52 protein-coding genes (2 of these 52 only partly in view) are annotated in these 57,263 nt (G+C 68.9%); 31 read left to right on the top strand and 21 right to left on the bottom strand.

The genetic code is table 11. The annotated features are described in order from the left end of the window. The 6 genes from ACLIVD_RS23250 to ACLIVD_RS23225 form a co-directional block, all read right to left on the bottom strand. Positions 1-4,103, bottom strand: partial view of a TIGR02680 family protein gene (locus ACLIVD_RS23250; protein ID WP_491930739.1) — the 5' portion only. Its footprint begins 55 nt before the window's first position; the window shows 4,103 of its 4,158 coding nt (coding positions 1-4,103); it begins with the start codon at positions 4,101-4,103; its stop codon lies off the left edge, out of view. Next, positions 4,100-5,494 carry a TIGR02678 family protein gene (locus ACLIVD_RS23245; protein WP_491930738.1) on the bottom strand — a complete coding sequence of 465 codons (1,395 nt, stop codon included), beginning with the start codon at positions 5,492-5,494 and terminating at the stop codon, positions 4,100-4,102. Before ACLIVD_RS23245 ends, ACLIVD_RS23250 begins: the two co-directional genes overlap by 4 nt. After that, positions 5,491-6,942 (bottom strand): TIGR02677 family protein, encoded by a 1,452-nt coding sequence (locus tag ACLIVD_RS23240; RefSeq protein WP_349307530.1) that lies wholly within the window; start codon positions 6,940-6,942, stop codon positions 5,491-5,493. Before ACLIVD_RS23240 ends, ACLIVD_RS23245 begins: the two co-directional genes overlap by 4 nt. Positions 6,943-7,244: 302 nt before the next feature. After that, entirely contained in the window at positions 7,245-8,408 is a 1,164-nt protein-coding gene (locus tag ACLIVD_RS23235) for a hypothetical protein (RefSeq protein WP_280780039.1), read from the bottom strand. A 182-nt stretch (positions 8,409-8,590) separates the two neighbouring features. Further along, positions 8,591-9,712 (bottom strand): helix-turn-helix domain-containing protein, encoded by a 1,122-nt coding sequence (locus ACLIVD_RS23230; RefSeq protein WP_280780040.1) that lies wholly within the window; start codon positions 9,710-9,712, stop codon positions 8,591-8,593. 171 nt (positions 9,713-9,883) lie between these two features. Next, on the bottom strand, positions 9,884-10,723 hold the full coding sequence (locus ACLIVD_RS23225) for a class I SAM-dependent methyltransferase (protein ID WP_491930736.1): 840 nt from the start codon (positions 10,721-10,723) through the stop codon (positions 9,884-9,886). A gap of 47 nt (positions 10,724-10,770) precedes the next feature. Between ACLIVD_RS23225 and ACLIVD_RS23220 the strand changes: the two genes are divergently transcribed. Further along, entirely contained in the window at positions 10,771-11,352 is a 582-nt protein-coding gene (locus ACLIVD_RS23220) for a helix-turn-helix domain-containing protein (protein ID WP_007299039.1), read from the top strand. An 11-nt stretch (positions 11,353-11,363) separates the two neighbouring features. After that, positions 11,364-11,576, top strand: coding sequence for a helix-hairpin-helix domain-containing protein (locus ACLIVD_RS23215; protein WP_280780042.1), 213 nt, complete (start codon positions 11,364-11,366; stop codon positions 11,574-11,576). Between the two features lie 16 nt (positions 11,577-11,592). Here the strand turns inward: ACLIVD_RS23215 and ACLIVD_RS23210 are convergent, their stop codons facing one another. Next, positions 11,593-12,393 carry a helix-turn-helix domain-containing protein gene (locus tag ACLIVD_RS23210; RefSeq protein WP_280780043.1) on the bottom strand — a complete coding sequence of 267 codons (801 nt, stop codon included), beginning with the start codon at positions 12,391-12,393 and terminating at the stop codon, positions 11,593-11,595. A 65-nt stretch (positions 12,394-12,458) separates the two neighbouring features. Between ACLIVD_RS23210 and ACLIVD_RS23205 the strand changes: the two genes are divergently transcribed. Then, positions 12,459-12,899: a DUF3224 domain-containing protein gene (locus ACLIVD_RS23205; protein WP_283335148.1), complete on the top strand. Its 441-nt coding sequence runs from the start codon at positions 12,459-12,461 to the stop codon at positions 12,897-12,899. 14 nt (positions 12,900-12,913) lie between these two features. On the opposite strand, the gene ACLIVD_RS23200 is transcribed toward ACLIVD_RS23205, so the two are convergent. From ACLIVD_RS23200 to ACLIVD_RS23175, 6 genes are all read right to left on the bottom strand, one after another. Continuing rightward, positions 12,914-13,492 (bottom strand): carboxymuconolactone decarboxylase family protein, encoded by a 579-nt coding sequence (locus ACLIVD_RS23200; protein WP_283335147.1) that lies wholly within the window; start codon positions 13,490-13,492, stop codon positions 12,914-12,916. 99 nt (positions 13,493-13,591) lie between these two features. Next, positions 13,592-15,778 (bottom strand): acyltransferase family protein, encoded by a 2,187-nt coding sequence (locus ACLIVD_RS23195; RefSeq protein WP_283335146.1) that lies wholly within the window; start codon positions 15,776-15,778, stop codon positions 13,592-13,594. A gap of 124 nt (positions 15,779-15,902) precedes the next feature. Continuing rightward, the gene (locus tag ACLIVD_RS23190; protein ID WP_280780047.1) at positions 15,903-16,229 is read right to left on the bottom strand and encodes a Rieske (2Fe-2S) protein; all 327 of its coding nucleotides are present in this window, start codon (positions 16,227-16,229) and stop codon (positions 15,903-15,905) included. Further along, on the bottom strand, positions 16,226-18,721 hold the full coding sequence (gene nirB / locus ACLIVD_RS23185) for a nitrite reductase large subunit NirB (protein WP_283335145.1): 2,496 nt from the start codon (positions 18,719-18,721) through the stop codon (positions 16,226-16,228). The genes ACLIVD_RS23190 and nirB overlap by 4 nt, the downstream gene beginning before the upstream one ends. A gap of 90 nt (positions 18,722-18,811) precedes the next feature. Next, positions 18,812-19,963 (bottom strand): MFS transporter, encoded by a 1,152-nt coding sequence (locus ACLIVD_RS23180; protein WP_280780049.1) that lies wholly within the window; start codon positions 19,961-19,963, stop codon positions 18,812-18,814. Then, a complete protein-coding gene (locus tag ACLIVD_RS23175) occupies positions 19,960-20,901 on the bottom strand; it encodes a PAC2 family protein (protein WP_009473532.1) in 942 nt (313 codons plus the stop codon). Before ACLIVD_RS23175 ends, ACLIVD_RS23180 begins: the two co-directional genes overlap by 4 nt. 51 nt (positions 20,902-20,952) lie before the next feature. Here ACLIVD_RS23175 and metH point away from each other — a divergent pair, with 51 nt between their 5' ends. The 6 genes from metH to hisG are packed head-to-tail and all read left to right on the top strand — an operon-like array spanning position 20,953 to position 28,181. After that, positions 20,953-24,522 carry a methionine synthase gene (gene metH, locus ACLIVD_RS23170; protein ID WP_283335144.1) on the top strand — a complete coding sequence of 1,190 codons (3,570 nt, stop codon included), beginning with the start codon at positions 20,953-20,955 and terminating at the stop codon, positions 24,520-24,522. Further along, positions 24,515-25,207: an HAD family hydrolase gene (locus ACLIVD_RS23165; protein WP_283335143.1), complete on the top strand. Its 693-nt coding sequence runs from the start codon at positions 24,515-24,517 to the stop codon at positions 25,205-25,207. Before metH ends, ACLIVD_RS23165 begins: the two co-directional genes overlap by 8 nt. A gap of 15 nt (positions 25,208-25,222) precedes the next feature. Further along, positions 25,223-26,080, top strand: coding sequence for an oxygen-dependent tRNA uridine(34) hydroxylase TrhO (gene trhO / locus ACLIVD_RS23160; protein WP_283335142.1), 858 nt, complete (start codon positions 25,223-25,225; stop codon positions 26,078-26,080). Between the two features lies 1 nt (position 26,081). Further along, complete coding sequence (locus tag ACLIVD_RS23155; protein WP_491930735.1) at positions 26,082-26,975, top strand: pseudouridine synthase; 894 nt, start codon at positions 26,082-26,084, stop codon at positions 26,973-26,975. A 25-nt stretch (positions 26,976-27,000) separates the two neighbouring features. Continuing rightward, positions 27,001-27,282 (top strand): phosphoribosyl-ATP diphosphatase, encoded by a 282-nt coding sequence (locus ACLIVD_RS23150; protein ID WP_009473527.1) that lies wholly within the window; start codon positions 27,001-27,003, stop codon positions 27,280-27,282. A 47-nt stretch (positions 27,283-27,329) separates the two neighbouring features. Further along, a complete protein-coding gene (hisG, locus tag ACLIVD_RS23145; RefSeq protein ID WP_105416235.1) occupies positions 27,330-28,181 on the top strand; it encodes an ATP phosphoribosyltransferase in 852 nt (283 codons plus the stop codon). 64 nt (positions 28,182-28,245) lie between these two features. On the opposite strand, the gene ACLIVD_RS23140 is transcribed toward hisG, so the two are convergent. After that, the gene (locus ACLIVD_RS23140; protein ID WP_317570586.1) at positions 28,246-29,082 is read right to left on the bottom strand and encodes a thioesterase family protein; all 837 of its coding nucleotides are present in this window, start codon (positions 29,080-29,082) and stop codon (positions 28,246-28,248) included. Further along, positions 29,079-29,984: a RecB family exonuclease gene (locus ACLIVD_RS23135; protein ID WP_283354445.1), complete on the bottom strand. Its 906-nt coding sequence runs from the start codon at positions 29,982-29,984 to the stop codon at positions 29,079-29,081. Before ACLIVD_RS23135 ends, ACLIVD_RS23140 begins: the two co-directional genes overlap by 4 nt. A 94-nt stretch (positions 29,985-30,078) precedes the next feature. On the opposite strand from ACLIVD_RS23135, the gene ACLIVD_RS23130 reads away from it, so the two are divergent. Beyond that, positions 30,079-30,933 carry a tRNA (adenine-N1)-methyltransferase gene (locus ACLIVD_RS23130; protein WP_009473523.1) on the top strand — a complete coding sequence of 285 codons (855 nt, stop codon included), beginning with the start codon at positions 30,079-30,081 and terminating at the stop codon, positions 30,931-30,933. A gap of 48 nt (positions 30,934-30,981) precedes the next feature. On the opposite strand, the gene ACLIVD_RS23125 is transcribed toward ACLIVD_RS23130, so the two are convergent. Next, on the bottom strand, positions 30,982-31,476 hold the full coding sequence (locus ACLIVD_RS23125; RefSeq protein ID WP_491930734.1) for a WKL family lipoprotein: 495 nt from the start codon (positions 31,474-31,476) through the stop codon (positions 30,982-30,984). A 182-nt stretch (positions 31,477-31,658) separates the two neighbouring features. Here ACLIVD_RS23125 and arc point away from each other — a divergent pair, with 182 nt between their 5' ends. Then, complete coding sequence (arc, locus tag ACLIVD_RS23120) at positions 31,659-33,434, top strand: proteasome ATPase (RefSeq protein ID WP_005243005.1); 1,776 nt, start codon at positions 31,659-31,661, stop codon at positions 33,432-33,434. A 65-nt stretch (positions 33,435-33,499) separates the two neighbouring features. Here the strand turns inward: arc and ACLIVD_RS23115 are convergent, their stop codons facing one another. Further along, positions 33,500-34,048: an NUDIX domain-containing protein gene (locus ACLIVD_RS23115; RefSeq protein ID WP_283335138.1), complete on the bottom strand. Its 549-nt coding sequence runs from the start codon at positions 34,046-34,048 to the stop codon at positions 33,500-33,502. An 82-nt stretch (positions 34,049-34,130) separates the two neighbouring features. Here ACLIVD_RS23115 and ACLIVD_RS23110 point away from each other — a divergent pair, with 82 nt between their 5' ends. The 5 genes from ACLIVD_RS23110 (at position 34,131) to prcA (ending at position 38,104) form a co-directional block, all read left to right on the top strand. Next, positions 34,131-34,508, top strand: coding sequence for a nitroreductase family deazaflavin-dependent oxidoreductase (locus tag ACLIVD_RS23110; protein ID WP_491930733.1), 378 nt, complete (start codon positions 34,131-34,133; stop codon positions 34,506-34,508). A 74-nt stretch (positions 34,509-34,582) separates the two neighbouring features. Beyond that, positions 34,583-36,082 (top strand): depupylase/deamidase Dop, encoded by a 1,500-nt coding sequence (gene dop, locus ACLIVD_RS23105; protein ID WP_007299057.1) that lies wholly within the window; start codon positions 34,583-34,585, stop codon positions 36,080-36,082. 170 nt (positions 36,083-36,252) lie between these two features. Continuing rightward, positions 36,253-36,447, top strand: a complete 195-nt coding sequence (locus tag ACLIVD_RS23100) for a ubiquitin-like protein Pup (RefSeq protein WP_007299058.1) — start codon at positions 36,253-36,255, stop codon at positions 36,445-36,447. Then, the gene (gene prcB, locus ACLIVD_RS23095) at positions 36,444-37,328 is read left to right on the top strand and encodes a proteasome subunit beta (RefSeq protein ID WP_037229527.1); all 885 of its coding nucleotides are present in this window, start codon (positions 36,444-36,446) and stop codon (positions 37,326-37,328) included. Before ACLIVD_RS23100 ends, prcB begins: the two co-directional genes overlap by 4 nt. Continuing rightward, positions 37,325-38,104 (top strand): proteasome subunit alpha, encoded by a 780-nt coding sequence (gene prcA / locus ACLIVD_RS23090; RefSeq protein ID WP_280780059.1) that lies wholly within the window; start codon positions 37,325-37,327, stop codon positions 38,102-38,104. The genes prcB and prcA overlap by 4 nt, the downstream gene beginning before the upstream one ends. On the opposite strand, the gene ACLIVD_RS23085 is transcribed toward prcA, so the two are convergent. Next, complete coding sequence (locus ACLIVD_RS23085) at positions 38,095-39,561, bottom strand: phosphatase PAP2 family protein (protein ID WP_491930732.1); 1,467 nt, start codon at positions 39,559-39,561, stop codon at positions 38,095-38,097. The genes prcA and ACLIVD_RS23085 overlap by 10 nt on opposite strands. A 73-nt stretch (positions 39,562-39,634) precedes the next feature. On the opposite strand from ACLIVD_RS23085, the gene pafA reads away from it, so the two are divergent. The 8 genes from pafA to ACLIVD_RS23045 all read left to right on the top strand — a co-directional run bounded on the left by pafA (position 39,635) and on the right by ACLIVD_RS23045 (position 49,077). Further along, entirely contained in the window at positions 39,635-40,993 is a 1,359-nt protein-coding gene (gene pafA, locus ACLIVD_RS23080) for a Pup--protein ligase (RefSeq protein ID WP_012687833.1), read from the top strand. Positions 40,994-41,040: 47 nt separating this feature from the next. Then, positions 41,041-42,033 carry a helix-turn-helix transcriptional regulator gene (locus ACLIVD_RS23075; RefSeq protein ID WP_280780061.1) on the top strand — a complete coding sequence of 331 codons (993 nt, stop codon included), beginning with the start codon at positions 41,041-41,043 and terminating at the stop codon, positions 42,031-42,033. Further along, positions 42,030-43,010 (top strand): helix-turn-helix transcriptional regulator, encoded by a 981-nt coding sequence (locus ACLIVD_RS23070; protein ID WP_491930731.1) that lies wholly within the window; start codon positions 42,030-42,032, stop codon positions 43,008-43,010. The genes ACLIVD_RS23075 and ACLIVD_RS23070 overlap by 4 nt, the downstream gene beginning before the upstream one ends. After that, positions 43,007-44,071 (top strand): 2-dehydropantoate 2-reductase, encoded by a 1,065-nt coding sequence (locus ACLIVD_RS23065; RefSeq protein WP_491930730.1) that lies wholly within the window; start codon positions 43,007-43,009, stop codon positions 44,069-44,071. Before ACLIVD_RS23070 ends, ACLIVD_RS23065 begins: the two co-directional genes overlap by 4 nt. A 72-nt stretch (positions 44,072-44,143) precedes the next feature. Next, a complete protein-coding gene (gene tatA / locus ACLIVD_RS23060) occupies positions 44,144-44,419 on the top strand; it encodes a Sec-independent protein translocase subunit TatA (RefSeq protein ID WP_005563470.1) in 276 nt (91 codons plus the stop codon). A 71-nt stretch (positions 44,420-44,490) separates the two neighbouring features. Next, entirely contained in the window at positions 44,491-45,531 is a 1,041-nt protein-coding gene (tatC, locus tag ACLIVD_RS23055) for a twin-arginine translocase subunit TatC (protein WP_280780064.1), read from the top strand. Between the two features lie 18 nt (positions 45,532-45,549). Next, the gene (locus ACLIVD_RS23050) at positions 45,550-48,285 is read left to right on the top strand and encodes a DEAD/DEAH box helicase (protein WP_317570612.1); all 2,736 of its coding nucleotides are present in this window, start codon (positions 45,550-45,552) and stop codon (positions 48,283-48,285) included. A 102-nt stretch (positions 48,286-48,387) separates the two neighbouring features. After that, positions 48,388-49,077: a DUF4333 domain-containing protein gene (locus ACLIVD_RS23045; protein ID WP_095869276.1), complete on the top strand. Its 690-nt coding sequence runs from the start codon at positions 48,388-48,390 to the stop codon at positions 49,075-49,077. Positions 49,078-49,101: 24 nt separating this feature from the next. Here the strand turns inward: ACLIVD_RS23045 and ACLIVD_RS23040 are convergent, their stop codons facing one another. Beyond that, positions 49,102-50,058 carry a 5'-3' exonuclease gene (locus ACLIVD_RS23040; protein WP_491930729.1) on the bottom strand — a complete coding sequence of 319 codons (957 nt, stop codon included), beginning with the start codon at positions 50,056-50,058 and terminating at the stop codon, positions 49,102-49,104. A 36-nt stretch (positions 50,059-50,094) separates the two neighbouring features. Between ACLIVD_RS23040 and ACLIVD_RS23035 the strand changes: the two genes are divergently transcribed. After that, positions 50,095-51,234, top strand: coding sequence for a M24 family metallopeptidase (locus tag ACLIVD_RS23035; protein WP_491930728.1), 1,140 nt, complete (start codon positions 50,095-50,097; stop codon positions 51,232-51,234). Between the two features lie 114 nt (positions 51,235-51,348). Beyond that, the gene (locus tag ACLIVD_RS23030) at positions 51,349-52,107 is read left to right on the top strand and encodes a polyprenol monophosphomannose synthase (RefSeq protein ID WP_491930727.1); all 759 of its coding nucleotides are present in this window, start codon (positions 51,349-51,351) and stop codon (positions 52,105-52,107) included. Here the strand turns inward: ACLIVD_RS23030 and ACLIVD_RS23025 are convergent. Next, on the bottom strand, positions 52,067-52,480 hold the full coding sequence (locus tag ACLIVD_RS23025) for a TIGR03618 family F420-dependent PPOX class oxidoreductase (RefSeq protein WP_005242958.1): 414 nt from the start codon (positions 52,478-52,480) through the stop codon (positions 52,067-52,069). The genes ACLIVD_RS23030 and ACLIVD_RS23025 overlap by 41 nt on opposite strands. A gap of 30 nt (positions 52,481-52,510) precedes the next feature. On the opposite strand from ACLIVD_RS23025, the gene dprE2 reads away from it, so the two are divergent. From dprE2 to ACLIVD_RS23005, 4 genes are read left to right on the top strand one after another with little or no spacing between them, the layout of a single operon-like run. Beyond that, positions 52,511-53,287 (top strand): decaprenylphospho-beta-D-erythro-pentofuranosid-2-ulose 2-reductase, encoded by a 777-nt coding sequence (gene dprE2, locus ACLIVD_RS23020; RefSeq protein ID WP_317570592.1) that lies wholly within the window; start codon positions 52,511-52,513, stop codon positions 53,285-53,287. Then, on the top strand, positions 53,284-54,519 hold the full coding sequence (gene cbiE / locus ACLIVD_RS23015) for a precorrin-6y C5,15-methyltransferase (decarboxylating) subunit CbiE (protein WP_491930726.1): 1,236 nt from the start codon (positions 53,284-53,286) through the stop codon (positions 54,517-54,519). Before dprE2 ends, cbiE begins: the two co-directional genes overlap by 4 nt. Beyond that, positions 54,516-55,265: a precorrin-4 C(11)-methyltransferase gene (gene cobM, locus ACLIVD_RS23010; protein ID WP_491930725.1), complete on the top strand. Its 750-nt coding sequence runs from the start codon at positions 54,516-54,518 to the stop codon at positions 55,263-55,265. The genes cbiE and cobM overlap by 4 nt, the downstream gene beginning before the upstream one ends. Before the next feature lie 2 nt (positions 55,266-55,267). Continuing rightward, a complete protein-coding gene (locus ACLIVD_RS23005) occupies positions 55,268-56,011 on the top strand; it encodes a cobalt-precorrin-6A reductase (RefSeq protein ID WP_283351823.1) in 744 nt (247 codons plus the stop codon). A 20-nt stretch (positions 56,012-56,031) separates the two neighbouring features. On the opposite strand, the gene ACLIVD_RS23000 is transcribed toward ACLIVD_RS23005, so the two are convergent. Further along, positions 56,032-56,469, bottom strand: a complete 438-nt coding sequence (locus ACLIVD_RS23000; RefSeq protein WP_005256250.1) for a cupin domain-containing protein — start codon at positions 56,467-56,469, stop codon at positions 56,032-56,034. A 240-nt stretch (positions 56,470-56,709) separates the two neighbouring features. On the opposite strand from ACLIVD_RS23000, the gene ACLIVD_RS22995 reads away from it, so the two are divergent. Continuing rightward, on the top strand, positions 56,710-57,263 hold the 5' portion of the coding sequence (locus ACLIVD_RS22995) for a lipoate--protein ligase family protein (protein WP_283351824.1). 187 nt of this gene lie beyond the right edge of the window; 554 of the gene's 741 nt are visible here — the first part of the coding sequence; the start codon lies at positions 56,710-56,712; its stop codon lies off the right edge, out of view.

Raw genomic sequence — 57,263 nt, 5'->3', positions numbered from 1 at the left:
GAACCGAGCGCCTGCGCCAGGTCGGTGCCGTCGTGTTCGGCGAGTAGTTCGCCATCCGACCACACGAGCAGCGTGGCGCTGACGCTCTGCTCGGCTGTCGAGTGCGCCAGATCGTAGTGCGCGCACCCCGGCACGCCGCCGTACGTGATCCACAGGTCGAACCCGGTCATGAACAGGTCGAGGTCGAATTGCACGCTGAGGCCGAGCAGTTCGGCCCGGCCGTTGTCGTCGACGCCGGCGAACGCCTCGTCCAGCGCCAGCAGTCGCGGTGCATGGGGGTCGGCGGAATCGAGCATGACGTGCGCTGCGGCGAACAACGGCAGGTGCAGCGAGACGGACTGCTCGCCGCCGGAGAGTGCGCTGTGCCGGGCGACGGTCAGCCGGTCCTCGTTGCCGTTGCCGCTGATCAGGGTGAACGAGAACACCCGCCACCGCCGGTAGTCGAGGGCGGACGCCAGGATCTCCGGGTACGAACGCTCCGGGTGGGCTGCGCGGGCAGTCCTGATCTGATGGGCGAAGTGGGCGCGCATCGTGGCGAGCTCGTCCGGCCCCAGCGCCGAGGTGTCGCGCTCGAGCAGTTTGGAGATCGCCTTCGCGCTGTCGTCGAGGTTGTCGGCGAGCACCCAGTGGACCCCAATGGTGTTGCCGGACGACATCCGGCGCTCCCGCATCTCGGTGCCCATCCGGGCGATGAGTTCGCGGGCGTCGACGGTCCGTTCGTGGATCTGCTGTGCGAGACCCGTGAGCAGCGCGTCCTCCAGGATGCGACGCTCGGATTCGGTGAGCAGCAGTTCCTGATCGGAGCGAGCGGACGCGATGCGGGCGGCGAACTCGCCGATCGACGAGTAACCCTCGTCGTCCTGCACCTGCACCACGGTCACGCCGTCCGGGGCGTCCCACTGCAACCGGTAGTCCTGGCCGGCGGCCGCCAATTGTGCGTCGAAATCCTGCAGCGCGGTGGTGAGCGCGGTGCGCGTCGACTTGCGCGCCGAGTCGCTGACCCGCACCGATTCGGTGGCGCCGTCCAGTGCGCGGAACAGTGCGTCCACTTCGGGCGGCAGGATCGGGGTGTCGTCTTCGGCGTTCTGGATTCGATACACCAGCTGTTCGGCACTCATCCACGCCGCCGAGCTCGCCGGCCAGGTGTGGCCGCCGTCGACGCCGAGGAGTTCGAGTAGGTCGCGCCGGGCGTACGGCGCGAGGCGGGCGGCGTCGGCGTGCGTTTCGGTGAGCGCCAGCCGGAGCGTCTGGACGGCGGTGTTGTACGCGCCCTCGGCTTTACCGATGGCCTCACCCGCGTCCTTGTCGGCCTTGCGGGCGTCGCGCTGCTCCTTCTTGCATGCCTCGATCCGCGCGTGCGCCTCCTCGAGTTGCCGGTCCAACTGCTCGGCCCCCGCTCCCAGCGTGTCGCGCAGCGTCTCGAGGCGTTGGACCTGTTGCGCGAGAACCTCTTCGGCGATGGCAGCTTCTTCCGCGAACTCCTCCGCGCTGCCGCGCGCCTCGTGCAGTCGGTCCTCGGACTCGCGGGTGTGCTCCACCTCCTTGGCGTGTTCGCGCCTGCACCGCTGCACCATCTCGCCCTGCTTCTCGAAATGCCGGACGGCCGCGGCGAGCGAGTCGATCTCGCGGGCGACGTGGGGAGTCCGGTGCGTGGACGCAGTGGCCCGGAGCTGCTTCTCCTTCGCGGACAGGTCGGCGATGGCCTGGTCGAGTTCGCGACCGACCGCTGTCGCCGTGTCGGAGCGGCTGCGGAGTGCGCCTGCGGATTCAGTGACCTTCTTCAGCGCCGTGAGGATCGATCCGGTGCGGGGCAGGGCCTGCGCCGCCGCGGTGGTCCGCGACAGCAGCGCCGCTGCCGCATCCGCGGCCGCCCGGGTCTCGTCGAGGGTCGCCCGCGTTTCCTCGAGGATCCTGTCGAGTTCGGCGATACGGGTGGCGCGCCTGCGGGCCCGTGCGGTGGTTCCGATGTACTCGGCGTCCGATTTCGTGTGGCGTCCGCGCTGGATTCCCTGCCGGTACGCACCGTCTTCGGCGACACCGACCGGACCTTCGGACAGGTCGAGGGATTCGAGGGCGATGGACTCGAGGATCCCGCGCACGCGATCGTCGGGAACGCCCGTGTCCTGTTCGACCTCGAGAACGTCGGCGAGGGTCGTGCCGGTGGGCCGATCCCCGGCCGGAAGGGCCACGAGGAACTGTTCGGATTCGACGTCGGGGAGTGCGTCGTCGACGGGCACCCAGCCGTCGAGGAGATTCGCGGCCTGCAGTGCGGCTTCGATTCCTGCCGCCGCGGCGACGTCGACACCGTCGGCGAAGCGGACGAGGCGCCACAGCGGTGCACCGGTCAGCCGGGACCGGGCGTCCTGCCGGGCGGCCGAGAGCGGCGGGGCGTCGTCGTGCTCGGATTCGATGGCCGCGCGGGCGGATTCGTGTTCGGCGATAGCCTCCTCGGCGGCGGCGACGTCGCGGTCGTACTGCTGACGACGCAGCCGGAGCGCGTCGACGGCGTCCGTCGTCTGTTCGGTCAGCGTCTCCGACAGGGTGGCGGCGTCGTCGTCGCCGATCAGGCCGAGGGCGGTGTCCAGGGCCTCGAACAAGGAAGCGGGCGCGTCGATCTCGGCGTAGAGGGACGACTGTTCCGTCCACCAGGATCGGAGTTCGCCGGCGCAGCGGCTGCGGGCCGACTCGACCGCCGTCTCGGCCTCGAGAACGGCCACCTTCGCGGTGTCGAGTTGCTCCTGGCCGCGGCGTGCCGCCTCGTCGGCCCTGGTCCGTTCGGTGGCGGCCCTCTCGACGGTGGCGAGCGCGGCCCGGACCGCGCGGATGTCGCCGTCGCGTTCTTCGGTGTGCCCGCGCAGCGCCGCGGTCAGCTGGTCGGTGCGCGCGTTCTCGGGGAGTGCGGTCCAGGTGATTCCCGCGTCCTCGGCGGCGAGGTGAAGTTCGTCTTCGGCGTGGGTGAGCGCCTCGACGGCGCGTGCGACGGCGTCACCGGCCTTGGCGTGTTCCTCGGCTCGCTGTTCGAGGGTCGCCTTGGCCTTGCGCGCCTTCTCGGCCTGCAGTTCGGTCGACTTCTCGAGCGTCGAGACGGCCTGCGCGAGGTCGTCGAGTTGTGTCCGTCCCTCGTATGCCGTCGACCGCTTCAGCGCGTCCAGGGTGGCATTTGCCTGGTCGAGTGCGCGTTCGGCGGCGGTGAAGCGTTCTTCGGCGGCCGCTCGACTCTCCTGGCTGCGGGCCCGGTCCGCTGCCGCCCCATGGAGGGCGGCGATACCGGATCGGACGGCCTCCAGGCGGGTAGCGAGGTGGTCGACGTCCGTACGTGCCTGCTGGCGAAGGTATTTCGCGTACACGCCGACGAAGCTCTGTGCCGCCTGGTCCGCCGCCGCCAGCCCCTCGAGCGCCCGGCCGACCTCCTCCATGTCGCTGAACGAACGGGCGGCCTCGAGGACCAGTTGCTCGTCGAGCGGTCGCAGACCGTCGGTGAGTGCCTGCGACAGTCCCTTGGGGTCGAGGTTCTTCGCGAGCTGAGGTCGCCGGAGCGTGAGGATGAGGTTGATCAGCTGGTCGTAGCGCTGGACGCCGAGCCCGAACATCCGGGCGTCGATCGCGGCGCGGTAGTCGAGCGGCCGGTCGGTGATGGAGTCGGTGCCGATCTGTTCGCCCAGTTGCTTCTTCGTGAGCGGACGGTCGTCGCTGCCGAGCAGGGAGAAGTCGACGCCGACGCGTCCGTCGGCGACGAAGTACCAGCGCGTGACCTTGTCGTTGGTGCGGGTGGCGCGCATGCCGATGCCCACGGTGACGGCCTCGGGGTCGTCCTTCGCGCCGCGGCAGAACTCCATCCAGACGTACGAGTACGCGCTGTCCTGCCCGCGGTACAGGAGGTTCGACTTCATGGTGCGTTCCTCGCCGGCGAACGGATTGAGCCGCCGGGGTTCGATCCGGCCGTCGAGGACGAACGGGAACAGCACTTCGAGGGCCTTCGTCTTGCCGGATCCGTTGGGACCGCGGAGAACGAGGCGACCGTCGGCGAAGGAGAACTCCTGATCGCGGTAGTCCCAGAGGTTGATGATCCCGGCGCGGGTGGGCCGGAAACGCGCACTCGTCATGCTGTGACTTCCTCGCTGTCGTTCGCTGAGCTCTGGAACAGGTCGATCTCGGGTGTGCGGTCGCGGATCGTGACCACCACACCCCGGTAGCGGGCGAGTGCCGGGAGTGCGAGCACACCACCCGGCACGGCCGCGGTGAGGCGTAGCCGCTCGAGCAGCGCCAGCGCCGCGCGTCCCAGACCGTCCGGGTCCGCCTGCCACCCGGCGGCGAACGTGCGCCCGAACCGTTCGGTCAGTGTCCGGACGGTGCCGGCGATCCACGCGTCCTCGATGACCGGGAACAGCCGGTCCGCGGGGGCGGGGTCCGCGGGTTCGAATCCGTCGTGGCCGGCGAGGCTGTCGAAGATCCCGGACTGCGGAATGGCGCTGTCGACCTGTTCGATGAGGTCGTCGAACAGGTCCCGCGGCAGCGGCATCCGGGCCGTCTCCGGGGCATCCGGATCCAGTACGCGATCGGCGATCTCGCCGGCGAGCAGGAGCGCGACCTGCGCGACCGTTCCCGTCCCGGGGAACCGGACGTCGGACAGACGTCCGGAGGAGTCGATCATCGCGACACCCTCCTCACGCCGCTCCGCGACCAGTCCGGTGAGCAACTCGACATCGGCTGCGGTGCGGGGGAGTGCGAGTTGCATCAGCTCGTCATCGTCGAGGTCGGCGGCGTAGACCACGGGCCGTTCGACGAGAGCACGCCGGACCCGCCGCGCGGTCTCCTTCACATCGACCGGCCGGGCGGTCCCGAACTCGGGGGTGTCGTCCTCGGTCACCGCGTCCGCACCGGCGAGCAGTCCGCGGATGGACCGGAGGTGCTGCAGTGCGCGCGGCGGCCGGAACAGGGCGATGACGACGGACCTGTCGATGTCGTAGAGCGCCTCTCCCGCATCGGGATTGGCGGCCCAGCCGCCCGCGTCGCCGTCGGCGAGGGCGATCGCGCCGCGGGCGGCGAGCCAGCCGACGGCGTCGACGAACGCATCCCGGTCGGACGCGCGTTCCGTGGACAGGTCCACACCGTCGACCTGTGCGGCGTCGGCGGCCACGTGATCGGCGAGCTCGGACAGGGTGATCTGGTTTCCGGCGCGGCCGAGGGCGGCCAGCGCCAACGCGAGGTAGGCGTAGCGGTACCGGTCGAACGTGCGGTCGGTGGCCGTCTTGGCCGGGGTCCCGGCGTCGAGTCGGTCGCTCACCGTGAACAGCCGGGCGGTCGTCTCCGTGACTTCGAGTCGGTACCCGAAGAGCGTCATCAGATCGTCGCGTAATTCGGTGGCCCACCGGCGGAGCAGGGGGAGTGCGATGCGATCCGGATAGGTCTGTGTCACCAGGTGATTCGACAGAATGACGCGGGCGGCGCGCTGATACGAGTCGAGGGCGAGCGGCGAGATCTCCCGTGCCTTCACCGAACGCTCACCTGCAGTCCGTCGAGGTGCAGGCGTCCTCGGGCGGTGCGCACCACCGTCGATTCGCTGTGTGGGCTGAGGGTGAGCTTCACACCGTTCTCCGATCCTGTGCTGCTCTTCACACGGCCGCTGACCGGAACCCGCGCCGTCAGCGCGGCGTTGAGCAGACTCAGCAGCACGTCGGTTTCGGCCTCGTCGAGTTCCCGCTCGTAGACCCCGCCCCGGGCCAGCGACTGGGCGGCGGCGGCGCGAAGTCGTTGTGCGGTCAGCTGTTCCTCCCGCAGGCGGCGCACGCTGCCCTCGTTGCGCTGCACCCGTGCGGGCAGGCCGGGCGACGGGGGACGTCCCGTCTCGGCCAGCGTGCGGGAGATCTCGACGGGCTGGGCCTCCCACCACGACCGCGTGTCGGGAATGATGTCGGCGTCCGGATGCACCATCGACAGGTGGCGCGGACGCCCGAGGTCGAACACGGCCTGGAACAGCGCATGCGCGGCGTCCTCGGTCGGAGTCGCGGCGAACCAGCCTGCGAGGTGGCGTAATTGGCTCTCCCTGCTGACACCGCCCTTGCGGGTCTCGGTGACGCGGCGCAGCAGCGACAGGACGGCGGCGATGGCACTCATCGTGCCCTCGCGGAGGCGTTCCGACTCGCTGAGACCGGCCTCGCTCCCGACGAACCAATGCGTCAATCCCGCCCATCGCGCGCGCCAATCGGCTTCGCGCTCTTCGATGCCGAGGAACACCCGCTCGTCGCTGGCGGCGGCCCGCGCCACCATCGTCTCGACGCCGGTGTCTTCCACGAGCGCGATGGCCGCCGCGAGTTTCGGTGCAAAGCGTGAGAGGTCGGAGCTGAACTCGCGCATGTGCGTGAGGAGAGCGTCCTTGTGGGACATGAACGTCTCGGGCGTGATCTCCGTGGTGCGGACGAGGTCGCCGAGGGTCAGGTAGAACTGGGCGGCGCGTCCGGCCATGTCCGACAGCGTCGCGTCGAGACGGTTGAGTTTCCGGTACACGAGGTCGTTGTCGGCCGCACGATTCGCGGCGGCCAGGTCGTTCATGTCGGCGAGGAGGTCGGGCAGCGCCAGGCGGGACAGCGACGCGTCGTCGAGCCGGGCCGCCAGAGCGTCCTCGACGGCTCGGAACACCTGGTAGCCGGCCTGGCTGAACTGATAGACGAAGTGCCGGTTCCGGTATTCGGCCAGCGTGGCGGCGCGGGTTCCGTCGTAGCTGCGTTCGAGCACTTCCCAGACGTGCAGTTGCTCGAGCAGGGGAGTGACGTCGCCGGCGCCGAGTTGTCCGGACGGATCGTCGCAGGCGAGACCGTCCAGAATGCGGGCGACGTCGCCGGCGTGGAGCAGGACGACGTAGTTGGCGCGGGCGTGGTCGAAGGCCCGCAGCACCCACAGGTACTCCGCGCGCTTCTCCGCCGTGGTGAAGGCGAACAGTTTCAACCGGTCGTCTCGGAGTGGGGGAGCAACCGCCGAACGCGCTGCGCGCAGCCCCGAGGGGGACCGACCGGGATCGCTGCCTGATTCACTCACCGTGACAGGTTATGCGGTCGCCCAGCCGTCGAGCGAACGCCGTGCCGACGCGCACCACCAACGCTGGAATCTGAATCGGAACCTGACGGAACGCTGTAATTTACCGAATTCAGGTGCTCGGTCGCGTATGATCCACCCTCTGTCACCGATGTTCCATCCTCACGATCAACCCGCCTCACCCCGCCGCTGCACCGATGACGGGAGGCAGGCATTCAGAGGACGAACAGCACGAAGACGATCGCCACCAGCACGAGAGCCAGCCCGACTGCCGCGGCGACGAGCCAGGACGCCCGGGACGTCGGGTCGGAAGTGGATTCGTCGCCGGACTGCGCGACTGCGCGAGGTTCCGGTGGTGTCGCGACCGCCGTTCCGCCCGACGCCCGGGCAGGGGAGGCGCCCACCGCCGCGGCCGACGCGGGGTTGGGCGTGCGCGTCGCCGGCCGGCTCGCGGTTGTCGAGGTCGAGGGCACCGGCTCGCCGACCACGGCGTCGATCACCTCGGTGACGTCGTACGACGGCGGCAGGCCGATCGGGGTGACCCTGTGAGTGGTCGGGTTGAATCCGGCGGCGCGGATGGCGGCACCGAGCGCTGCGGTCTGCTCGGGACCCGGGCCGACGACACATCGCACACCGAACTTCTCACCGACGGTGTTCGCGAACCCGTGAATGGCCGCGGAGTCCCGCGCGATCAGGCCGTCGCCCGTGATGACCACGGCATCGAGGTTGCTGGGCAGCCAGCCGAACGCCCCGAGCGCGGTGGCGATCTGGGCCGTGGGAGAACCCCCCGAGGAGAAACGAAACGCCTTGCCTGCCTCGACGCCCGAGCGGATCAGCGCGACGGTCGCGCCGGTGTCGTCGACGTGATAGATGCCGACCAGCTGCCCGGGACGCTCCGCGATCTCGGATTCGAACCAGGCTGCGGCGGCTTCGGCGTCCGAGACGAGGGACAGGTAGGACATGTCGGCGTAGTCCAGGGCGTCGCGGAGCGCCGCGACGGCGGCCGAGTCCCAGCGGGTGGGGTAGGCGGCCATGATGTCGGGGGCGCCGCCGGTCCGGCCGCCGTGGTCGGGGAGAGGTTCGCACTCCCGGAGCAGGCACCGCATCGCGCCCGCGACCAGGTCTTCGGCGCGGTACCGCGATCCGTCACCGACCGCGACACCGGCCGGGTCGCCGACGCGGGGAAGGAACCCCGACACGGTGTGGGTGTCGCCGATCGTGTGTGGCGCCGACCCGCCGAGAATTGCGGTGCCGTCCGGGCACATGTGCAGGACGGTGTCCCGGACGATGACGACCGGATCCGGGGATCCTGGATCGTTCGACGCCACCACCGCGGTGGACACGACACTGCCGATCCTGAGCCCGACTCCCATGGACATGCAAGTACCCCTATTCGTTTTGCGAACGGATCGCGACTTCCGTCAGGCCCGTTCCGACTCACTCGGTGAGGCCACAAGATGTACATCCTGCTACCCGAGCACGCTTGTGCGCGCCATCACGCGCGGCGTGGCGTGGTCGTGTTGCGCACACTCGGGCATTTTCGCCCGCGGCGAGTGATCGGTCAGGTAACCGTCGGTGCGCCGAGGGCTGTTCTCCACTCGGTCACGTTCTCGGTCATCCAATCGAGGAGGTGCTCCGCCTCCTGCGGATGACGACCGGTGCCGGCGAGAAGATCCGCGAAGGCCTGGGCCGGGGCGACCAGACGAACGTTGTCGCGGAACAGGGTGCGCTCGAAGACCGCAGCCGATCGGGGAGTGGCGACGAGGACGTTGGCGCCCTGATCGACGGGGCGTAGCTCGAGTGCGCCGGCCAGCGCCTCGCCGTGGTCGGCGTAGATCTGGACCTGATGCGCCGGCGCGTATTCGACGAACGCCGCCGCGGCGAGTGACCCGGTCACCGCGTAGAGGTGGCCGGAGACCTTCCCGAGTTTCGCGACGAACGACTGCACTCCCTCGGGTGCGAAGTAGCCGACCGTGGGGCAGTCCTTGAAACTGGAGTCACTGCTCCAGGCGCGCAGCATCTGCTGCCACCGGACGCTGGTGATGGGGCCACGGGGGAGACGTTCGAGCAGATCGCGTTCCTCCAGGGTTTCCACCACCCGATAGGTCGCGCCGGTGGACGCGCCGGACAGTCGGACGAGTTCGGGGACCGTCAGCTGACCCGAATGATCGGCGAGGGCGCGCACGACCCGGGCGGCAGGATCGCCGGTCAGCTGGGCGGCCGGACGGCCGGGGCCACGCCACGGGTCGGCGTCGGCGCCCCGGTCGCGCACCCAGATCGCAGGCCGGTCCGCCGCCAGGGAGGTGTTGCCCGTCGCATCGGCGTAGGAGAGACCCCTGGCGTCGAGTTGACGGCGAACCGGCTCGGAAAGGTAACGGGCGCAGACGAATCCGCGATCGGATCCGGACAACCCGTCGGCGAACCGGGCGGCGTCGCCCGCGAGCACCCCCCGGGCGGGGATGACGGAGAAGGACGCCACCTCGCCGTTGGGTGCGCCGACCAGCAATCGTTCCGGCGCGTCGGCGAGGGAGCGGGACTTTCCGGACGTCAACGTCCAGCCGTGGGGGAGTGCGGCCTGGAGGGTGGCGATCGCCCGGCGGTAGAGATCGATGTCGCGTTCCGGCTTGGGAAACGGCACCTTCGGCTCGCTGCCTGCGAATTCGGCGTTCTCCTGATTCGGCACGTCGTCAGTCTACTGAATCGGTCCGAGACGGAACCGGAAAATACACCGAATGATCGTGGTCGGTTCCGAGCCTCGCCGAGTGGTCGGATCCCGCCACAACTCACCACTTCCACGTGGACCGGTTCCCACGGGCACAGACGGCGTGAGGGAGTTCCACTCCGTCCGTCGGGTTCAGGGGCGTCGGGCAATCCATACGGTCCGGCTGCCCCGCACCGTCAGATCCCCGCGGTGCAGGACGCTGTCGGGGTCGTCGTCCGCGAGAAGGTGATCGAGAGTGTCGCGGTCGTCGGCGGCAAGCTGTCCGTCGAGCGCGGAGCGAATGCGGCGCAGGAAGTTCTGTGCATAGAGTCCGGTGGTGGGTGGGGCCGGGGTTGCCTCGCTGGTGAAACTGCGCTCCTCGACGTCCACGAAACCGGCCCGTTCCACATGGGACCGCCAGTTCGGGTGCGCGTTCCAGTCCAACCGCGCCAAGGCCTCGTGGCAGCGCGACTCCAGGCCAGGGCGGCCCAGGTCGAGGTCGTCCGGCAGAAGGCGCGGCAGCGCGTCCATCTCGACGACCACCAGCACGCCGCCGGTATTCAGCGCACTGTGCATGTCCTGGAGCACCCGGTCGGGGTCGGCGACCTCGTGCAACGAGGAGGCTGCCCACACGACGTCCGCCGCGTCGACTGCGGGCCAGGCGACATCCAGATCGGCGTGCACGACGCTCACTCGGCCGGCCAGTCCCTGCCCGTGCGCGGCCGTGCGCAGGCGCGTGAGCATCACCTCGGACCTGTCGATCGCGATCACCTCTGCCGTGGGGAATTGCCGAGCCAGGGTCAGGCTGCCGACGCCCGTGCCTGCCCCCACGTCGACGACGCGGCGCGGGGTCTCTCGGGTGCGCTGTCCGACCCATTCGGCCACGGAATCCAAGTAGGACCCGAACACCTCGGCGTCCAGGTCCAGTAGATCCGCGAGCGCCGCCTCGTGCTCGGGAGTGTGCCCGCTGTGGTGATGGGAATGCTGTGTCATGGCTCCAGGCTAGCCACATCCTGCGTTGCACGCATACACTCTTGCCTATGACGCAAGAAGTCGGGTTGGACAGCGTGATCCGTCAACGCATCAGGGGGCTTCGGCTGGCCCGCGGCTGGTCACTGGACGTGCTCGCTGCGCGCTGCTTTCTCAGTCCGTCCACGCTGAGCCGCATCGAGACCGGCCACCGCAGGATCGCCCTCGACCAACTGGTCCCGATCGCGCGGGCCCTCGGCACCACGCTCGATCAGCTCGTCGAGTCCGTCGAGGACGAGGATGTGGTGATCCGACCGCAGCCCGAACACACGCGAGGCCTGACAATCTGGCTGCTGTCCCGCGAACGCGCGCTCCACGGCGCGACCGTGGCGAAGATGCGCATCACCTCCGACCGGCCCGCGGGCCCCGAGCATGTGAGTGTGCACCCCGGCCACGAGTGGTTCACCGTGTTATCGGGGACGGCCCGCCTGCAGCTCGGTGAGCGAACCATACTTATCGAAGCCGGTGCCGCAGCGGAGTTCTCGACCATGGTGCCGCACTCCATCGGCGCCCACGACGGTCCCGTCGAGATCCTCACGATCTTCGACCACGACGGGGAGCGTGCCCACCTGCACGCCGATCACAACGAGTAGAAAGGACGGACATGTCGTCTTCCGACACAACGGGTCAGACAGAGTTTCCGGCGAGCATGGGGAAGGTCTCCCGTCGTGAGCTCGCGTCCCACGGCTATACGCGTTTCGATCAACTGACGACGGTCACCGCCAAGGAACTGTTGAAGATCCACGGCGTCGGACCGAAGGCGATCCGAATCCTCGAGGAGGAACTCGCGGAGCGGGGGCTCGGCTTCGCGAAGTGAACCGAACCCGGCCGCCCTACAGCCGGCCGTGCGTGCGCTGATAGGTAGCCGGTGGTGTCCCGACCACGTGAGTGAAGACACGGGTCAGGTGAGCCTGGTCGCTGAACCCCAGTTCGTAGGCGAGCGCCGACCAGTCGATCCTCTCGCCCGAGTGGGCGGCGCCGGCCGCGTCGAGGATGCGGAATCGCTGGATTACCCACTTCGGGCCGATGCCGACGTACTCGGTGAACAGCCGTTGCAGGGTGCGCAGGCTGCAGCCGGCGTGTGCGGCGAGCTGGTCTGCCCGGACGATGTCGCGGTTGCACTGGGCGTCGCCCACCAGGGCTGTGATCTCCCGTCCCGTCGGATCCGGAACGGGATCGGTGCGGAGAAGGTATTGCTCGAAGGTGTCGATCATCTCCGCGCTGTCCGTGCCGGCGAGGATCCGCTCCGCGACCGGGCGATCGTCACCGGCGAGCAGATGCCGTCCGGGCTGGACGGTTCCCGAGATCGCGCCGACGCTGCCCTTCAGCAGAGGCCGGAACCCTCCGGCGTGGAAGGCGGCTCCCAGCACGTGGCCGTTCCCGGTCAGTGTTCGGTAGAACGGCGACCGGGAGATCCCGTGCACCAGCAACTGTCCGTCCTCGGCAGCGACATGAACGCGGGGCTGGGGCACCACCTGCTGTCGATGGGGCTTCGGCACCGACCACCTCACCAGCCAGTGGTAGTCGACGAACTCGGCCAAAGCCTCTCGGGGAGCGACCCGTTCGACCTCGAACCCCGGTGTGGCGGCCGTCGGGCGGACGATCGCCTCGGGGTGTCCTGGCACAGTCGACATTCGCTCATCCTAGTGTCGCGAATGTTCAAGAACGCCACGCTGCCTCGTACCTAGAGTCACGTGTCATGAGCTACTCACACACTGTACGAGGCAAGTTCTCCATCGCCGCGTGGTCGGAATCGGTAATCGTCGACATCGACGGCGAAGGCACGACCGCCGGCGACACCTACTACCCCACTCGCGGTGCCAACCGAGCGACCGTCGCGTACTCGTACTCCGGGGACATCGAGGGAACGAGCACAGTGGTCTACCTGATCGCGTACAAGGCCGATGCCGCGCCGGTGCTCGGCCTCGAGCGTTTCGAGGGCTCGATCGGCGGGCACGACGGGACGTGCGTGTTCCAGCACATCGGCAGCCAGGACCAGGGTTCGGTGTCGGCCCGGATCGAGGTGGTGCCGGGTATGGGCACCGGCGGTCTGATCGACCTACGCGGCAGCGCGGACCTGTCCATCGCAGGACCCGGCGACAGCGGCTACGAATTCGTTCTGTCGTACGACGTCGGCTGATATTTCGACGTCGCTCATGTCGTCGTGGGTGCGGCGAGGGGCTCGAGGCCACACGCCGTCGCGAAGCCCTGTGATTCGATGCCGAGCGCGGTGTTGGTGCGTGTCATGAGATTCGCCAGCGCGACGAACGCGGTCAGTTCCACCAGCGCGGCCGGGCCGAGCGCCTCGAGCAGCCTGGCCGACATTTCGTCGGTGACCGTCGGCGGGGTCTGGGTCATCGCTTCGGCGTACTCGAGCACATCCCGCTCCAGCGGGGTGAACACGTCCGACTGGCGCCAGCGGGGCACCTCGCGTGCTTTGGTCAGATCGAGCCCCTCGTTGTGGGCGTGGAAGTAGCCGAAGTCCAGGCAGAAGCTGCATCCGACCAGGCAGGCCACCGCCATGTGGGCGAACGACTTCAGGTTCTCGTCACACTGATCCCACTTCCGTGCCTGGCGGCCGACGCTGAAGCTGAAGTTCAGCACCTTCCGGTTGTGCCACGCGACCTCGACCGGTTCGGCTACCTCGCCGAGCATCTTGCGGGACATCCGCTTGACGATCGCGCCGTAGATGCCGGTCAGCTCGGCCTTCGGGATCCGGGTACTGCTGGCCATGATTCCTCCTCCGGTTGTCGTGCTCTCGACATGAGACACCGGCCACCGGCCGAATGTGACACCCGAACCGGATGTGATTGCAGGAACCGTCGCAACCGGTCAGCCCGGTGCGAGTGCCCGGTCGGCCAGCGCGGCGACGACGGGCGAGAGTGCCTGAGCGTGTTCGAGGGTCAGGTGGTTGTCGTCGCGGTACACGAGGTCGTTGCCGACGATGACGGGACAGCGCTCGGTGGTGCAGAACAGGGAGGTGAGGTCGGCGTACCGCCCGCCGCCTACGGCGGTGGCCGTGGCCTCGGCCGCGACGCCGGCGTCGTTCACCGCGACCGGCCGTGGCGGTGAGCAGGCGGTCGCGTCGTCCAGGTGGGCGGACAGACATGTCGGCACCGTCGACTGCGGATCCGGGATCGGTCCGAGGACGAGGACGGCCGCGCCCGTGGCCCGGAGTTCGGTGACCAGCCGGGTCAGGCTGTCGAGCCAGGCCTGGCCGTACACGGTGAAACCGAAATCGGCGCCGTAGCGCCGGGACATGCTCAGCACGACCAACCGGGGCCGTTCGGTCCGCAAACGGTCGACGATCTCGCCGCGCCACTGCTCGCACTCGGTGTATTCCCGCCCGAGGTAGGGGCTGGTGAGTGGGAGGTCGAGAAGCGGGCAGGTGACCTTGCCCATCGTCTCGAGCCGCCACTGTTTCTGCTCGGCGGCCGATTCGAATGCCGGGGCCCACATCGCGGCATGCGAATCTCCGACCAGCGCCACCGTCGTCGGAGACGCCACGGCCCCCGACGCGCACTCGTCCTGACCCACTTCGAGCCACGACCGCACGCAGCCGTTGACGAACACCTCCGGCTTGTCTGCCGGCGCGTCGGCGAGCGGCGGTGACAGATTCGACGGGACCGATTGCAGCCCTGCTGATTCCGCGACCGCCGCCTGCACCTGTGCGGTCATGTCGTTGACCGCGGCGTCCCGCGGATCGACTGCGGGAGGCGCCGATCCGGCCGGCGCAGAGACGGTGAGGGCCGCGGCCGCGGCTCCGTGTCCGACCGGAACCGGCCGCGCCACCAGCAGCACCAGTGCCGCACAGACAGCGATGACGGTGACGGCACCGCCGAGCACGAGGCTGCGCGAGGCCGAGCGACGCAGCGGGGCAGCGAAGCGCACGGGATTCTCGACCAGGACCAGTGTCAGGCCGGCCAGACCCGCGGACACCATGACCATCGCCAGACGGTCGGTCAGGTCGAGCGAGCGGCCGAGCACGATCGGCGCGAGCAGCAAGACCGGCCAGTGCCACAGGTACCAGGAATAGGACACCCGCCCGACCGCCCGCATCGGCCGCAGTGACAGGCTCCGCCCGACACCCAGCCGGGGCGCCGAACACCCCGCCCCGATCACCAGCACCGTGCCGACGACCGGCACCAGCGCGGCGGTTCCGGGGTAGGGCGTCGTCTCACCGAGTCGGAAACAGGCGACGACGATCAGCGCGAAACCCGTCCACCCGGCCGCGGCGGCGACCACCGACGGCAGCCGCTGCCAGTGCCGAACCGACAGGGCGACCAACCCGCCTGCGGCCAGTTCCCAGCCGCGGGCGGGCAATGAGAAGAACGCCCACGGCGGCAGGGTCCGGGTCCAGTCGAGTGAGACCGCAAACGACACTGCGGCGACCACGGCGAGCACGATCAGATACGGGGTCGTCGACGGTGTTTCGTCCGCGTCGAGGCGCCGTGACCTGCGCCGGACGAGCCAGGCGACCCCGATGATCAGCGCCGGCCACAGCAGGTAGAACTGCTCTTCCACGCCGAGCGACCAGTAGTGCTGGAACGGTGACGGGGGCGCGTCGGCGGCCAGATAGTCGGTGCCGTGCAGGGCGAACCGGTAGTTACCGACGTACAGCGCACTGGCGATCCCGTCACCGAGGACCGCGCGGGCCTGCAGAGGGGGCAGGAGCAGGGCCGAGCCGATCGCAGTGGCCACCAGCACGATGCACCCGGCGGGCAGCAGCCTGCGGGCCCGCGCACCGTAGAACTCGGCCAGCCCGACGTGGCCGGTGGTCGCGACGTTCCGCCACAGCAGGCCGGTGATGAGAAACCCCGAGACGACGAAGAAGATGTCGACACCGACGAACCCTCCGTCGATGCCGGGCACGCCCGCGTGAAAGAGGACCACGGCCAGCACGGCGACGGCGCGTAGACCCTCGATGTCCGCGCGGAACCTCGTCTCGGCCGGCTGGACACCGGCCGGAGGGCGGTTACCGGATCGGCGTCGCCGTTCCGGACTCGCGACGGTATTCACTCGACCAGCGATCTGTCCATGCGACGTGCCCCTTCAGCTGCAGCATTGAGCTCATGATGACAGCGGTGCCGAGACTTTCCCGAAAGGCACGCCGTATCAGGACACAGCGCCGGTGAGCGGCCTCTCACACGTGCACGACGACCGACCCTTCGCGAACCGACGCGGAGTAGGTGCGGACCGAGCCCACACCCTCGGATGCGCAGGCGCCCGTGTCGAAGGCGAACGCGTACTGGTGGAGCGGGCACATCACGCCGGTGGCGTCGATCTGTCCGTCGGCGAGGGGCCCGCCCTTGTGCGGGCACACCGCATCCATCGCCCGAACGGTGCCGTCCGACAACAGGAATACGGCGACCTGACGGTTCTGCACGACGTACGTCCGGCCTTCGCCCGGCGTCAGGTCGCTGACCGGCCCCACCGCGACCTCGGAAGGCCCCTCGATCAGGGCGGTCATCGGACCGGCACCTGGGGAAGCGGCAGCAGCGGGAGCGACGGAGCGAACTGTGCGGGCGATTTCGGCGCGCTGCGCTCCTTCCAGGGATCCCGGTAGCCGTCCACCGCCGTCTGGATCCGCTCGTCCAATCCCGTCACGATGTCCTCCTCGTCTCGGACCAGTAGCGCCTGAAGATGTTCGAGTCCCACCCGCGGCACGAAGTCGTACGTGCGTTCGAGCCATTTCGCGTTCTCGCGGTAGTACTGGATGAAGCGGCCGCCGAGTTCCACTACGGCTTCCGGTGATTCGACCGTGGCCAGCAGATCGCCCTTGCGGATGTGCGCTCCGGCGGCGCCGCCGACGTAGATTTCCCATCGGCCGTCGCCGACCGCGACCACACCGAAGTCCTTGCACAGGGCCTCCGAGCAGTTACGTGGGCATCCGGCGACCGCGAGTTTCAGTTTCGCGGGCGTTTCCAGGCCCTGGAACCGCTCCTCGAGCGCGATGCCGAGGCTGGTCGAATCGCCGAGACCGTAGCGGCAGAAATCGGTTCCGACGCACGTCTTCACCGTGCGCATGCTCTTGCCGTAGGCGAACCCGGACGGCATGTCGAGGTCACCCCACACCTTGGGAAGGTCTTCCTTCTTGATGCCGAGCAGGTCGATGCGCTGCCCGCCGGTGACCTTCACGAGCGGCACGCCGTACTTGTCGGCCACGTCGGCGATCTTGCGGAGTTGCTCGGGCGTGGTGACGCCGCCCTTCATCTGCGGGACCACCGAGAACGTGCCGTCGCGCTGGATGTTGGCGTGGACGCGGTCGTTGATGAACAGCGCGCCGCGCTCGTCCACCCAGTCGGGCCCCCAGATGGTGCGGAGCAGCGAGGCCAGGGGCATCTTCGCGGACGCGTCCTCCTTTGCGTCCGCGGCGAGCTCGGCGAACACCTGGGACACGGCGCGGAGATCGCGTTCCCGGATGGTCGCGATGAGTTCGGGCTTCGTCATCGGGATGCAGGGCACGTACCAGTCTGCGGAGGGGTCGGCCTCGAGTTCGCCGCCCGCGGCGCAGGCCACGATGTCGGCGACGAGTCCCTTGCACGAGCCGCAGCCCTTGCCGGCCCGGGTCTGGGCGCAGACGTCGGTGAGGGTCTTGGCGCCGGAATGGACGCACGCCACCAGATCGCCCTTGCTCACGCCGTTGCAGTTGCACACCTGCAGGTCGTCGGGGAGATCGGCGACACTCGTCGCGGCGCTCGGGGCTCCGACGTCGAAGAGCATGCTGATCCGCTCCTCGGGCAGCGGCACCTTGCCGTCGAACGCCTGCGTGAGGAAACCGGCCTTGCTGATGTCGCCCATCAGGGTGGCGCCGATCAGCTTGCCGTCGCGGACGACGAGGCTCTTGTACGTGCCGCTGCGCGGTTCGTAGTACTGGACGAACTCGTCGTCCGCCGTCTCCGGTCCCTTGACGCCCATCGCGGCCACGTCGACGCCGGCGACCTTCAGTTTTGTGGTGGTGCGCGAACCGACATACGCCGCTTCGGGATTGGAGCCGGTGAGGACTTCGGCGAGGATGACCGACTGTTCCCACACCGGGGCGACGAGGCCGTAGGTCTCCCCACGGTGCTGTGCGCACTCGCCGACGGCGTACACGGAACCCTCGTCCTCGCAGCGCATCTGGTCGTCCACCACCACACCGCGTTCGACCACCAGCCCGGCGGCCCGTGCGAGTTCGGTGTTGGGCCGGATTCCGGCGGTGACGACGACCATGTCGGCGTCCAGGGTGGAGCCGTCGACGAACGACACCCCGGTCACCAGGCCCGCTTCGTCGCGCAGCACGGCGGTGGTCCGCATCGAGGTGTGGACGCCGACGCCGAGTTTCTCGATCTCGGCGCGCAGGACGCTGCCGCCGCGTTCGTCGAGCTGCTGGTTCATCAGGTGCCCGGGGGAGTGGACGACGTCGACGGTGAGGCCCTGTGTGCGCAGCCCGTACGCCGCCTCCAGACCGAGCAGGCCGCCGCCGATCACCACCGCGGACACGTCGTCGCGGGCCTGCGCCATCTGCAGCATGCCGTTGGTGTCGGCGATGTTCCGGAATCCGAACACCCCGCGGGCCAGGCGCCCGTCGTGCTCGCGCAACCCGTCCATGTTGGGGAAGAACGTGTTGCTTCCCGTGGCGATGATGAGCACGTCGTAGTCGACGACGCGGCCGCTCTCGCAGGTGACGGTCTTCGCGAACCGGTCGAGTGCGACGGCGCGGTCGCCGGCGTGGAGTTTGACGCCGTTGGCGGTGTACCAGCCCATGGGGTTGAGGATCAGGTCCTCGTCGTCGACGGCCGCTTCGCCGGACAGAACGTGCGAGAGCATGATCCGGTTGTAGTTGCCGTAGGGCTCGTCGCCGATCATGGTGATCTCGAAACGCTCGCCGCCGCCGCGGTTCAGGATCTCCTCGACGGTGCGTGCGCCGGCCATACCGTTGCCGACGACCAGCAGCTTGCTCGAACTCGGTGTGTTGGCCATGCGTCGAGGCTCCGCCCCGGGAGTGTCGTAACGGCTGCGCACACGTTACGTGGGAATCAGGAACACCTCACAGCCCTCCCGGAAGGCGTGTCAGGCGGGTGCGCGGTCGCGGGGCATGAGCAGCGGGGCCAGCACGGCGAGGAGCAGCGCGGGCAGCAGGAAGCCGGCCGCGGGCGACACCGAGTACACCGGGGTGAGGGTGATCGGCGCGAGCGCGTTGCCCATGAACCGCAGCGCCTGCACGACGGACACCGCGCCGCCCCGGTTCGGGCCCGGCGACCCGAGCACGGCGGCGTTGACACCGACCAGGACGAACTGACCGGCGATTCCGGCCGCGAACCACGCCACGGCCACGACTGCGAGGAGAGACACGGTCCCGGCGGCCGCGACGAGAATCGCCCCGCCGACCGCGCCGATCAGGACGGCTGACCGGGCCCCGATCTTGTCGATGACCCCGCCGACGAGGCGGGCGGTGAGGATGCCTGCCACGCCGAACCCGGTGAGGAGCAGCCCGCGCTGGGTGGGGCTCAGCCCGAAGGCGTCCTCGGCGCGGAACGCGACCAGGAAGCTCAGCCCACCGAGCGCACCCCAGCCGAGGAGTGCCACCACCCCGATTCTCAGCACCGACGGGGTGAGGGCGTCGCGCAGTCGCGGGCGCGGTGCCCCCGGCTCGGCGGGAGCGCTGTCCGGAACGCCGACCAGACCCAGCACCGCGGCCACGAGGGCGATGACGAGGAACGCGAGTCGCCAGTCGACCTCCGCCGCGAGCCCGCCGACGAGCGGCGCGCTCGACGTTCCTGCGGCCTGGAAGGCGCCGAAGACCCCCAGCGCCCGGCCCAGATGCTTCTGCGGAGTCGAGGCGGCGAGCGCCGCCAGCAGCAGCGGCGTCGTGAACGAGTTCGAACACCCCTGGAGCACGCGGGCGCCGAGGAAGAGCGGCAGCGTCGGCGCCGCGAAACACGCCAGCGACGACAGCAGATAGACGCCGTACGCGATCCGCACGGTCCGCGTCTGCCCCCACCGCGCGCCCAGCGTGCCCGACACCAGCATCAGCAACGCGAACGGCAGCAGGTACGCCGTCAGCGAGCCGGCCGCGGCGGACGCACTCACGCCGAGGTCGTCCCCGATCTCGGGAAGGATCGAGGCGACGACCCCGCCGCCGAACGGACCGAGGAAACCGCCGGCGTAGAGCGCCGTGCGCTGGAGCGAGGAACGAAGCGACTCGGATGAGTTCTTCGTCACAGCCCGAAGCTGCCGGGCCCACGCCTGCGGAGATATCGCTCGAACTCGGCGGCGAGCGCGTCACCGTCGATCTTCGAGATGGCGTCGGAGATGTCGGTCTCGGCGTCGCCGCGCTCCTCGAGGGAACGGACGTACTCGCCGATCTCCTCGTCGTCCGCGGTCATCTCGGTGACGGCTTCCTGCCAGTCGTCGGCCTGGGCCGGGAGTTCTCCGAGGGGAACCTCGATGTCCAGGACATCCTCGACGCGTTGCAGCAGCGCCACCGTGGCCTTGGGATTCGGCGGCTGGGACACGTAGTGGGGCACGGCCGCCCAGAACGACACGGCTGGCACACCGGCCCGGACGCACGCGTCCTGCAGTACCCCGGTGATCCCGGTCGGACCCTCGTAGCGGGTCTGCTCGAGCTTGAACCGCTCGGCGGCCTCACTGCTGTACGCGCTGCCCGTCACCGGGACCGGCCGTGTGTGCGGGGTGTCCGCGAGCAGCGCCCCGAGGATCACCACGGTGTTGATCTGCAGCTGGTCGATCAGCTCGAGGAGGTCCTCGCAGAAGCTGCGCCAGCGCATGTTCGGTTCGATCCCACGCAGCAGAACCACGTCGCGGTCGCTGCCGGGAGGCGAGCACACCGACAGCCGGGTGGCGGGCCACACGATCTCCCGGGTGACACCGTCGACCTGCCGCACCGTGGGTCGATTGACCTGGTAGTCGTAGTACTCCTCGGAGTCCAGCTCGGCGAGCGGCTGGGCGTCCCAGGTCAACTCGAGGTGCTCGACGGCTCCGCTCGCGGCATCGCCGGCGTCGTTCCAGCCCTCGAAGGCGGCGACGAGGACAGGGTCACGAAGTACGGGCACGCCACTGTCCGTCGCACCGGCGTCCTCGGTGTCGGGGGTGTCGTCGTCGCGGCCCGCAGGCGTGACGGGGAACTCACTGGAACTCACCCACCCAGCCTACGGCCAGCATTGGTTCGCGCGCCCACTAGTCTGGACGGCATGTCTGCGCCATTTCACTCTGCCCTGCTCGATGCGTTGAACCAGCGCGTTGTCATCGGCGACGGAGCCATGGGCACCATGTTGCAGGCCGCGGACCTCACGCTCGACGACTTCCTCGGGCTCGAAGGCTGCAACGAAATTCTCAACGACACCCGCCCTGACGTGCTGAAAGACATCCACCGCGCGTATTTCGAGGCCGGGGCCGACGCCGTCGAGACCAACACGTTCGGGTGCAACCTACCCAACCTCGCCGATTACGACATTTCGGACCGTATCCGGGAACTGGCCGAGAAGGGCACCCGGCTGGCGCGTGACGTGGCCGACGAGATGGGGCCCGGACGCGACGGCATGGGCCGCTTCGTCCTCGGCTCGATGGGACCCGGAACCAAGCTGCCGACGCTGGGCCACGCACCGTTCGCGATCCTCCGCGACGCCTACGCGGAGGCAGCGATGGGCATGATCGACGGGGGAGCCGACGCGATCCTCGTCGAGACCTGCCAGGACCTGCTGCAGGTGAAGGCCGCCATCCTCGGCAGTCAGCGGGCGATGGAAACGCTGGGGTCGCGGCTGCCGATCATCACCCACGTCACGGTCGAGACCACCGGCACGATGCTCCTCGGCAGCGAGATCGGTGCCGCGCTGACCGCGCTCGAACCGCTCGGTATCGACATGATCGGCCTCAACTGCGCGACCGGTCCCGCCGAGATGAGCGAACATCTCCGCCACCTGTCCAAGTACAGCTCCCTTCCGGTGTCGGTGATGCCCAACGCCGGACTGCCGCAGCTCGGCCCGAACGGCGCCGAGTACCCGCTCACCGCGGAGGAGCTCGCCGAGGCGCTCAGCGGCTTCGTCACCGAGTTCGGACTCGGTCTGGTCGGCGGATGCTGCGGCACCACTCCCGAGCACATCCGGCAGGTGGCCGAAGCGGTCCGTCTGGTCGAGAAGGCCGAGCGGAACCCGGTGCACGAGTCGGGGACGTCCTCGCTGTACACGGCGGTGCCGTTCCAGCAGGACGCCAGCATCCTGATGATCGGTGAACGCACGAACACCAACGGCTCCAAGGCGTTTCGCGAGGCGATGATCGCCGAGGACTACCAGAAGTGCCTCGACATCGCGAAGGACCAGACCCGCGACGGCGCCCACATGCTCGACCTCAACGTCGACTACGTCGGACGCGACGGCGCCGTCGACATGGCCGCCCTCGCGAGCCGGTTCGCGACGTCGTCGACGCTGCCGATCATGCTCGACTCCACCGAGCCCGCGGTCCTGCAGGCCGGCCTCGAGCACCTCGGCGGCCGGTGCGCCGTGAACTCCGTCAACTACGAGGACGGCGACGGACCGGACTCGCGGTTCCAGAAGATCATGCGGCTCGTCACGGAGCACGGCGCCGCCGTCGTCGCGCTGACCATCGACGAGGAGGGCCAGGCACGCACCGCGGAGCACAAGGTCCGCATCGCCGAGCGCCTGCTCGACGACCTCACCGCGAACTGGGGCCTCGACGAGTCCGACATCATCATCGACGCGCTGACCTTCCCGATCTCCACCGGTCAGGAAGAGGTCCGCCGCGACGGGATCGAAACGATCGAGGCGATCCGCGAGCTGAAGAAGCGGCATCCGCGGGTGCACTTCACCCTCGGCGTGTCCAACATCTCGTTCGGTCTCAACCCGGCGGCCCGGCAGGTCCTGAACTCGGTGTTCCTGCACGAGTGCACCGAGGCCGGCCTGGACACGGCCATCGTGCACGCGTCGAAGATCCTGCCGATGGCACGGATCCCCGACGAACAGCGGGAAACGGCCCTCGACCTGGTCTACGACCGCCGCCGCGAGGGCTACGACCCGCTGCAGAAGCTGATGGAACTGTTCGAGGGCGTCTCCGCGGCGTCGGCACGCGAATCCCGCGCCCAGGAACTGGCGGCGCTGCCGCTGTTCGAGCGTCTGGAACGCCGCATCGTCGACGGTGAACGCAACGGCCTCGACGACGACCTCACCGCCGCGATGGAGGAGAAGCCGCCGCTCGCGATCATCAACGAGACGCTGCTGTCCGGCATGAAGACCGTCGGCGAACTCTTCGGATCCGGGCAGATGCAGCTGCCGTTCGTGCTGCAGTCCGCCGAGGTGATGAAGGCGGCCGTGGCATACCTCGAACCGCACATGGAGGCCACCGACGAGGACGGCAAGGGCCGCATCGTCATCGCCACCGTGAAGGGCGACGTCCACGACATCGGCAAGAACCTCGTCGACATCATCCTGAGCAACAACGGGTACGACGTGGTGAACCTGGGCATCAAGCAGCCGATCGCGACGATCCTCGACGCGGCGATCGAGCAGAAGGCCGACGTCATCGGCATGTCCGGTCTGCTCGTGAAGTCGACCGTGGTCATGAAGGACAACCTGCAGGAACTCAACGCCAAGGGTGTCGCGGAGAAGTTCCCCGTCCTCCTCGGCGGTGCCGCGCTGACCCGTTCGTACGTGGAGAACGACCTGGCCGAGGTGTACGAGGGCGACGTCAGCTACGCGCGCGACGCGTTCGAGGGCCTGCACCGGATGGACGAGATCATGGCCGTCAAGCGTGGCGGCGGACCCGACCCGGACAGCCCGGAAGCGATCGCGGCCCGCGAGAAGGCGGCCGAACGCAAGGCACGGCACGAACGGTCCAAGCGGATCGCCGAGAAGCGCAAGGCGGCCGAGACCCCGATCGAGGTGCCCGAGCGATCCGACGTGGCCACCGACATCGTGGTCCCGACCCCGCCGTTCTGGGGCAACCGGATCGTCAAGGGCGTCTCGCTGTCGGACTACTCCGGGCTGCTGGACGAGCGGGCCCTGTTCCTCGGGCAGTGGGGTCTGCGCGGGCAGCGTTCCGGCGACGGTCCCACGTACGAGGAACTGGTGGAGACCGAGGGCCGCCCCCGCCTGCGGTACTGGCTCGACCGGTTGAGCACCGAGGGAATCCTCGCGCACGCCGCCGTCGTGTACGGCTACTTCCCCGCGGTGTCCGAGGGCGACGACGTGGTCGTGCTCACCGACCCGACACCCGACGCGGAGGAACGCTTCCGGTTCACGTTCCCGCGCCAGCACCGCGACCGCTTCCTGTGCGTCGCCGACTTCGTCCGGTCCCGCACCGAGGCGAAGGAGACCGGTCAGGTCGACGTGTTCCCGATGCAGCTCGTCACGATGGGACAGCCGATCGCGGACTTCGCGAACGAGCTGTTCGCCGCCAACGCGTACCGCGACTACCTCGAGGTGCACGGTATCGGCGTGCAGCTGACGGAATCGCTGGCCGAGTACTGGCATCAACGGGTCCGCGAGGAACTCGTGCTGCCCGGCGGTCACAACGTGGCCGAGCAGGACCCGTCCGAGGTGTCCGGATTCTTCGACCTCGCCTACCGCGGTGCCCGGTACTCCTTCGGGTACGGCGCCTGCCCCAACCTGGAGGACCGCGCGAAGATGGTCGCTCTGCTCGAACCCGAACGGATCGGTGTGAAGTTGTCGGAGGAACTGCAGTTGCATCCCGAGCAGTCCACGGATGCGTTCGTGCTGCACCACCCCGAAGCGAAGTACTTCAATGTCTGATGCATTCGACGGTCTCGCAGGTGTTCTGTGGGACATGGACGGAACGCTGCTCGATTCCGAGAAGATGTGGGACGTCGCGGTCCGCGAGTTGTCGCTGCACCTCGGCGGGCCGATGACCGAGGAGACGCGGCTGAAGACGATCGGTGCGTCCAGCGCCAACGCTCTCGGCGTCATCTTCGACGCCCTCGGGCTCGACCGGGATCCGGCGGCGCTCGCCGAGGCCAAGGAATGGATGTTCACGCGCGTCGAGGAATTGTTCGGCGACGGGATCCCGTGGCGGCCGGGCGCCCACGACGCACTGCGGACCGTCCGGGCGCACGGCCTGAGGTCGGCGCTGGTGACCAACACCGAGCGCCGGCTCACCGAGCGGGCACTCGAGACGCTCGGCAGGCACCACTTCGACCACTCGGTGTGCGGCGACGAGGTGCCGGCAGGCAAACCGCATCCAGACCCGTACCTGCGGGGCGCGGAATTGCTGGGGCTGGATCCGTCGCAGTGCCTCGCCATCGAGGACTCGCCCACCGGTGCGGCGTCCGCGCAGGCCGCGGGGTGCGTCGTCCTCATCGTCCCGTGCGAGATCGCGGTGGCCGACGGCCCGGGGCGGGTGTTCCGGGACAGTCTCGAGGGCCTCACCGGTTCCGACCTCGCCGAGGTGTGGGCGCAGCGGAGTGGTGTCCGTCTCTAGGTAGTCTGGTTTCCCGTGGCTGTCCCGAAAATCGTGCTGTTCTACGTGTTCACTCCGCTCGCCGACCCGGAGGCGATACGGCTGTGGCAGTACACACTCGCCGAGGCGAACGGCCTCACCGGACGGATCCTCGTCTCCGAGCACGGCATCAACGCGACGGTCGGCGGCGACATCCACGACGTCAAGCGGTACGTGAAGGGGACGCGCAGCTACGCGCCGTTCAAGGACGCCGACATCAAGTGGTCGGACGGGCTCGGTGACGACTTCCCGCGGCTGAGCGTCAAGGTGCGGCCGGAGATCGTGACGTTCGGTGCGCCGGGCGAGCTGAAGGTGGACGCGGACGGCGTCGTCGGCGGCGGTACCCACCTGGCGCCCGACGAGGTGCATCGCCTGATCGAGGGTCGCGGTGACGACGTCGTCTTCTTCGACGGGCGCAACGGTTTCGAGGCGGAGATCGGACGCTTCCGGGACGCCGTCGTGCCCGACGTGTCCACCACGCGCGAGTTCGTGCACGAACTCGACAGCGGCAAGTACGACCACCTCAAGGACAAGGCCGTCGTCACGTACTGCACCGGGGGAGTGCGGTGCGAGGTCCTGTCCTCGCTGATGCGCTCGCGCGGATTCGGTGAGATCTACCAACTGGACGGCGGCATCGTCCGCTACGGCGAGGCATTCGGCGACACGGGCTTGTGGGAGGGGTCGCTGTACGTGTTCGACAAGCGGATGAGCATCGAGTTCAGCGATCAGGCCAAGACCCTGGGGCGCTGCAGCACGTGCGGCGGTCCGACGTCCCGGTACGAGAATCTGCCGGACGACCGGGGTCGCGAACTCGTGCTCGTCTGCGCCGACTGCACCGAGAATCGGGCGGGCTGAGGTGGCGGGGGCGCCCCTGCCGGTCCGCAACGGCCTCGGTCCCGATCGCATCCGGATGCCGGCAGGCGTCGGCACGAAGACGGTCGCCGAATTCCTGGTCGAGACGTACCCGGACGAACGCGCGCACTGGCTGTCGCTGATCGACGGCGGGGACGTCGTCGACGAACACGGCAGGGTGGTCGACCGCGGGACCCGTTATGCCCCGACGCGTTTCGTGTACTTCTACCGAGACCCCGCGCCGGAGATCCCGGTTCCGTTCGAGATCGACATCCTGCACCGCGACGACCACCTCGTGGTGATCGACAAACCCCATTTCCTCGCGACCATTCCGCGGGGCGCGCACATCACCGAGACGGCGGTCGTGCGGCTGCGGTGGGCGCTCGACCTGCCCGACCTCACACCGGCGCACCGGCTCGACCGGATGACGGCCGGCGTCCTGGTGTTCCTGATCCGGCGGGAAGACCGCAGGCCGTATCAGGAACTGTTCGTGTCCCAGCAGGTCACCAAGGAATACGAGGCCGTCGCCGGGCACGATCCGACGCTCACGTTTCCGCGCACCATCCGCAGTCGCATCGTCAAGGAACACGGGATCATGACGGCGACGGAGGAACCGGGCGAACCGAACAGTGAGACCGTCGTCGACCTGATCGAGACCCGCGACGGCCGCGCGCGGTACTGCCTGCTGCCGAAGACCGGCCGGACACACCAACTGCGGTTGCACATGTCGTCGCTGGGGTTGCCGATCGAGGGCGACAACTACTACCCGGACTTCCGGCGATCCGAGCCCGGCGACTTCTCGACGCCGTTGCGGTTGCTGGCGCGGGCCATCGAGTTCACCGATCCCCGTTCGGGTGAGGTCCGCCGGTTCGAGAGTCGCCGCACACTCGGGTGGTGACCGGTTCGGAGAGGTCCGCGGCGGCGTGAAACAATGGGTCCTCGTGAAGACCTTCGAATCCCTGTTCGCCGAGCTGACCGAGCGTGCCGCTACCCGCCCCGAGGGCTCCGGCACCGTTGCCGCCTTGGACGCCGGCGTCCATTCGCAGGGAAAGAAGATCCTCGAAGAGGCGGGTGAGGTGTGGATCGCCGCCGAGCACGAGAGCGATGAGGCGCTCGCCGAGGAGATCTCTCAGCTGCTGTACTGGACGCAGGTGCTGATGGTGGGTAAGGGCCTGAAGCTCGAGGACGTCTACCGACATCTGTGATCGGTGATCGAGACTCCTCCACCCGCTCCCGAAAGGAACCCTCCGCCATGCTGCGCGTCGCAGTCCCCAACAAGGGCTCGCTGTCCGAGTCCGCCGCCGAAATCCTCAGCGAGGCCGGTTACCGCCGTCGCACCGACTCCCGCGACCTGACCGTCCTCGACCCGTCCAACCAGGTCGAGTTCTTCTTCCTTCGCCCCAAGGACATCGCGATCTACGTCGGATCCGGTGAACTCGATCTCGGCATCACCGGCCGCGACCTCGCCCGCGACTCGGGTGCCCCGGTCGCCGAACGGCTGTCGCTCGGCTTCGGCCGCTCCACGTTCCGGTACGCCGCTCCCGCGGGCAAGGACTGGACGGTCGAGGACCTCGCGGGGCTCCGGATCGCCACGTCCTACCCCAACCTGGTGCGCGACGACCTGTCCGCACGCGGTATCGAGGCCTCGGTCATCCGCCTCGACGGCGCCGTGGAGATCTCGATCCAGCTCGGCGTCGCCGACGCCATCGCCGACGTCGTCGGCTCCGGCCGCACGCTGCGCCAGCACAACCTGGTCGCGTTCGGCGACACCCTGTGCGACTCCGAGGGTGTGCTCATCGAGCGCGCCGGCTCGCCCGACGGCGATTCCGCACGCAACCAGCTGGTCGAGCGGGTGCGCGGCATCGTGTTCGCGCAGCAGAACCTGATGCTCGACTACGACTGCCCCAAGACGATCCTCGACGACGCATTGAAGATCACCCCGGGCCTCGAGTCGCCGACGCTGTCGCCGCTCGCCGACGAGAACTGGGTCGCGGTCCGGGCGATGGTCCCGATCAAGGGCCACAACGGAGTCATGGACGAACTCGCGGACCTCGGCGCCAAGGCCATCCTCGCGTCCAACATCCGGTCCTGCCGCGCGCTCTGATCTGGTTCCACCGCAACACGATCCGCGCTCGCTCCGCCCGCAACACGGTCCGCGCTCGCTCCGCTCAGGGGCGGGCGCGGACCTGCACGGTCTGGGCGATCCGGCCGACGGCGCCGGTCTCGTCGTAGAGCACGCCCGCGCACATGCCCACTCCGTCGGGTCCGATGGAGGTTTCGGAGCTGACCCCCACCCACTCACCCTCGGGGACCCGGAAGATGTGCACGGTGAGGTCGGTGTTGAGGAACGTCCAGTCCGCCGGGTCGAGTTTCGATCCCACGCCGTTCGCGATGTCCGCGATGGAGAACAGCCGCTCGAGCGGCGTCAAGGTCTCGCCGAGAACCAGTGCGGGTCGCGGCTTCGCCCACAGCTTGCCCGGGCCCTCGCATCCCATCTCGGCGATCCACCGCCAGTCGAGGGTCGTCAGGTAGCCCGAGTTCCAGGCCTTGCCGAACTTGCCGTCCCGGCCGGTGGACCGCGGTTCGAGTGGTGGGTCGACGACGTGGACGGCGTCGCTCGTGTCGACGGTCTCCATCCGCCACGCCGAGCCCCGCGCGACGGCACGGGGACGGTCGCCGACGGTCCACAATTCGGCGACCACCAGCTCCACCCGGCGTCCCGGTCGCTGCACCCAGGACCGGACCTCGAGTTCGGCGATCGGGATGGGACCGAGAATCTCGACCACGACTCGCGTGAGACGCACGTCGTCGCGCGGCGCGCAGCGCTCGAGTGCTCGCACGAGCAGCGCGGACGGGGGAGCGCCGTGCTGCATCGTCTCCGCCCACACACTGATCGTCAGATCCGTGCTGTCGAACCGCTCGACGGTGATCTTCTGGTCCGAGTCCACTTCCGGCGCACTCAGTGCTTCCAAACCGAGTGGTACGTAATAGGACTCGGAATTCATTCGACAATCTCCTCGAAACCCGGTGCGTCTTCGGCGGGCCCCTCCGGCCATCCCGGGTAGGGAGGCGGCGTTCCACCGAACGAGGGGCACAGAGACTTATGATCACACCAGTCGCAGAGCCGGCTCGGCTTGGGTCGGAAATCGCCGGTGACCCCGGCCGCCAGAATGGCCTTCCAGATCGCCGACAGCGTGCGCTCGAACCGCAGCAGTTCGTCCTCGTCGGGTGCGTAGGTGAGGACCGTGCCCGACGCGAGGTACAGCAGTCGCAACTGCGCGGGAACGATGCCGCGGGTGCGGAGCAGGACCAGCGCGTAGAACTTCATCTGGAACAGCGCCTTGGACTCGGACATCTCGCGGGGCGCACGGCCGGTCTTGTAGTCGACCACCCGCACCTCACCGGTGGGGGCGACGTCGATGCGGTCGACGAATCCGCGGAGCAGCACCCCGTCGGCGAGTTCGGTCTCGACGCGCTGTTCGCACGATTCGGCCTCGAACCGGGTGGGATCCTCCAGCTCGTAATAGGCGGTGACGAGGGCACGCGCCTCGTCGAGGAACGTGTCGCGCTCGTCCTCGGGGACCAGGTCGATCAGGTCGGGGGCCTCGGCGAGAATGCGCTCCCAGGACGGGAGGATCAGATCGACCGCTTTTCGCGGAACGCGTTCGGCCGCGGGCAGCCCGAACAGGGTCTCCAGCGCGGCGTGCACGACCGTGCCCTTCACCTGCGCGCGCGACGGCGCCTCGGGGAGCCGGTCGACCGCGCGGAAACGGTAGAGGAGCGGGCACTGCTTGAAGTCGCCGGCGCGGGACGGTGACAGGGCGGGGCGCCTGCGGGTGGCCGAAGTGTCGCCGGGCTGTGACGGGGAACCCTTTGTGACGGGGGCTGGCGACTCTGAGATGCTCACACCTGGCAGGGTAGGCCCCCGGTCCGACAGTCGAGTCGGGGCGCGGTGTGGGCGTCGGACGGCGCCGGACGAACAGGCTGAGGAGTCGGTGACGATGGTGGGACGCGAAACGCGACCGAGCGGACCGTTTCGGGTGGGCGATCGCGTCCAGTTGACGGACGCCAAGGGCCGGCACTACACGGTCAACCTGGAGGCCGGCAAGGAGTTCCACACCCACCGCGGCGGCATCCTGCACGACGACCTGATCGGCACCGACGAGGGCAGCGTGGTCAAGTCGACCAACGGCACCCCATATCTCGCGCTGCGTCCGCTGCTCGTCGACTACATCCTGTCGATGCCCCGCGGGGCGCAGGTCATCTACCCGAAGGACGCCGCGCAGATCGTGCACGAGGGCGACGTCTTTCCTGGCGCCCGCGTGCTCGAGGCCGGTGCCGGGTCGGGCGCGCTGACGTGCTCATTGCTGCGGGCGGTCGGTCCGGAAGGCCGGGTCATCTCGTACGAGGTGCGCGACGACCACGCCGAACACGCGGTCCGGAACGTCGAGACGTTCTTCGGGGAACGCCCCGAGAACTGGGACCTGACCATCGCCGACGTCGCCGAGTTCGACGCCGACGCGGCGGGCGGTCAGGTCGACCGGGTGGTCCTCGACATGCTCGCCCCCTGGGATGCGCTGCCCGCGGTGTCCAAGGCGCTGGTTCCCGGCGGTGTGCTCATCGTCTACGTCGCCACTGTGACGCAGCTCTCGAAGGTGGTCGAGGCGATGCGCGAGCAGGAGTGCTGGACCGAGCCGCGGTCCTGGGAATCGATCGTCCGCGGGTGGCACGTCGTCGGGCTCGCCGTGCGCCCGGAACACCGGATGCAGGGCCACACCGCGTTCCTGGTGAGCGCCCGGCGACTCGCCGAGGGAACCGTCACCCCCAAGCCGCAGCGCCGGTCGGGCAAGGGCTGAGACACGCCTTCGGCGGCGCCCGGACAGGACGCCGCCGAAGGCGGGAGATTAGCTGCAGCCGGCGCGTGCCATGCCCAGCAGGGTGCACGTGCTCTCGTCCGACACCTTCCAGGTGCCGTCGACGTTCTCCCACGTCCAAACGGTCGGAGCGGCCGTGCCGTGCGGGCTGACGATCGCGACGTTCGCCGTCGCGGTATCGCCCTCTACCTGCACATCCGTGACCGTGAAGGACACCGGGTAGTTGGCCATCGCCGCCGTCATGGCCTCGAGATTCGGGCGACGTTCGTCGCCGTCGACGACCACGACGGTCTTCTCGTCGACCGGTCGGGCGGGGTCCACGAGGACCTGCAGCGTACTGAGCAGTTCGTCCGACGTGGGGGCGGCAACCGCCGCGGACGATGTGGCCGCGGACGACGTGGCCGCGGTGTCGGATGCGTCGTCGGACGAGCAGGCCGACATCCCGAGCGCGAGGACCACCGCGCCCACGGCAACCACGGACCTACCGATGAAAGATGTTCCGTTCAGGGGCTTGCGGATTATCACGACGAACCCTTTCGTTACACAGAACAGAGAGAAACTGCTCGACAGGTAGGTAAGGCTAACATGAGAGGTTCGGTGGCCCAGGGCGTCACGTATGCCGATTCGCAATCGGCAGAATCCGTGTCACGGCGCAGAATTCGGGCAGTGCCGGTAGCGTTGATAGATCTCATTGGGAGGAGACGCACATGAGCTCGACAGAGAACCCCGATTCGGTTGCGGCCGCACGAGAGCTCGAGGCGTTGCGCGCAGAGGCGTCGGCACTGCGCAGGCAGCTCGCGGAGTCGCCGGAACAGCTTCGTGAGATGGAATCGCGAGTGGACTCGCTGTCCATCCGGAACACCAAGCTGATGGACACCCTCAAGGAGGCCCGTCAGCAGCTCATCGCCCTTCGAGAAGAAGTCGATCGCCTCGGCCAGCCGCCGAGCGGGTACGGCGTGCTACTCGGAGTGCACGACGATCAGACCGTGGACGTGTTCACCTCCGGACGCAAGATGCGGTTGACCTGCTCCCCGAACGTCGACGCCGAGACCCTCAAGCTCGGTCAGACCGTGCGCCTCAACGAGGCGCTCACGATCGTGGAAGCGGGCAACTTCGAGCGTGTGGGTGAGATCAGCACGTTGCGCGAGGTCCTCGACGACGGGCAGCGCGCCCTCGTGGTCGGCCACGCCGACGAGGAACGGATCGTGTGGCTGGCCGAACCCCTCGCGACCGTCTTCGAGGAGAGCGAGAGGGAGTCGATCGCGTACGACGCGGAATCGCCCACCCGCAAACTTCGGCCGGGCGACTCCCTCCTCGTCGACACCAAGGCCGGGTACGCGTTCGAGCGGATCCCCAAGGCCGAGGTCGAGGATCTGGTCCTCGAAGAGGTTCCCGACGTGCACTACGACGACATCGGCGGTCTCGGACGGCAGATCGAGCAAATCCGCGACGCCGTCGAGTTGCCGTTCCTCCACAAGGACCTGTTCCACGAATACGAGCTGCGGCCACCGAAGGGTGTGCTCCTCTACGGTCCGCCCGGGTGCGGTAAGACGCTCATCGCCAAGGCGGTCGCCAACTCGCTCGCGAAGAAGATCGCGGAGGCCCGGGGCCAGGACAGCAAGGAAGCCAAGTCCTACTTCCTCAACATCAAGGGCCCCGAGCTGCTGAACAAGTTCGTCGGCGAGACCGAGCGGCACATCCGGCTGATCTTCCAGCGGGCCCGGGAGAAGGCGTCCGAGGGCACCCCGGTGATCGTGTTCTTCGACGAGATGGATTCGATCTTCCGTACCCGCGGGTCGGGTGTCTCCTCCGACGTCGAGACCACCGTCGTGCCGCAGCTGCTCAGTGAGATCGACGGTGTCGAAGGACTCGAGAACGTCATCGTGATCGGCGCGTCCAACCGCGAGGACATGATCGACCCCGCGATCCTGCGTCCCGGCCGCCTCGACGTGAAGATCAAGATCGAACGTCCCGACGCGGAGTCGGCACAGGACATCTTCTCGAAGTACCTCGTCGAGACGCTGCCGGTGCACGCCGACGACATCGCGGAGTTCGGCGGCGACCGCACGGCCTGCATCCGGGTGATGATCGAACGGGTCGTCGACCGCATGTACGCCGAGAGCGAGGAGAACCGCTTCCTCGAGGTCACGTACGCCAACGGCGACAAGGAGGTCCTGTACTTCAAGGACTTCAACTCGGGTGCGATGATCCAGAACATCGTCGACCGCGCCAAGAAGTACGCGATCAAGTCGGTGCTCGACACCGGTGCCCCGGGTCTGCGGGTCCAGCACCTGTTCGACTCCATCGTCGACGAGTTCTCGGAGAACGAGGACCTGCCGAACACCACCAACCCCGACGACTGGGCCCGGATCTCGGGCAAGAAGGGTGAGCGGATCGTCTACATCCGCACGCTGGTCACCGGTAAGAACGCGAGCGCGAGCCGCGCCATCGACACCGAATCCAACACGGGCCAGTACCTGTAAGCCGTGCGGCACCACCTGCGCGGCGGGAACTCGAACACGGTTCCCGCCGCGCAGGCGGCTGTGTGTCAGCGGTCCCGTGTCACGAGGTAGTCCTCCAGGAGCGCCCGGGTGTCCGGCACGAACGGCCACTGCGGGTCGTGCAGATGCGTCACCAGTTCGTGGGGCGTCCACCACCAGCCCGACGCGATCTCGCTGGCCTGGTGGACGATCGGCCCGTCCCAGTGCGTCTCGTAGGCGTACAGGTGGCACCGCAGCCGCAAACCCTGCCAGTGCCCGTCCCACGCCACTTTCGCGATGGGGGTGAGGCCCACTCCGGTGATGCCCAGTTCCTCCGCCAGCTCCCGGCTCGCGGCCTCCTCCGGGGTCTCCCCGGGATCGACCACCCCGCCCGCCAGGCAGTCGTGATGTCCGGCGAACACCGTCTTCGTGTCTGAGCGTCGGTGCACGTAGAGGCGCTTTCCGTCGCCGGACCGGACGAGGACGCCGGCACTCGCGTGCCACAGCCCCTCGGCGTAGACGCGGGAACGCTCGGCGGACCCCACCGGTCGTCCAGCACTGTCGAACACCGCCACCACTTCGTCCGTGCCGGGTGGGGTGTTCGGTGCGGAATCCATGTGTCGATCCTGCCAGCACCCCGGCGGACGTCGGTACTGTCGAGGTCGGTTGCTCGTTCCGGTGCCGAAGGGGTGAGAGGTCATGGCGTTGCCGCGTTCGGTCGCCCGATTCAACCGGGTCGTCACCAATCAGGTGAGCCGTCACGTCGCGACGATCCTGCCCGGGTTCGCCATGGTCGAGCACCGGGGCCGCAGGTCGGGCAAGGCGTATCGCACACCCGTCAACGTGTTCGTCGTAGACGGCCGCTACCGGTTCGCCCTGACGTACGGTGCGCAGAGCGATCGGGTGCGAAACGTGGTGGCGGCGGGCGGATGCACCATCGTGACGCGCCGCCGGACGGTGCACCTGACCGACCCGAGCGTCGTCACCGACAGCACCCACTCCTGGGCTCCCGCCGGGGTCCGCACGGTGCTCCGGGCGATCTCGGCGGACCAGTACCTGGAGTGCTCGCCGGACTAGTCGCCGGGCGCGGACGGCTCGCGCGGCAGGAGTGTGCCGCCGGGTGATGTGGGTGATCGCATAGGCTCGGCAGCATGCAGCGGATCATCGGTGTCGAAGTCGAGTACGGAATCTCCTCACCCAGCGAGCCTTCGGCCAATCCGATCTTGACGTCCACCCAGGCGGTGCTGGCCTACGCGGCGGCAGCGGGAGTGCCGCGCGCGAAGCGCACCCGATGGGATTACGAGGTGGAATCCCCGCTGCGCGATGCCCGCGGATTCGACCTGGGCCGGTTGAGCGGCCCGGCGCCGGTGATCGATGCCGACGAGGTCGGCGCAGCCAACATGATCCTCACCAACGGCGCCCGCCTCTACGTCGATCACGCGCACCCCGAGTACTCGGCCCCGGAGGTCACCGACCCCCTGGACGCCGTGATCTGGGACAAGGCGGGCGAACGGGTGATGGAGGCGGCCGCCCGGCACGCGTCGAGCGTTCCCGGCGCCCCGCGACTGCAGCTGTACAAGAACAACGTGGACGGCAAGGGCGCGTCGTACGGCACCCACGAGAACTACCTGATGTCCCGGGCCACGCCGTTCTCCGCGGTGATCAACGGGTTGACCCCGTTCTTCGCGTCCCGTCAGGTGATCTGCGGGTCGGGACGGGTGGGCATCGGCCAGTCCGGTGACGAGGCCGGTTTCCAGCTGTCCCAGCGAGCCGACTACATCGAGGTGGAGGTCGGGCTCGAGACGACACTCAAGCGCGGCATCATCAACACCCGCGACGAACCCCACGCGGACGCGGACAAGTACCGGCGTCTGCACGTCATCATCGGCGACGCGAACCTCGCCGAGATGTCCACGTACCTGAAGGTCGGGACGACGGCCCTGGTCCTCGATCTCATCGAGGCCGGTGTCGACCTCACCGACCTGCAGCTGGCCCGCCCGGTGACCGCCGTGCACCACATCAGCCACGACCCGACGCTGCGCGCCACCGTCGCGCTGGCCGACGGCCGGGAACTGACCGGGCTTGCCTTGCAGCGAATTTACCTGGACCGGGTCGACAAGTTCATGTCCGCCGAGGGCAACGACGACCCCCGGGTGGCCGATCTGCTGGAGAAGTGGGCGATGGTGCTCGACCTTCTCGAGCGGGACCCGATGGAGTGCGCTCACCTGCTGGACTGGCCGGCCAAGCTGCGGCTGCTCGAGGGTTTCCGGAACCGCGAGGGCCTCAACTGGTCCGCGCCGCGGCTACATCTGGTCGACCTGCAGTACTCGGACGTCCGCCTGGACAAGGGTCTGTACAACCGGCTGGTCGCCCGCGGGTCGATGGAACGGCTGGTCTCGGAGCAGGCGGTGCTCGACGCCGTCGACACCCCGCCCACCGACACCCGCGCCTACTTCCGAGGTGAGTGCCTGCGCAAGTTCGGCGCCGACATCGCGGCCGCGAGCTGGGATTCGGTGATCTTCGATCTCGGTGGCGACTCCCTGGTCCGTATCCCCACCCTCGAGCCGTTGCGGGGCAGCAAGGCGCACGTGGGGGAGTTGCTGGAGTCGGTGGAGACCGCGAAAGAACTCGTCGACGAGCTCACGAACTGACCCGTCGAGCGGTCGCGGACGGATCTGCGCCGGAACTCGCCGTCGCGTCGGCACACGTGCGGCGGCGGCGCTCGGTAGGGTGAAGGTCCGAGCGGATGATGTAGTCAGACTGCTTGGCAGGACAGGACGCTCGGAAGAAGAGCTCCCTTCACACAAGGAGGTCGGCTGCGATGGCACAAGAGCAGACCAAACGAACTGGTGGCGGCGACGAGGACGACACCCCGGGCGCTGACGGTGCCGCGGGTCAGGAACGTCGCGAAAAGCTGGCCGAGGACACCGACGACCTGCTCGACGAGATCGACGACGTGCTCGAGGAGAACGCCGAGGACTTCGTCCGGGCCTATGTCCAGAAGGGCGGCCAGTGACGGCGGATCGACCGGCATTGCGGACAGGCGACGGTGAGACAAGGCTCAGTTTCGGTTCGAATCTGAGCTCGTTCACCGAGTATCTGCGTGGTCACGCACCAGAATTGCTGCCGGAGAATCGGATCGGCCATCGTTCGCACTCGACACGGGGTGGTGACGGGATGGAGAGCGGTGATCTCGCACCGCACGGAACGACGATCGTGGCGCTCACCTACAAAGGTGGCGTCCTGCTCGCAGGCGACCGGCGCGCGACCCAGGGCAACCTGATCGCCAGCCGGGACGTCGAGAAGGTGTACGTCACCGACGAATACTCGGCGGCCGGTATCGCCGGCACCGCGGGGATCGCTATCGAACTGGTTCGCCTGTTCGCCGTCGAACTCGAGCACTACGAGAAGATCGAGGGCGTTCAGCTGACCTTCGACGGCAAGGCCAACCGCCTGGCGTCGATGGTGCGGGGCAACCTCGGGGCGGCGATGCAGGGTCTCGCGGTCGTTCCGCTGCTCGTCGGGTACGACCTCGACGCGGACGACGAGGCCCACGCGGGCCGGATCGTCTCGTACGACGTCGTCGGCGGCCGGTACGAGGAACGCGCCGGATACCACGCGGTCGGTTCGGGATCATTGTTCGCGAAGTCGGCACTGAAGAAGATCTACTCGCCGGACAGCGACGAGGAGACCGCCCTGCGGGCGGCCATCGAATCGTTGTACGACGCGGCCGACGACGATTCGGCCACCGGTGGGCCCGACCTGACCCGCGGCATCTACCCGACCGCGGTCACGATCACCCAGGCCGGTGCCGTGCACGTGTCCGAGGAGACGACGTCCGAGTTGGCTCGGCGCATCGTCGCCGAGCGCACCGAAGAAGGGGGGTCTGCGCGATGACCATGCCGTATTACGCGTCCGCCGAGCAGATCATGCGGGACCGCTCGGAACTGGCGCGCAAGGGAATTGCCCGCGGACGCAGCGTCGTGGTGCTCACGTTCCGCGACGGCGTGCTGTTCGTCGCCGAGAATCCCTCCACCGCGCTGCACAAGGTCAGCGAACTGTACGACCGACTCGGTTTCGCGGCCGTCGGCAAGTACAACGAGTTCGAGAACCTGCGGCGCGCCGGGATCGTCCACGCCGACATGCGGGGCTACTCCTACGACCGCCGTGACGTGACGGGCCGATCGCTGGCCAACGCGTACGCGCAGACCCTGGGCACGATCTTCACCGAACAGCCCAAGCCGTACGAGGTGGAGATCTGCGTCGCGGAGGTCGGGCGCGTGGGCAGCCCGAAGGCTCCCCAGCTGTACCGCATCACCTACGACGGATCCATCGTCGACGAACAGCATTTCGTCGTGATGGGTGGCACGACCGAGCCGATCGCGACCGCCATGCGCGAGTCGTACCGTGCCGACCTCGATCTCGAGGCGGCGGTCGGTATCGCGGTCAACGCCCTGCGTCAGGGTGGTGCCGGAGAAGGCGAGAAGCGCAACGTCGACGTGGCCAGCCTCGAGGTGGCGGTGCTCGACCAGTCCCGTCCTCGCCGCGCGTTCCGGCGGATCACCGGACCCGCGCTCGAACAGCTGATCCCCGCAGCGCCCGCGGCCGCCCCGGAGCCGGCTTCGGAGTCGAAGCCGGACCCCGAGACGAAGCCGGCCGACCCTCAGGTCTGAGGCCGGTATACCGCGATCGCTTCGGGCACCGTCCGGAAGTCGAACCGCAGGGCGTCGGCGACCACTTCACCGTCGGTGGCCAGTGCGACCGGCGAGCCGTCCACGCGGACGGTGAGCCGGGGCACGAGGGATCGCACGTACACCCGGTTGCTTCCGAGTGTCCCGGTGGCGGCGGCGAACAGCAGCCGCGGCCGGGACGCTTTCCGGTCGGCCCGCACGTACCGGACGTCGAGCAGTCCGCCGGTGATGGCGGGACGCGACATCGGAACCTGATCGCCGGGGGAATACCGACCGTTCCCCACGAACAACATCCACACCTTCACGGGCCTGCCGTCGATGGTGACGGCGAGCGGTGTTGCCGCGGAGAGAATCCGGATCATCGCCACACATGCCGCGGGCCACTTCCCGTACCGCGGTTGCCACTTCTCCCGCAGTCGCACCGCGTCGGGATAGCCGCCGAGACTGGCGGTGTTGAGGAACGGCGCCGGCTCCGCGACATCGGTGTGGACGACGGCCTGATCGACGAGAACCGCATGCCCGGTCTCGACGGCGTTCACCGTGTCCGAGATGTCGGCGGCGCCGGCATCCCGCGCGAAGTGATTGAGCGTGCCGCCCGGGAACACCGCCAGCGGCAACGCGTGACGCGCTGCCGCGGACGCGACGGCGACCACGGTCCCGTCGCCACCGCACACCCCGAGGGCGCGCGGCTCCGTATCGGCCACCCAGGCGTCGAGTTGTTCGGCGAAATCGCGGGCGGTGTCGAGTGCGCGCACGTCGGCCTTGGGGAGAGCGGTTGTGATCTCCTCACTCGGATCGACACTGGCCGGCCCGGACTCCGGGTTGACCACCACGAGCAGATCCTCGCCGCCCCGAAGTGCCGGTGCGTCGACGGCGGGGCCCAGCTCTGCCGGTTCCTCCGTGCGCACCGCCCACCAGCGGCGGGTGCCCGACGCGACGGCCCCGCCGAGTAGCAGTCCGGCGGCAACGTCGGTCGGCCAGTGCACGCCGTTGTGCACGCGGGAGTAGGCGACCGCGGCGGCGAGCGGGGCCACGACGGCAGCGGTCGCGGGCGATTCCAGGGCGACACCCGTGGTGAACGCCGCCGCCGACGCCGCATGTCCCGACGGGAACGACGAGGACCGGGGGATCGCCACCCCGCGCAGCACGTTCGTCCATACGCGGGCCGGGGGGCGCCGCCGGGGGAACAGCGGTTTGAGGATGCCGTTGGCCAGACCGCTCGCCATCATGAGGGACAGCAGTCCGCGCACACCACCGCGGCGGGCGCGCCCGCCGACCAGTCCCAGGACCGCCGCCACGAACCACCACAGGAGCCCCTTGTCGGCCGCGCGGCTGAGGAAGCGCATGGCCCGGTCTAGCCCGGAGGGACTCAGATTGGCGCTGCGGTCGAAGACGATCTCGTCGGCCCGATGGATTCGGCGTAAGTGTCGGTTCACCATCTCAGCGTATGCGCGGGGTGTCGCTGGACGGTTTTATCGCTCCGCCGGGTGATCCGCGTTGTACTGTCGAGGTGTGCAGCGACGAATCATGGGAATTGAGACAGAGTTCGGTGTGACCTGCACCTTCCATGGTCACAGGCGACTGAGCCCGGACGAGGTTGCGCGCTACCTGTTCCGGCGGGTGGTGTCGTGGGGCCGGAGCTCCAACGTGTTTCTCCGGAACGGTGCCCGCCTGTATCTGGACGTCGGCTCGCACCCCGAATACGCCACCGCCGAGTGCGACAACCTCATCCAGTTGGTCAACCACGACCGGGCGGGGGAGCGCGTTCTCGAGGAGCTGTTGATCGACGCCGAACAGCGGCTCGCCGAGGAAGGCATCGGCGGCGACATCTACCTGTTCAAGAACAACACCGATTCGGCGGGCAATTCGTACGGCTGCCACGAGAACTTCCTCGTGGCCCGGGCCGGCGAATTCTCCCGGATCTCGGACGTGCTGCTCCCGTTCCTGGTGACGCGGCAGCTGATCTGCGGCGCGGGCAAGGTCCTGCAGACGCCGAAGGCGGCGACGTTCTGCCTGTCGCAGCGCGCCGAGCACATCTGGGAAGGCGTGTCCTCGGCGACCACGCGGTCGCGGCCCATCATCAACACCCGTGACGAGCCGCACGCCGACGCGGAGAAGTACCGCCGCCTGCACGTGATCGTCGGCGACTCGAATATGTCGGAGTCCACCACCATGCTGAAGGTGGGCACGGCGGCGCTCGTGCTCGAGATGATCGAGGCCGGGGTGTCGTTCCGCGACTTCGCGCTCGACAACCCGATCCGCGCCATCCGCGAGGTCAGTCACGACGTCACCGGACGCCGCCCGGTGCGGCTCGCCGGCGGCAGGCAGGCCAGCGCCCTCGACATTCAGCGGGAGTACCACGCGCGCGCGGTGGAACACCTGCAGAACCGGGATCCCGATCCGCAGGTCACTCAGGTCGTCGACCTGTGGGGTCGCATGCTCGACGCCGTCGAGACACAGGACTTCGCGAAGGTGGACACGGAGATCGACTGGGTGATCAAGCGCAAGCTGTTCCAGCGCTACCAGGACCGGCACGGCTTCGAGCTGGCCGACCCGAAGATCGCGCAGCTGGATCTGGCGTATCACGACATCAAACGCGGTCGCGGCGTGTTCGACGTGCTGCAGCGCAAGGGGCTGGTGAAGCGGATCACCGAGGACGAGACGATCGAGGCGGCGGTGGACACTCCGCCGCAGACCACCCGGGCGAAGCTGCGCGGCGAGTTCATCACCGCGGCGCAGGAGGCCGGACGCGACTTCACGGTCGACTGGGTGCACCTCAAGCTCAACGATCAGGCCCAGCGGACCGTGCTGTGCAAGGACCCGTTCCGGTCGGTCGACGAGCGGGTGGAGCGCCTGATTGCCTCGATGTAGCGGCGCTGCGGGAGTCCGTAACGGGCTCACCCACTAGGCTTCCGGGCGTGCCGACTTCCAAGATCGAGCGGTTGATGAACCTGGTGATCTGTTTGTTGTCCACCAGGCAGTTCCTCACCGCCGAGAAGATTCGCGAGAGCGTTGCCGGGTACGCCGACTCCGCCAGCGACGAGGCGTTCAGCCGCATGTTCGAACGCGACAAGAACGAACTCCGGGATCTCGGTGTCCCGCTCGAGACCGGGCAGGCGTCGCGCTTCTCGACGGTCGAGGGCTACCGCATCAACCGCAACGCGTATGAGCTCCCCGACATCGAACTCAGTCAGGAGGAGTCCGCGGCGGTCGCGGTGGCGGTCCAGCTGTGGGAGTCGCCGGAGTTGACGTCCGCGGCCCAGGGGGCACTGCTCAAGCTGCGCGCGGCGGGTGTGCAGGTGGATCCGGATTCGGCGGCCACCCCGATCACGGCGGTGCCCGCCCGCACCCGCGGCTCCGAACCGGCGCTCGGCAAGCTGCTGGCGGCGGTCGACGCCGGCCGCGCCGTGCACTTCCCGCACCGCGGCGCCCTCAACGAGCCGTACACCGAGCGCACCGTCGAACCCTGGGGCGTCGTCACCGCGCACGGCCGGTGGTACCTCGTCGGTCACGACGTCGACCGGGGGGCCGTCCGGACGTTCCGGCTGTCGCGGATCGGCGACGACGTGACGGAGTTCGGACCGTCCGGGGTCGTCCACAAACCGGCGGGCGTCGATCTCCGGGAGATCGTCGACCGGGTCACCGGTTCGGGGGAGGTCACCGGGACCGCCACCGTATGGGTGGCCGAGGGCCGGGCCCAGGAACTGCGCCGACTGGCGACCACGGCGGAGGAGAAGCGGGTGAACGAGCGCGCCGGCACCGTGCTCGGGATTCCGGTCCGCTCCCGGGACTGGATCGCGCGGCTGGTCGCGGGCCACGGGGCGGACGCCCTGGTCCTCGATCCGCCCGAACTACGCCACGATGTGCTGACCAAGCTGAAGGACGCCGCAGGGGAAGGGGGGACGTCGTGAGCAACAGGCTGTCGTCGAGATTGTCCCGGCTCCTCAACCTGGTGCCGTACTTCATCGCGAACCCCGGGATGAGCGCGGCCGAGGCCGCCGCCGAACTGGGCGTCACCACCACACAGCTGATGTCCGACCTCAACCAGTTGTGGGTGTGCGGCCTGCCCGGCTACGGTCCCGGCGACCTCATCGACCTCTCGTTCTCCGAGGAGAGCATCGAGGTGACGTTCTCGGCGGGCATCGACCGACCGCTGCGGTTGACGTCCACCGAAGCCACGGCCCTGCTGATTGCCCTGCGTTCGCTGGTGGAGATGCCGGGCATGGTCGATCCGTCCGCGGCGCACAGCGCGATCGCGAAGATCGAGGACGCCGCGGGCACCGCGGCAGCCCGCGCGGCGGTGACGCCGGCGTCGGAGCGGGAGGCGGTGGAAGATGTGGCGGAAGATCCCATCGCCGCCACGGTGCGGTCCGCGCTCCATCAACGGCACGCACTCCACCTGACGTACTACTCGGCGTCCCGGGACCGCGTCACCGAGCGCACCGTGGATCCGGTGCGGGTCGTGCTGGTCGACAACCAGAGTTACCTGCAGGCGTGGTGCCGGCAGGTAGAGGGAGTCCGGCTGTTCCGGCTCGACCGGATCGACGCCGCCACCGAGCTGGACGAGCCGTCCACACCGCCGGCGCAGGCTCTCGTGCGGGATTCCAACCTGGAATTGTTCAGCGGCGACGCGTCCCTTCCCCAGGCCCGGTTGCACATCGGCGCCGACTGCGTGTGGGTGCTCGACTACTACCCGATGGATGTCCGGACGGTCGCCGCCGACGGCTCGGTGGAGGCGAGCATGAGTTACGGGGCGCTCGAGTGGATGGCCCGGCTCGTGCTGGGGTTCGGGTCCGGAATCAGAGTGCTCGAACCGGCCGAACTGGTCGACGAGGTGCGCCGCCGGGCTGTGGAGGCGCTGTCCGCCTACGACGCCGTCGAGGCATGAGCGGCGACGGGCGTCCGCTGCGGATCAGCGTCTTTGGTGCGGGCAGCATCGGCTGCTATGTCGGGGGCCGGCTCGCCGCGGCCGGTGCCGAGGTGACCCTGATCGGCCGGGAGCGTGTCGGGGCGGAGATCCGCGAACACGGGTTGCGGCTGACGGACCTGCACGGAGCGGACATCCGGGTCGGTGCCTCCGGCATCGCCTTCGCCACCGGCCCGGAGTCGGTGGCCACCGCCGATCTCGTCGTCGTGTCGGTGAAGTCGGCGGGGACACCGGAGGTGGGTGCCGCGCTGGCGTCGGCGATAGGTTCCGACACGGTCGTAGTCAGTGCGCAGAACGGGCTGGGCAATGCGGACACCCTCCGCGCGGCCGTGCCGGAGCAGGTGGTTCTCGCGGCGATGGTGCCGTTCAACGTGGTGCACCGCGGTGACGGGCATTTCCACCAGGGCTCCGAGGGTGACCTCGAGATCGAGCAGCATCCGGCGGTGCGTGCATTCGCGCCGGTCTTCGGCGACGCAGGGCTGCCGCTGCATGCACGTGACGACTTCCGCGCGGTGCAGTGGGCGAAGCTGCTGCTCAACCTGAACAACGCGGTCAACGCCCTGTCCGGCCTGCCGCTCCGCGAGGAGTTGTCGCAGCGGTCGTTCCGGCGTGCGGTCGCGCTGGCGCAGCGGGAAGCGCTGACTCTCCTGACCGCCCGTGGCATCGCTGTCGCCAAGCTCACACCGCTGCCGCCGCAGTGGATTCCCCGGTTGCTGACCGTCCCGGACGCGGTGTTCCAGGTGGCGGGCAGCCGGATGCTGGCCATCGACCCGCACGCGCGATCCTCGATGTGGGACGACCTCGAAGCGGGCCGGCGCACCGAAGTGGACTGGATCAGCGGGGAGATCGTGCGCCTGGCCGCGTCGTCGGGGACGGTCGCACCGATGAACGCGAGGCTGGTCGAACTGATCCGCGAGGCCGAGGCGGGCGGGAACCGGCACTGGTCCGGGGACGCGCTGCTCGCCGAGCTGCGCTCACAGCGGGCACCCGGGAAACCGACAGGTAAACGGCAGCGCAACTAGCCGGTTTCGACCGAACCGGTGCCGTGTATGTCCGGTAGCATCGGGGTCACCTGATCTTTTGGAGGTTTCATCATGGGAGCCATGAGCCCCTGGCACTGGGCCATCGTCGCGCTGGTCGTCATCATCCTGTTCGGTTCCAAGAAGCTGCCCGACGCGGCTCGTGGACTCGGCCGTTCGCTCCGCATCTTCAAGAGCGAGGTCAAGGAGATGCAGAACGACAACAGCACGCCGGCGCCCACCGCGCAGCAGAGCGCGCCCGCCGAGCTGCCCGTGGCGGACACCACCACCGCACCGGTCACCCCTCCGGCGCCGGTGCAGCCGCAGCACACCGAGCCCAAGTCGGCGTAGCCCGAGCCGCCTGACCACCGGGGTGATTCTTCACCCCGGTTGCCTGCTGACCAAGACTAGGGCGAACAACAGTGCGAATTCCGTTCGATCCGCGCCACAGCAAGCGGAGGACCAATCCCGACGGCACCATGTCGTTGGTCGATCACCTCTACGAGCTGCGCACGCGGTTGCTCCTGTCCGTGCTGGCCATCGTGGTCACCACCGCGGTGGGCTTCTTCTGGTACTCCCACCAGATTCTCGGGATCGAGAGTCTCGGTGAGCTTCTGCGTGGGCCGTACTGTTCGCTGCCTGCGTCGAGTCGCGCCGACCTGAGCAACGACGGGTCGTGCCGCCTCCTCGCGACCGGACCGTTCGAGCAGTTCATGCTCCGTTTCAAGGTCGCGCTGACCGCGGGCATCGTCCTGGCCTGCCCCATCTGGCTGTACCAGCTGTGGGCGTTCATCACGCCCGGCCTCTACTCGAAGGAGCGCCGTTACGCGATCGGCTTCGTGGTGTCCGGTGCCGCGCTGTTCATGGCCGGAGCCGTCCTCGCCTACGTGGTCGTCGCGAAGGCGCTGCATTTCCTGCTGACGATCGGCGACAACGTCCAGATCACCGCACTCGGTGGCGCGGAATACTTCGGGTTCATCATCAACCTGCTGATCATCTTCGGAGTCAGCTTCGAGATCCCGCTGCTCATCGTCGCGCTGAACTTCGTCGGCATCCTGCCCTACGCGAAGCTCAAGGCGTGGCGCCGCGGTCTGATCTTCGCTCTGTTCGTGTTCGCCGCGATCGCCACCCCCGGGCAGGACCCGTTCTCGATGCTCGCGCTCGCGTTCGCGTTGACCGTGCTGTTCGAGGTCGCCGTGCAGATCGCCCGCATCAACGACCGCCGCAAGGCCCGTCGCACGGAACAGGAGTGGGGTGCCCTCGACGACGACGAGGCGTCGACCATCGCCGCGCCGTCGGACCTGAACGAGGCGTTCGACGTCGCCGCCACACCGGTCCCCGAGCCGGCGGGCCGGTTCCGGCGGTCACGCAAGTCCGGCAAGTCCGGCGGCGCGAACAAGAACGACGACGCGAGCACGACCGGCAGCAACACACCGGGTCAGGACTTCTCCGACACCCTGTGACAATCTGACGGGGTGGCAGTGACAACAGGTGACACGACCGGCGGCACCGAACTCGACGTGTTCTCGGCGCAGCTCGGCTTCGTGCTCGACCCCTTCCAGATCAACGCCTGCCGCGCGCTCGAGGGCGGCCACGGCGTCCTCGTCTGCGCCCCGACCGGCGCGGGCAAGACCGTGGTCGGCGAATTCGCCGTGCATCTGGCGCTCACGTCCGGTCGCAAGTGCTTCTACACCACACCGATCAAGGCGCTGAGCAATCAGAAGTACGCGGAGCTGGTGCGGCGTTACGGCAAGGACACCGTCGGGCTGCTGACCGGCGATTCGAGCATCAACTCGGACGCCCCGGTGGTCGTCATGACCACCGAGGTGCTGCGGAACATGCTGTACGCCGACTCCCCGGCGCTGCGCGGGTTGTCCCACGTCGTCATGGACGAGGTGCACTTCCTGGCGGACCGGTTCCGTGGGGCCGTGTGGGAAGAGGTGATCCTGCACCTGTCCGAGGATGTCCGACTCGTGAGCCTGTCGGCGACCGTCAGCAACGCCGAGGAGTTCGGCGCGTGGATGGAAACGGTGCGCGGCGACACGACCGTGGTGGTCGACGAGAACCGCCCGATCCCGCTGTGGCAGCACATCATGGTCGGGAAGCGACTGTTCGACCTCTTCGACACGAGGGCGCGCAGTGGGGACGCGCTCAAGGATCTGGTGGTCGACCAGGATCTGGTCCGTCACGTCAAACAGCGACAGGCCCTCGAGCGCGCCGACTCGTGGGAGTCGCGTGGCAGGGGACGCCGCGGCGGCGGGCGCGGGTTCTCCAGCGATTTCCGGCCGCTGCCCCGACCGGAAGTGATCTCCCGCCTCGACGACGAGGGACTCCTCCCGGCGATCACGTTCATCTTCAGCCGCGCCGGGTGCGACGCCGCGCTGGCGCAGTGCCTGCGGTCTCGCCTCGATCTGACGACGCCGGAGCAGGTCGCCGAGATCCGGACCATCATCGACGCCCACACCGCCGAACTACCGAAGGCCGATCTGGAGGTCCTCGGGTACTGGGAATGGCGCAAGGCGCTCGAGCGGGGCCTCGCCGCGCACCACGCGGGGATGCTGCCCGCGTTCCGGCAGACGGTCGAGGAGTTGTTCGTCAAGGGACTGGTCCGGGCCGTGTTCGCCACCGAGACGCTGGCGCTGGGCATCAACATGCCTGCCCGCACGGTCGTCCTCGAACGCCTCGTCAAGTACAACGGTGAGGCCCACGCCGAACTCACCCCGGGGGAGTACACGCAGCTCACCGGCCGGGCCGGACGTCGCGGCATCGACATCGAGGGTCACGCGGTGGTCCTGTGGCAGCCCGGGGTGGAACCCGTGGACGTCGCCGGGCTGGCCTCCACACGCACGTTCCCGCTCCGCAGCTCGTTCCGTCCCGGCTACAACATGACCATCAACCTGGTCGATCGCATGGGAGCCGCGGAATCACGGGCCCTGCTCGAGCGGTCGTTCGCCCAGTTCCAGGCCGACCGGTCGGTGGTCGGCCTGACGCGGGGCATCGAACGCAACGAGGCCGCGCTCACCACGCTCCGCGAACGGCTGGGCGGCGAGGACGGCGAGTACTTCGAGTACGCGCGCCTGCGGGAGGAACTGAGCAACAGGGAACGGTCACTCGAACGGGCAGGTCGAACCGAACGCCGGGACGCCGCCGTCGCCTCGCTCGTCGCACTGCGGCGCGGCGACGTGATCGCGATCCCGGTGGGACGGCACTCGGGTCTGGCCGTGGTGCTGGAACCGGACCGGGACCCCACGGATCCGAAGCCGCTGATCCTCACCGAGGCGAAGTGGGCGGGCCGGGTGTCGGCCGGCGACTTCCCGGAGCCCGCACGGTCTTTGGGATCGATGCGGTTGCCGCGGCGCTTCGATCATCACACCGCCCGGGTGCGACGCGATCTGGCATCGGCGTTGCGCAGCACCGGAATCGTCGCGCCGGGACGCCGGAAGCGGAAGAAGTCGGGTGCTGCCACCGACGACGCCGAGATCGCACGGCTGCGGCGCGCCATCCGGCAGCACCCGTGCCACAGTTGGCCCGACCGCGAACAGCTGAGCCGGATCGGTGAGCGCTACAACCGGCTGGCCCGCGAGACGGAGACGATGCGGCAGAAGGTGGCTGCCACGACGAACTCGTTGGCGCGCACGTTCGATCGCATCCTGTCGCTGCTCGCCGAACGCGACTACATCTCGCCGGGCGAACACCCCGACGCCACCGAACACGGCACACGGCTGAGTCGAATCTATTGCGAGAGCGACCTCTTGGTGGCCGAGTGCCTCCGGCAGGGTGTGTGGAAGGGTCTCGGGCCCGCGGAACTCGCCGCCGTCGTGTCCGCCGTGATCTTCGAATCGCGCCGTGAAGGGGACACCGTCGAAGGCGGCGGTCCGGGAGCACTACGGCACGCCCTCGACGAGACCGTGCGGGTGTGGCGGGAGCTGCGGGCGGACGAGATCCGGCACAAATTGCCGCCCACCCGTGAGCCGGACCTCGGCTTCGCTGCCGCGATCTTCCACTGGGCGAGCGACAATTCGCTCGTCGAGGCGCTGATCGCGGCAGGAGATCAGGGGCGTGCGCTGTCTGCCGGCGACTTCGTGCGGTGGTGCAGGCAGGTGATCGACCTGCTCGAACAGGTCCGGTCGACGTCCCCCGATCCGCAGGTCGGCAAGGCAGCAGGTCGTGCGGTCGCGGCGATCCGCCGCGGTGTCGTCGCCGTGGATGCTGCGTGACCCGACGCCGTGTGGTTGGATTCGCACGCCGTCCGAGGGCCCGAATCCGATGGTGGGGCGTTACGGTAGGTACAAAACTTGACACGTGAGCGGGAGGCGACGATGAGCGGCCCTTACGGACCGAACGACCCGAACGGGCAATGGGCCCAGGGACAGCAACCGGGCCAGGGTAACCCTGACCAGACCGGCGGCCAGTACGGGGCGCCGCAGTACGGTCAGCAGCCGCCCGCCCAGCCGTGGGGACAGCCGGCACCGGGTCAGCCTCAGCAGCCCGGGCAGCCGCAGTGGGGTCAGCACCCGCAGCAGCCCGGACAGCCGCAGTGGGGTCAGCAGCCGCAACCCGGTCAGCTCGGACAGCCGGGTCCGGGACAGTGGGGTCAGCAACCCGGGCAGCCGCAGTGGGGTCAGCAACCGGGTCAGCCGCAGCAGTGGGGCCCGACCCCCGGCCAGCAGCAGTGGGGGCAGCCGCCGTCGTCGGGGAAGTCGAAGCTGCCGTTGATCATCGGCGGTGTGGTGGCTCTGCTGGTGATCGTGGGTATCGCCCTGGTGCTCGCGTTCACGGTGTTCGGCACGGACACACTCGACCAGAAGGCGGCCGAGGATGGTGTCGAGCGCATCGTCACCGATTCGTACGGCGCCGAGAACGTATCCGGTGTCACGTGCCCCGCGGATCAGGAAGTGAAGAAGGGCAACAGCTTCACGTGCAGTCTCACCGTGGACGGTGAGAAGAAGCAGGTCACTCTCACCTTCACCGACGACAAGGGCACGTACGAGGTGAGCCGCCCCAGTTAGACACGCCCTCGGCCCACCCGGCCGTCACGGAACTCGTGCGGCGGCCACCTTTTTCATCGCCGCCGTGAGGCGGCCGACGGAATTCTCGATTCCGAGTTCCTCCGCCAGCCTGCCGAGCCGGTCCGCATCGACCGGTTCGGCCGGCAGCGTGTCTTCGCGGGACAGTTCGACATCCGCGTTCCGCACCACCCGCACCACCGGCAGTGCCGCGTCGAGATAGTCGGCTGCGGCGGCGAATTTCGCGCGCGCACCCTTCGCCATGTCGGATTCGGGATCGACTGCGGCGGCCCGCAGGGCGGCGAGCGATCCGTACTGCATGATCAGGCTCGACGCGGTCTTCTCGCCGATTCCCTTCACGCCCGGCAGCCCGTCGGACGAGTCGCCGCGCAGCAGGGCGAGTTCGGAGTAGGCCTCACCGGCCCGGTCGGCGGGCACCCCGTACTTGGCTGCGACCTCTTCCGGCCCGAGCAGTTCGGCCTTGGCGAGGCCGCGCACCACGTACAGCACCCGCACCGGCACCGGGTCGTCCGTGACGACCTGCAGGAGGTCGCGGTCGCCGGTGACGACGATGGTGGTGTCGCGAGTCTCGGTGGCGGCCAGGGTGCCGAGAACGTCGTCGGCCTCGAGGCCTTCCGCACCGGCGGTCGCGATTCCGGTGGCGGCCAGGACATCCAGGATCATCGGGACCTGCGGCGACAGGGTGTCGGGAACCTCTTCCTCCGCCCCGCCGGTGTCCTCGGCGACCCGGTGCGCCTTGTAGGTGGGCACGGCCTCGACGCGGAACGCCGGCCGCCAGTCGAGGTCGAGGCACACCGCGAGCCGGGACGGCTGATGCTTGGTGATCAGTGCGGCCACCATGTCGGTGAACCCGCGCACCGCGTTGACGGATCGACCGTCGGGTGAGGTGATCGAGTCGGGTAGCGCGTAGTACGCGCGAAACCACAGGCTGGCACCGTCGAGGAGAAGCAGAGGCCCTGTCATGACCCTCATCCTGCCAAACCGGTTTAGCCTGAAGCCATGAGTTCCCTCGGCGCATCGACTTCTCGCTTCCCGACCACCATCTATGCCGACCGGATCGCTCGCGCAGGCGCACTGGCCCGCGACGCCGGCCTCGACGGCCTCCTCATCACCCCCGGACCCGACCTGCGGTATCTGCTGGGTTCGCGCGCGGAGTCGTTCGAACGGCTCACCTGCCTGGTGATTCCCGCGAACGGCGACACCGCGTCCGTGGTCGTGCCGCGGCTCGAACTGGCGTCGCTCACCGAGTCGGCCGCGTCCGAACTGGGGTTGACGATCCGCGACTGGGTCGACGGGGTCGACCCGTACGCGTTGGTGTCGGGACTGCTGCCGTCTCCTGCCCGGACCGCGGTCACCGATGCGATGCCTGCGCTGCACCTGATTCCGCTGTCGGAGGCGCTCGGCGTGCTGCCGGTCCTGGCCACCGGGGTGCTGCGGGAGCTGCGGATGGTCAAGGACGACGCGGAGATCGACGCGTTGCGCCGGGCCGGTCAGGCCATCGACCGGGTCCACGCCCGCATGGGGGAGTTCCTGAAGGTCGGCCGCACCGAGGCCGAGGTGGCGGCCGACATCACCGCCGCGATCCTGGCGGAGGGGCACACCGAGGCGGCGTTCGTCATCGTCGGCTCGGGACCGCACGGCGCCGACCCGCACCACGAGGTGTCCGAGCGGGTCGTCGAATCGGGTGACGTCGTGGTCATCGACATCGGCGGACCCGTCGAACCCGGCTACAACTCCGACTCCACCCGCACGTACAGCATGGGTGAGCCCGATCCGGGTGTGGCCGCCAAGTTCGCGGTGCTCGAGGAGGCGCAGGCGGCGGCCGTCGACCTGGTGCGCCCCGGCGTCACCGCGGAAGCGGTCGACGCGGCCGCCCGCGACCTGCTGGCCGCGCAGGGGCTGGCGGAGGTGTTCGTGCACCGGACCGGGCACGGAATCGGGTTGTCGGTGCACGAGGAGCCGTACATCGTGTCGGGTAACGCGATCGAACTGGCCGAGGGGATGGCGTTCAGCGTGGAGCCCGGCATCTACTTCCGCGGGGAGTGGGGTGCACGGATCGAGGACATCGTCATCGTGACCGCCGACGGCTGTGAGCCGGTCAACACCCGGCCGCACGGGCTGACGGTTCTCCCCGGCTGAGCGCCGGGAGCGTGCGGGGTGCGGCGCGGGTAGTAACATCTTCCATTTGTTCACGACCGCACTCGCCGCTGCACGTCTGCGGAGAGTCGGGATCACAGATCACGCGAAGGTGTCATGGAAAGCGTCGCCCCGAAGGTAACCGTCGTCGTACCGACCTACAACGAACGCGACAACCTGCCCAAGATCGTCGAGCTTCTCGCGGCGTCGGAAATTCCGAACCTGCATGTGCTGGTCGTCGACGACAACTCGCCGGACGGCACCGGTGAGGTCGCCGACACCCTGGCGCAGAGCGGTCCGATCCCGGTCGGAGTCCTGCACCGGACCGTGAAGGACGGCCTCGGGCGGGCCTACGTCGCCGGGATGAGGAGGGCTCTGGACGAGGGCGCGGACATCGTGATCCAGATGGACGCCGACCTGTCGCACCCCACCGAGGCCATTCCGCGGATGGTGGAGACGCTGGCGACGACGGACGCGGCCGTCGTGCTCGGCTCCCGCTACGTGGCGGGCGGCGCGGTCGCCAGCGACTGGCCCTGGCATCGCAAGGCGCTGTCGGCGTGGGCGAATTTCTACGTCAACGCGATCCTGCGGCTGCGCGTCAAGGACGCCACCGCCGGGTTCAAGGCGTGGCACGCGGACACGCTGCGGGCCATCGACGTCGACGGTGTGCAGAGCAACGGGTACGCGTTCCAGGTGGAGATGAACTACCGCACGGTGCAGCGCGGCATGACCATCGCGGAGGTCCCGATCCGGTTCGAGGAGCGCACCGACGGCGTGTCCAAGATGAGCCTCGCCGTGCAGATCGAGTCCGCGCTGGTCCCGTGGAAGCTGCGATTCAGTGGTGCCGCAGCGCAGCCGAGCCGAGTACGCGGCTGACGGCGATCTCCACGACCACGCGGGTCGGGTTCACCCGGGGCTGGCGGTACCTGGCGGCGTAGCGGGCGACGGCGTCGGCGACGGACTCGGGGTCGGTCAGGACCCGGGCGGGACCCTCGAGGGTCATCCAGCGCGGTCCGTCCACCTGGCTCACCGCGCCGTATCCTCCGCGTTCGGCGTTGAGGGCCTTCTGCGAGGAGCCGTTGGTGATGACCCGCGCCAGCCCGTGCTCCTGATCCCAGGTGAAGCCGACGGCGACGACGTGCGGGGTGCCGTTCTTGCGGAGCGTGGTGAGCGTCCCGAGGTGGTATTCGCCGAGGAAGGTGAGTGCCGCGTCGGTCAGGCGGATCGGGGTGGAGGGGGTGCGGTCCATGCTCCGACGGTAATCCAGGACACTGGACTGGTGAGCCTGGGATCGAAGAAGAACAGCGGCAAGCCCGGCGACGACGGGGTGGTACTCCTCCTCGGTGGTCGCAGCGAGATCGGCCTCGAGATCGCGTCCCGGCTCGCGCCCGGCCGCACGATCGTCCTCGCGGCCCGCCGCAGCACCGAACTCGCAGCCGAACGGCAGGCGCTGCTGGACGCGGGCGCGTCCGTGGTCGACTGCGTGGAATTCGATGCCGACGACCTGGACAGCCACGAGAAGCTGCTGCGGTCCGTGGTGGACGCGCACGGCCCGCTGTCGGTGGCGGTGCTGGCGTTCGGCATTCTCGGCGATCAGGCGCGCGCCGAGCGGGACGCACGGCACGCCGTCGCCGTGGTCCACACCGACTACGTCGCGCAGGTCGCTGTGCTCACGCATCTCGCCAGCCTGCTCCGGGAACAGCGGTCGGGGCGGATCGTGGTGTTCTCGTCCGTCGCGGGTGTGCGTGTGCGCCGGGCCAACTACGTGTACGGGTCGGCGAAGGCGGGCCTGGACGGGTTCGCCTCCGGTCTCGGTGACGCCCTCCACGGTAGCGGTGTCTCCCTCCTGCTCGTCCGGTCCGGTTTCGTGATCGGCCGGATGACCGAGGGGATGTCGCCGGCGCCGATGTCGAGCACACCGGCACAGGTCGCGGACGCTGTCGTGCGCGGTCTGCACCGCGGTGCGAGCCGAGTGTGGGTGCCGGGACGGTTGCGCCCGGTGTTCTTCGTCATGAGGTTGCTGCCGCAGGCGATCTGGCGCCGGATGCCGCGATGACCGACCCGATCGTCGTCGTCGGGATCGGCGCCGACGGGTGGGACGGTCTGTCGCCGTCCGCGCGACGCGCGATCGAGGGCGCCGACGTGGTGATGGGTTCGGGGCGGCAACTCGCCCTGCTTCCGGAGTCGCCGGCGCTGCGGGTGGCCTGGCCGTCGCCGCTCGTCCCCGCGCTACCGGGCCTGTTCGAACAGCACCACGGGAGGCGGGTGTGCGTCCTGGCCAGCGGAGACCCGATGTTCCACGGTATCGGCGTCACCCTCGTCGACCTGCTCGGCGCGGAGCGGGTTCGGGTGATCTCGCACCCGTCCTCGGCCACCCTGGCGTGCGCGCGGCTGGGCTGGGCCGCGCACGAGACGCCCGTGGTCAGTCTCGTGAACCGGCCCGTGGGCGCGCTCCTGCCTGCACTCGGCGATCACACGCGACTGCTCGTGCTGAGCCGCGACGAGCACACCCCCGCTGCCGTGGCCGAGCTCCTGACGAAACACGGGTTCGGACCGTCGCGGCTCATGGTGCTGGGCGAACTGGGCGGACCCGACGAGTCGAGGCTCGACGGAACGGCGTCGGCCTGGCCGCACGAACCGGGGGCCCGGCTGAACGTGATCGCGATCGACTGCCGGGCCGACTCCGGCACCCTCCGGATGACCCGGATGCCCGGACTGCCCGACGTCGCGTTCACGGGCGACGGGCAGATGACCAAACACGAGATCCGCGCCCTGACGCTGTGCGCCCTCGCCCCGGCGGCGGGGGAGTTGCTGTGGGATGTGGGAGGCGGGTCCGGCACGGTCGCGATCGAATGGATGCGTACCCACCCCCGCTGCCGGGCCGTGACTTTCGAGCGCAGCGCGGCACGCGTCGACCAGATCGAGTCGAACGCGGCCGCGCTCGGGGTGCCGTCTCTCGCCGTGTTCGGCGACGCACCCGCGGCGTTCGAGGACGTACCACCCGCGCTGTCCACACCGGACGCGATCTTCGTCGGCGGTGGTGTCACGCAGGACGGCCTGCTCGACGAGTGCTGGTCGCGGCTCCGGGCCGGCGGCCGGATGGTGGTCAACGCAGTGACGACGGAATCGGAAGCGCTTCTGCTGCAGTGGTTCTCGAAATGCGGCGGGCAGCTCCGCAAGTTCCAGGTGTATCGCGGTGAGCCACTCGGCGGGTTCACCGCGTGGCGGCCGCAACTGCCGGTGGCGCAGTGGTCGGTGACGAAGCAGTCGAAAGGTGATGCGGCATGACGGTGTACTTCATCGGGGCAGGTCCCGGCGCGGCCGACCTGGTCACGGTCCGCGCGCAGCGGATCATCGCGGCGAGCCCCGTCTGCCTGTATGCGGGCAGCCTCGTCCCGCAGGAACTCCTTGCGGAATGCCCCGAGGGTGCGCGGGTGATCGACACGGCGCGGCTGAGTCTCGACGAGATCGTCACCCTGCTGATCGAGGCGGACGCGGCCGGTCAGGACGTCGCGCGCCTGCATTCGGGTGACCCGTCGATCTTCAGTGCCGTCGCCGAGCAGGTGCGCCGGCTCGAAGCCGCCGGCGTCGCGTACACCGTGGTGCCCGGAGTGCCCGCGTTCACCGCGGCGGCGGCGTCGCTGGGGCGGGAGCTGACCGTTCCCGGTGTCTCGCAGTCGATCGTGCTGACCCGCGTGTCCACGTTGTCCACCGCGATGCCGGAGGGCGAGGACCTGCGTTCCCTCGGCCGCAGCGGTGCCACGATGGTGGTGCACCTGGGTGCGCACCGGATCGATCAGATCGTCGAAGAGCTCACCGAGAACTACGGCCGCGACTGTCCCGCCGCCGTTGTCGCGTTCGCCTCGCGTCCCGACGAGATCGTGCTCCGCGGCACCCTGGCCACGATCGCCGATCAGGTGAAGGCGGCGGGCGTCACGAAGACCGCTGTGGTAATCGTCGGGAAAGTGCTTGCGGCCGAGGGATTTCCGGACAGTTACCTGTATTCCGCCACGCGCGAGCGCACCACCCACTGAGCGTGGCGCGGATCCTGATCCTCGGCGGCACCGGGGAGGCCCGAGCGCTTGCCGCCGCACTCGCGGACGTTCCGGGTGTCGACACCGTGTCCTCCCTCGCCGGCCGGGTCCGTGATCCGCGCCTGCCCGTCGGTGACGTGCGGATCGGCGGATTCGGGGGAGCGGACGGACTCGACGAGTGGCTGCGCGCGCATCCCGTCGCCGCGATCGTGGACGCCACGCACCCGTTCGCGGCGAAGATCACGAGCAACGCCGCCGAGGCCGCGCACCGTCGCGGGATACCGCACGTCGTCCTCCGGCGCCCCGAATGGTCTCCGAATCCCGGCGAACGCTGGCACCGCGCCGCCGACCTCGCCGACGCGGCCACACTGCTGCCCGACCTGGGAACGAGAGTCTTCCTCACCATCGGCAGGCAGGGTGTCGACGCGTTCGCCGGCCTGCACGCACTGTGGTTTCTCATCCGCGCGATCGATCCCCCCGATGTGGCGACGCCGCCGGAGTCGACGCTGCTCCTCGCCCGCGGGCCGTTCGCGGTGACCGACGAGATCGCGCTGATGCGCGAGCACCGCATCGACGTCCTGGTCACCAAGAACAGCGGCGGCGGTCAGACCGACGCGAAACTCGACGCCGCCCGCGCACTGAGCGTTCCGGTACTGATGATCAGCCGTCCACCGTTGCCGTCGGGAACGACAACGGTGGACGACGTCGCGGGAGCGGTCGAGTGGATCGACTCGGTCACCCGATGAGGAGGCGGGCGCGGTGACCGTCAGCAGGCCGGCGCCGGCGCGTCCTCGGACAGGGGCTTGCCCTCCGGTTCCGTGTAGAACGCGAGCAGCACCAGCGGTTCGGTTCCCAGATTCGAGCCCTCGTGGACGTGATCGCTTCCGTGGTCCTCGGTGATCGCCTGACCGGCTGTCGTCACCGCTTTCGTGCAGTCCTGCAGAGTGCGGGACAGCACACCGGATTCGACGAACGCGTACACCGGACCGTCGTGGTAATGCCATCCCGTCGTGCCGCCGGGGGCGATCTCGATGCGCCGCAGCGTGAGATCGGTGCCCGCCGAGCTTCCGGCGACCGCCGGAACCGTCGTCTCGAACAGAACCTGCGCGGTCACCCCCGAGGACGGCGTGGCCTGGGCGGGGGAAGCGGACAGCACCGCGGCTACGGCACAGGACAAGACGACCACACTCGATCTGAGGAGCATCGTGACGACCTCTCGGCGCGCTGGCCCTGCACACTGCGCGCAGGCATCCAGGGGGAGTGCCTTTCGGCGTGTCCAGGGTAGGGCTCCGGAGGGAGCGGCCGCGGGGATATCCGCGAACCCGATCCCGGTCGCCTACCTCAGGGTGCTCTCGTCGTCGCCCTCGGCGACACTGTAAAGGCGTGCCGGTCGCGGCGATGATGTCGTGGCCGTGGGGTTGCGGAGCGGACCGACGGGACGAGCATGACGATCGAGCAGTTGCTGACCACTCACTTTCCGGACGATCCCGTGTTGGACGCGGCGCTTGCCACGGCGCTTCTGCGTCGCACCGCGCGGGAGCCGAATGCCCCTGCGCTGATCCGCATCTACAGTCCCGCGCGGACGCTGTCGTTCGGGCGGCTGGACGCTGTTCGACCGCAGTTTCCGGCCGCCGCCGCGGCGGCGCGGCGACATGGATTCACCCCCGTCGTCCGAGGGGCAGGCGGTCGGGCGGCGGCCTACCACGAGCAGACCCTCGTCGTGGAGATGTTCTCCCGCGACACGGAGGGCATGGTCGGGGCCCGGCCCCGCTTCCAGCGCATCACCCCGCGGCTCGTCGACGTGCTGAGGAAGCTGGGTGTCGACGCTCGCATCGGACCGGTGCCCGGTGAGTATTGCCCTGGTGATTGGACGGTGAACGGCGCGGGCCGCGTCAAGCTCGCAGGAACCGCGCAGCGAATAGTCGCCGGGGCGTGGCTGTTCGGCTTCGAACTGGTGGTGTCCGATTCCGACCCGGTGCGGGCGGTGCTCACCGATGT

Source organism: Rhodococcus sp. G6(2025) (assembly GCF_058628105.1).
Note: the sequence above shows the minus strand (reverse complement) of the source record. Positions and strands in the feature narration are given on the sequence as shown.

Coding starts and splice junctions, on each gene's coding strand:
- ACLIVD_RS23165 (WP_283335143.1), top strand. CDS start 24,515: ATGTCTGATGCATTCGACGGTCTCGCAGGTGTTCTGTGGGACATGGAC.
- ACLIVD_RS23215 (WP_280780042.1), top strand. CDS start 11,364: ATGTCGTCTTCCGACACAACGGGTCAGACAGAGTTTCCGGCGAGCATG.
- ACLIVD_RS23220 (WP_007299039.1), top strand. CDS start 10,771: ATGACGCAAGAAGTCGGGTTGGACAGCGTGATCCGTCAACGCATCAGG.
- hisG (WP_105416235.1), top strand. CDS start 27,330: ATGCTGCGCGTCGCAGTCCCCAACAAGGGCTCGCTGTCCGAGTCCGCC.
- ACLIVD_RS23030 (WP_491930727.1), top strand. CDS start 51,349: ATGGAAAGCGTCGCCCCGAAGGTAACCGTCGTCGTACCGACCTACAAC.
- ACLIVD_RS23205 (WP_283335148.1), top strand. CDS start 12,459: ATGAGCTACTCACACACTGTACGAGGCAAGTTCTCCATCGCCGCGTGG.
- ACLIVD_RS23035 (WP_491930728.1), top strand. CDS start 50,095: ATGAGTTCCCTCGGCGCATCGACTTCTCGCTTCCCGACCACCATCTAT.
- ACLIVD_RS23065 (WP_491930730.1), top strand. CDS start 43,007: ATGAGCGGCGACGGGCGTCCGCTGCGGATCAGCGTCTTTGGTGCGGGC.
- ACLIVD_RS23200 (WP_283335147.1), bottom strand. CDS start 13,492: ATGGCCAGCAGTACCCGGATCCCGAAGGCCGAGCTGACCGGCATCTAC.
- ACLIVD_RS23085 (WP_491930732.1), bottom strand. CDS start 39,561: ATGGTGAACCGACACTTACGCCGAATCCATCGGGCCGACGAGATCGTC.
- ACLIVD_RS23100 (WP_007299058.1), top strand. CDS start 36,253: ATGGCACAAGAGCAGACCAAACGAACTGGTGGCGGCGACGAGGACGAC.
- ACLIVD_RS23235 (WP_280780039.1), bottom strand. CDS start 8,408: ATGTCCATGGGAGTCGGGCTCAGGATCGGCAGTGTCGTGTCCACCGCG.
- ACLIVD_RS23115 (WP_283335138.1), bottom strand. CDS start 34,048: ATGGATTCCGCACCGAACACCCCACCCGGCACGGACGAAGTGGTGGCG.
- cbiE (WP_491930726.1), top strand. CDS start 53,284: ATGACCGACCCGATCGTCGTCGTCGGGATCGGCGCCGACGGGTGGGAC.
- dop (WP_007299057.1), top strand. CDS start 34,583: ATGCAGCGGATCATCGGTGTCGAAGTCGAGTACGGAATCTCCTCACCC.
- tatA (WP_005563470.1), top strand. CDS start 44,144: ATGGGAGCCATGAGCCCCTGGCACTGGGCCATCGTCGCGCTGGTCGTC.
- cobM (WP_491930725.1), top strand. CDS start 54,516: ATGACGGTGTACTTCATCGGGGCAGGTCCCGGCGCGGCCGACCTGGTC.
- ACLIVD_RS23210 (WP_280780043.1), bottom strand. CDS start 12,393: ATGTCGACTGTGCCAGGACACCCCGAGGCGATCGTCCGCCCGACGGCC.
- ACLIVD_RS23000 (WP_005256250.1), bottom strand. CDS start 56,469: ATGCTCCTCAGATCGAGTGTGGTCGTCTTGTCCTGTGCCGTAGCCGCG.
- ACLIVD_RS23040 (WP_491930729.1), bottom strand. CDS start 50,058: ATGACAGGGCCTCTGCTTCTCCTCGACGGTGCCAGCCTGTGGTTTCGC.
- prcA (WP_280780059.1), top strand. CDS start 37,325: ATGACCATGCCGTATTACGCGTCCGCCGAGCAGATCATGCGGGACCGC.
- metH (WP_283335144.1), top strand. CDS start 20,953: ATGTCTGCGCCATTTCACTCTGCCCTGCTCGATGCGTTGAACCAGCGC.
- ACLIVD_RS23190 (WP_280780047.1), bottom strand. CDS start 16,229: ATGACCGCCCTGATCGAGGGGCCTTCCGAGGTCGCGGTGGGGCCGGTC.
- ACLIVD_RS23045 (WP_095869276.1), top strand. CDS start 48,388: ATGAGCGGCCCTTACGGACCGAACGACCCGAACGGGCAATGGGCCCAG.
- nirB (WP_283335145.1), bottom strand. CDS start 18,721: ATGGCCAACACACCGAGTTCGAGCAAGCTGCTGGTCGTCGGCAACGGT.
- ACLIVD_RS23140 (WP_317570586.1), bottom strand. CDS start 29,082: ATGAATTCCGAGTCCTATTACGTACCACTCGGTTTGGAAGCACTGAGT.
- ACLIVD_RS23225 (WP_491930736.1), bottom strand. CDS start 10,723: ATGACACAGCATTCCCATCACCACAGCGGGCACACTCCCGAGCACGAG.
- ACLIVD_RS23130 (WP_009473523.1), top strand. CDS start 30,079: ATGGTGGGACGCGAAACGCGACCGAGCGGACCGTTTCGGGTGGGCGAT.
- ACLIVD_RS23110 (WP_491930733.1), top strand. CDS start 34,131: ATGGCGTTGCCGCGTTCGGTCGCCCGATTCAACCGGGTCGTCACCAAT.
- arc (WP_005243005.1), top strand. CDS start 31,659: ATGAGCTCGACAGAGAACCCCGATTCGGTTGCGGCCGCACGAGAGCTC.
- ACLIVD_RS23025 (WP_005242958.1), bottom strand. CDS start 52,480: ATGGACCGCACCCCCTCCACCCCGATCCGCCTGACCGACGCGGCACTC.